At 73.8% G+C, this 57,280-nt stretch carries 46 protein-coding genes (1 of these 46 cut by a window edge); 27 read left to right on the top strand and 19 right to left on the bottom strand.

The window, feature by feature from the left end:
• Both ACIRBX_RS33430 and ACIRBX_RS33425 read right to left on the bottom strand, forming a co-directional pair.
• Positions 1-1,385 carry the 5' portion of a sensor histidine kinase gene (locus ACIRBX_RS33430; RefSeq protein ID WP_402303027.1) on the bottom strand. The gene continues 265 nt to the left of window position 1, outside the view, so only the first 1,385 of its 1,650 coding nucleotides appear in the window; the start codon lies at positions 1,383-1,385; its stop codon lies beyond the left edge, outside the window.
• Between the two features lie 47 nt (positions 1,386-1,432).
• Entirely contained in the window at positions 1,433-2,491 is a 1,059-nt protein-coding gene (locus ACIRBX_RS33425; protein ID WP_402303024.1) for an SDR family oxidoreductase, read from the bottom strand.
• 136 nt (positions 2,492-2,627) lie between these two features.
• On the opposite strand from ACIRBX_RS33425, the gene ACIRBX_RS33420 reads away from it, so the two are divergent.
• Positions 2,628-3,539, top strand: coding sequence for a LysR family transcriptional regulator (locus ACIRBX_RS33420; protein WP_402303022.1), 912 nt, complete (start codon positions 2,628-2,630; stop codon positions 3,537-3,539).
• A gap of 208 nt (positions 3,540-3,747) precedes the next feature.
• A complete protein-coding gene (locus ACIRBX_RS33415) occupies positions 3,748-4,947 on the top strand; it encodes a hypothetical protein (protein WP_402303020.1) in 1,200 nt (399 codons plus the stop codon).
• 10 nt (positions 4,948-4,957) lie between these two features.
• Here the strand turns inward: ACIRBX_RS33415 and ACIRBX_RS33410 are convergent, their stop codons facing one another.
• From ACIRBX_RS33410 to ACIRBX_RS33395, 4 genes are all read right to left on the bottom strand, one after another.
• Positions 4,958-5,800 carry a hypothetical protein gene (locus ACIRBX_RS33410; RefSeq protein WP_402303017.1) on the bottom strand — a complete coding sequence of 281 codons (843 nt, stop codon included), beginning with the start codon at positions 5,798-5,800 and terminating at the stop codon, positions 4,958-4,960.
• Positions 5,797-6,321, bottom strand: a complete 525-nt coding sequence (locus ACIRBX_RS33405) for a SigE family RNA polymerase sigma factor (protein WP_402303015.1) — start codon at positions 6,319-6,321, stop codon at positions 5,797-5,799. The genes ACIRBX_RS33410 and ACIRBX_RS33405 overlap by 4 nt, the downstream gene beginning before the upstream one ends.
• 245 nt (positions 6,322-6,566) lie before the next feature.
• The gene (locus tag ACIRBX_RS33400) at positions 6,567-7,121 is read right to left on the bottom strand and encodes a GPR1/FUN34/YaaH family transporter (protein WP_402303013.1); all 555 of its coding nucleotides are present in this window, start codon (positions 7,119-7,121) and stop codon (positions 6,567-6,569) included.
• 343 nt (positions 7,122-7,464) lie between these two features.
• Positions 7,465-10,044: a SpoIIE family protein phosphatase gene (locus tag ACIRBX_RS33395; RefSeq protein WP_402303011.1), complete on the bottom strand. Its 2,580-nt coding sequence runs from the start codon at positions 10,042-10,044 to the stop codon at positions 7,465-7,467.
• Between the two features lie 502 nt (positions 10,045-10,546).
• On the opposite strand from ACIRBX_RS33395, the gene ACIRBX_RS33390 reads away from it, so the two are divergent.
• From ACIRBX_RS33390 to ACIRBX_RS33355, 8 genes are all read left to right on the top strand, one after another.
• On the top strand, positions 10,547-15,049 hold the full coding sequence (locus ACIRBX_RS33390) for a HAMP domain-containing protein (protein ID WP_402303043.1): 4,503 nt from the start codon (positions 10,547-10,549) through the stop codon (positions 15,047-15,049).
• A 259-nt stretch (positions 15,050-15,308) separates the two neighbouring features.
• Positions 15,309-15,932, top strand: a complete 624-nt coding sequence (locus ACIRBX_RS33385; protein ID WP_402303041.1) for a two-component system response regulator — start codon at positions 15,309-15,311, stop codon at positions 15,930-15,932.
• A 226-nt stretch (positions 15,933-16,158) separates the two neighbouring features.
• Positions 16,159-18,843 (top strand): DNA translocase FtsK, encoded by a 2,685-nt coding sequence (locus ACIRBX_RS33380; protein ID WP_402303009.1) that lies wholly within the window; start codon positions 16,159-16,161, stop codon positions 18,841-18,843.
• A 193-nt stretch (positions 18,844-19,036) separates the two neighbouring features.
• Positions 19,037-19,906: a helix-turn-helix domain-containing protein gene (locus ACIRBX_RS33375; RefSeq protein WP_402303008.1), complete on the top strand. Its 870-nt coding sequence runs from the start codon at positions 19,037-19,039 to the stop codon at positions 19,904-19,906.
• Positions 19,907-19,979: 73 nt separating this feature from the next.
• Positions 19,980-21,428, top strand: a complete 1,449-nt coding sequence (gene rimO, locus ACIRBX_RS33370; protein ID WP_402303007.1) for a 30S ribosomal protein S12 methylthiotransferase RimO — start codon at positions 19,980-19,982, stop codon at positions 21,426-21,428.
• Positions 21,425-22,039, top strand: coding sequence for a CDP-diacylglycerol--glycerol-3-phosphate 3-phosphatidyltransferase (gene pgsA, locus ACIRBX_RS33365; RefSeq protein WP_402303005.1), 615 nt, complete (start codon positions 21,425-21,427; stop codon positions 22,037-22,039). Before rimO ends, pgsA begins: the two co-directional genes overlap by 4 nt.
• The gene (locus ACIRBX_RS33360; protein WP_402303002.1) at positions 22,036-22,512 is read left to right on the top strand and encodes a CinA family protein; all 477 of its coding nucleotides are present in this window, start codon (positions 22,036-22,038) and stop codon (positions 22,510-22,512) included. Before pgsA ends, ACIRBX_RS33360 begins: the two co-directional genes overlap by 4 nt.
• Before the next feature lie 238 nt (positions 22,513-22,750).
• Positions 22,751-23,122 (top strand): helix-turn-helix domain-containing protein, encoded by a 372-nt coding sequence (locus ACIRBX_RS33355; protein ID WP_345288800.1) that lies wholly within the window; start codon positions 22,751-22,753, stop codon positions 23,120-23,122.
• Between the two features lie 317 nt (positions 23,123-23,439).
• Here the strand turns inward: ACIRBX_RS33355 and ACIRBX_RS33350 are convergent, their stop codons facing one another.
• Together ACIRBX_RS33350 and ACIRBX_RS33345 are read right to left on the bottom strand one after the other, a co-directional pair.
• Positions 23,440-28,071: an ATP-dependent helicase gene (locus tag ACIRBX_RS33350; RefSeq protein WP_402302999.1), complete on the bottom strand. Its 4,632-nt coding sequence runs from the start codon at positions 28,069-28,071 to the stop codon at positions 23,440-23,442.
• A 32-nt stretch (positions 28,072-28,103) separates the two neighbouring features.
• Positions 28,104-28,325, bottom strand: a complete 222-nt coding sequence (locus tag ACIRBX_RS33345; protein ID WP_402302997.1) for a hypothetical protein — start codon at positions 28,323-28,325, stop codon at positions 28,104-28,106.
• 211 nt (positions 28,326-28,536) lie between these two features.
• Here ACIRBX_RS33345 and ACIRBX_RS33340 point away from each other — a divergent pair, with 211 nt between their 5' ends.
• The 3 genes from ACIRBX_RS33340 (at position 28,537) to ACIRBX_RS33330 (ending at position 31,690) form a co-directional block, all read left to right on the top strand.
• A complete protein-coding gene (locus tag ACIRBX_RS33340) occupies positions 28,537-30,072 on the top strand; it encodes a S8 family serine peptidase (protein WP_402302995.1) in 1,536 nt (511 codons plus the stop codon).
• 79 nt (positions 30,073-30,151) lie between these two features.
• Complete coding sequence (locus ACIRBX_RS33335) at positions 30,152-30,346, top strand: DUF3046 domain-containing protein (protein WP_402302993.1); 195 nt, start codon at positions 30,152-30,154, stop codon at positions 30,344-30,346.
• Between the two features lie 168 nt (positions 30,347-30,514).
• Positions 30,515-31,690 carry an AI-2E family transporter gene (locus tag ACIRBX_RS33330; protein ID WP_402302991.1) on the top strand — a complete coding sequence of 392 codons (1,176 nt, stop codon included), beginning with the start codon at positions 30,515-30,517 and terminating at the stop codon, positions 31,688-31,690.
• A 55-nt stretch (positions 31,691-31,745) separates the two neighbouring features.
• Here ACIRBX_RS33330 and ACIRBX_RS33325 read toward each other — a convergent pair whose 3' ends face one another.
• On the bottom strand, positions 31,746-32,432 hold the full coding sequence (locus tag ACIRBX_RS33325) for an HNH endonuclease family protein (protein WP_402302988.1): 687 nt from the start codon (positions 32,430-32,432) through the stop codon (positions 31,746-31,748).
• A gap of 214 nt (positions 32,433-32,646) precedes the next feature.
• Here ACIRBX_RS33325 and recA point away from each other — a divergent pair, with 214 nt between their 5' ends.
• Together recA and ACIRBX_RS33315 are read left to right on the top strand one after the other, a co-directional pair.
• A complete protein-coding gene (gene recA, locus ACIRBX_RS33320) occupies positions 32,647-33,753 on the top strand; it encodes a recombinase RecA (protein WP_402302987.1) in 1,107 nt (368 codons plus the stop codon).
• Between the two features lie 7 nt (positions 33,754-33,760).
• A complete protein-coding gene (locus tag ACIRBX_RS33315; protein WP_402302985.1) occupies positions 33,761-34,528 on the top strand; it encodes a regulatory protein RecX in 768 nt (255 codons plus the stop codon).
• Positions 34,529-34,912: 384 nt separating this feature from the next.
• Here the strand turns inward: ACIRBX_RS33315 and ACIRBX_RS33310 are convergent, their stop codons facing one another.
• The gene (locus ACIRBX_RS33310) at positions 34,913-36,163 is read right to left on the bottom strand and encodes a DUF6357 family protein (protein WP_402302984.1); all 1,251 of its coding nucleotides are present in this window, start codon (positions 36,161-36,163) and stop codon (positions 34,913-34,915) included.
• Between the two features lie 164 nt (positions 36,164-36,327).
• On the opposite strand from ACIRBX_RS33310, the gene ACIRBX_RS33305 reads away from it, so the two are divergent.
• The 3 genes from ACIRBX_RS33305 (at position 36,328) to rny (ending at position 38,879) form a co-directional block, all read left to right on the top strand.
• The gene (locus ACIRBX_RS33305; RefSeq protein ID WP_402302982.1) at positions 36,328-36,768 is read left to right on the top strand and encodes a hypothetical protein; all 441 of its coding nucleotides are present in this window, start codon (positions 36,328-36,330) and stop codon (positions 36,766-36,768) included.
• Positions 36,769-37,012: 244 nt separating this feature from the next.
• On the top strand, positions 37,013-37,408 hold the full coding sequence (locus tag ACIRBX_RS33300; RefSeq protein ID WP_402302979.1) for a hypothetical protein: 396 nt from the start codon (positions 37,013-37,015) through the stop codon (positions 37,406-37,408).
• 142 nt (positions 37,409-37,550) lie between these two features.
• Entirely contained in the window at positions 37,551-38,879 is a 1,329-nt protein-coding gene (gene rny / locus ACIRBX_RS33295) for a ribonuclease Y (protein ID WP_402302976.1), read from the top strand.
• Between the two features lie 513 nt (positions 38,880-39,392).
• Here the strand turns inward: rny and ACIRBX_RS33290 are convergent.
• Entirely contained in the window at positions 39,393-40,058 is a 666-nt protein-coding gene (locus ACIRBX_RS33290; RefSeq protein ID WP_402302974.1) for a response regulator, read from the bottom strand.
• Positions 40,055-41,275, bottom strand: a complete 1,221-nt coding sequence (locus tag ACIRBX_RS33285) for a sensor histidine kinase (RefSeq protein WP_402302973.1) — start codon at positions 41,273-41,275, stop codon at positions 40,055-40,057. Before ACIRBX_RS33285 ends, ACIRBX_RS33290 begins: the two co-directional genes overlap by 4 nt.
• 133 nt (positions 41,276-41,408) lie before the next feature.
• Between ACIRBX_RS33285 and ACIRBX_RS33280 the strand changes: the two genes are divergently transcribed.
• A complete protein-coding gene (locus ACIRBX_RS33280; protein ID WP_402302971.1) occupies positions 41,409-42,383 on the top strand; it encodes an ABC transporter ATP-binding protein in 975 nt (324 codons plus the stop codon).
• Positions 42,380-43,216: an ABC transporter permease gene (locus ACIRBX_RS33275; RefSeq protein WP_402302968.1), complete on the top strand. Its 837-nt coding sequence runs from the start codon at positions 42,380-42,382 to the stop codon at positions 43,214-43,216. Before ACIRBX_RS33280 ends, ACIRBX_RS33275 begins: the two co-directional genes overlap by 4 nt.
• Before the next feature lie 20 nt (positions 43,217-43,236).
• Here the strand turns inward: ACIRBX_RS33275 and ACIRBX_RS33270 are convergent, their stop codons facing one another.
• The 5 genes from ACIRBX_RS33270 to ACIRBX_RS33250 form a co-directional block, all read right to left on the bottom strand.
• Positions 43,237-44,916 carry an FAD-dependent monooxygenase gene (locus ACIRBX_RS33270; protein ID WP_402302966.1) on the bottom strand — a complete coding sequence of 560 codons (1,680 nt, stop codon included), beginning with the start codon at positions 44,914-44,916 and terminating at the stop codon, positions 43,237-43,239.
• A 113-nt stretch (positions 44,917-45,029) separates the two neighbouring features.
• A complete protein-coding gene (locus ACIRBX_RS33265) occupies positions 45,030-45,863 on the bottom strand; it encodes an amino acid ABC transporter permease (RefSeq protein WP_402302964.1) in 834 nt (277 codons plus the stop codon).
• On the bottom strand, positions 45,860-46,510 hold the full coding sequence (locus ACIRBX_RS33260; protein ID WP_402302962.1) for an amino acid ABC transporter permease: 651 nt from the start codon (positions 46,508-46,510) through the stop codon (positions 45,860-45,862). Before ACIRBX_RS33260 ends, ACIRBX_RS33265 begins: the two co-directional genes overlap by 4 nt.
• A gap of 31 nt (positions 46,511-46,541) precedes the next feature.
• Positions 46,542-47,432: a glutamate ABC transporter substrate-binding protein gene (locus tag ACIRBX_RS33255; RefSeq protein ID WP_402302961.1), complete on the bottom strand. Its 891-nt coding sequence runs from the start codon at positions 47,430-47,432 to the stop codon at positions 46,542-46,544.
• A gap of 91 nt (positions 47,433-47,523) precedes the next feature.
• Positions 47,524-48,291 (bottom strand): amino acid ABC transporter ATP-binding protein, encoded by a 768-nt coding sequence (locus tag ACIRBX_RS33250; protein WP_402302959.1) that lies wholly within the window; start codon positions 48,289-48,291, stop codon positions 47,524-47,526.
• Between the two features lie 336 nt (positions 48,292-48,627).
• Between ACIRBX_RS33250 and ACIRBX_RS33245 the strand changes: the two genes are divergently transcribed.
• Positions 48,628-49,413, top strand: coding sequence for a response regulator transcription factor (locus ACIRBX_RS33245; protein WP_402302958.1), 786 nt, complete (start codon positions 48,628-48,630; stop codon positions 49,411-49,413).
• Positions 49,414-49,419: 6 nt separating this feature from the next.
• Positions 49,420-50,847, top strand: a complete 1,428-nt coding sequence (locus tag ACIRBX_RS33240; protein WP_402302956.1) for a sensor histidine kinase — start codon at positions 49,420-49,422, stop codon at positions 50,845-50,847.
• 21 nt (positions 50,848-50,868) lie between these two features.
• Here the strand turns inward: ACIRBX_RS33240 and ACIRBX_RS33235 are convergent, their stop codons facing one another.
• The gene (locus ACIRBX_RS33235; RefSeq protein ID WP_402302953.1) at positions 50,869-51,879 is read right to left on the bottom strand and encodes a TAXI family TRAP transporter solute-binding subunit; all 1,011 of its coding nucleotides are present in this window, start codon (positions 51,877-51,879) and stop codon (positions 50,869-50,871) included.
• A gap of 79 nt (positions 51,880-51,958) precedes the next feature.
• Here ACIRBX_RS33235 and miaB point away from each other — a divergent pair, with 79 nt between their 5' ends.
• Both miaB and ACIRBX_RS33225 read left to right on the top strand, forming a co-directional pair.
• Positions 51,959-53,458, top strand: a complete 1,500-nt coding sequence (gene miaB, locus ACIRBX_RS33230) for a tRNA (N6-isopentenyl adenosine(37)-C2)-methylthiotransferase MiaB (protein ID WP_402302947.1) — start codon at positions 51,959-51,961, stop codon at positions 53,456-53,458.
• Positions 53,459-53,524: 66 nt separating this feature from the next.
• Positions 53,525-54,217: a class III extradiol dioxygenase subunit B-like domain-containing protein gene (locus ACIRBX_RS33225; protein ID WP_402302944.1), complete on the top strand. Its 693-nt coding sequence runs from the start codon at positions 53,525-53,527 to the stop codon at positions 54,215-54,217.
• 7 nt (positions 54,218-54,224) lie between these two features.
• Here the strand turns inward: ACIRBX_RS33225 and ACIRBX_RS33220 are convergent, their stop codons facing one another.
• On the bottom strand, positions 54,225-54,461 hold the full coding sequence (locus tag ACIRBX_RS33220) for an antitoxin (protein ID WP_402302942.1): 237 nt from the start codon (positions 54,459-54,461) through the stop codon (positions 54,225-54,227).
• A 128-nt stretch (positions 54,462-54,589) separates the two neighbouring features.
• Here ACIRBX_RS33220 and miaA point away from each other — a divergent pair, with 128 nt between their 5' ends.
• The 3 genes from miaA to dapF all read left to right on the top strand — a co-directional run bounded on the left by miaA (position 54,590) and on the right by dapF (position 57,141).
• Positions 54,590-55,531, top strand: coding sequence for a tRNA (adenosine(37)-N6)-dimethylallyltransferase MiaA (gene miaA, locus ACIRBX_RS33215; protein WP_402302939.1), 942 nt, complete (start codon positions 54,590-54,592; stop codon positions 55,529-55,531).
• A 227-nt stretch (positions 55,532-55,758) separates the two neighbouring features.
• Positions 55,759-56,229, top strand: a complete 471-nt coding sequence (locus ACIRBX_RS33210) for a hypothetical protein (RefSeq protein ID WP_402302937.1) — start codon at positions 55,759-55,761, stop codon at positions 56,227-56,229.
• A 27-nt stretch (positions 56,230-56,256) separates the two neighbouring features.
• Positions 56,257-57,141, top strand: coding sequence for a diaminopimelate epimerase (dapF, locus tag ACIRBX_RS33205; protein WP_402302934.1), 885 nt, complete (start codon positions 56,257-56,259; stop codon positions 57,139-57,141).
• Positions 57,142-57,280: the final 139 nt, after the last annotated feature.

Here is a 57,280-nt window from a genome sequence, read left to right as displayed (position 1 = left end):
CGGGTCTGCTGCACCAGGCCGAGGCCGAGCAGCAGGATGACGCCGAGACCGGCCAGGCCCAGGGCGGCGGAGACGGCACTGGCCAGTTGGCGGCGGAGCCGGGCGGCCGGGCCGCCGGCCAGCACCGGGAGGATGCCGGTGCCCGGGGCGCTCTCCGGGCGGTCGGTCCGGCGGCCGTTGGCGGGCGGTTCGGTGGGGAGGACGGCGCGGACCTCGAAGCCGTCCGGGACCGGGCCGACGGTGAGGCGGCCGTCGAGCACGGCGACCCGCTCGCGCAGCCCGTCGAGGCCGCGGCCACTGCCGAGGCCGGTGGTGACGGTGGGCGGCACGGGCGGGCGGCCGTTGTGCACCACCACTTCGACACTGCCGGGGAGCTGTTCGACTGTCACCTCGACGGCGGAGCCGAGGGCGTAGCGGTGGATGTTGGTGAGGGATTCCCGGACCACCCGGTTCACGGCCCGCCGGACCTGGGGACGGATCTCGGTGAGGTCCTCGCCCTCCCAGTGGAAGGCCACCGCCACGCCGGCCGCCCGGGACTCCTCGACCAGGGCCAGGATGTCGGCCCGGGTGCCGGTGGCGTCGGTGAGCGCGTCGGTGCCGGTGTCGCGGCCGACCGGGCCGAGCACGCCGAGCACCTGGCGCAGCTCGTCCATCGCGTCCCGGCTGGCCCGGCGGAGCTGCTCGGCCTCGTCGCGCAGCTCGGGTGCCTGTCGGTCGAGGGCCAGCTCCAGGCCGCCCGCGTGCAGTGAGATCAGGCTGAGCCGGTGGCCGACCAGGTCGTGCATCTCGGCGGCGATCCGGGAGCGTTCGTGCAGCCGGGACTCGTTCTCGGCGGAGCGCTTGGCCCGTTCGGCGGCGGCGGTGCGCTCGCGCAGCGCGCCGACCAGCTGGTCCTGCTGGCCGGCGGCGGTGCCGACCAGGCCGGGGATCAGCACGGCGACCACGGCCAGCACGCCGCCCTGGGCGATGGCGTACTGCCACCGGCCGCCCTGCCAGTAGTCGAGGCGGACCTCGCTGGTCAGCAGGGGGAGCAGGGCGGCGGCGACCAGCAGCAGATCGCGCCGCAGGGCGCGGGCGGAGCGCCGGGAGGTGGTGTAGGCGACGATCGCGGTGAGCATCGCGGCGCTCGGCAGGATGCCGACCAGCGCGGCCAGGCCGAGCAGTGCGGCGTCCGGGTGGCGGTGCCGGGCCAGTGAGAGCAGCAGGGCGAGGGCGCCGAGGGCGACCAGGGTGCTGCGGGCGAAGAGCCCGCTGAGGCCGACGCTGTGCAGGGCGGCGAAGGTGACCAGCAGGACGCAGCCGCCCACCACGGCCTCCACCAGCCACCGGCCGGGCGGTCGGTCGGCGTCCGGTCGGTCGGCGGGGAGCAGCGGTACGAAGCGCATCTCCCGATTGTGCCCGGAGCGGAATGCCGTGCTCTGGAACGCGACGGCTACGGGATCACGCGGCGGCGACGGAAGTCCTCGAAGATCTCCAGGAACATCGCCTCGGTGTCCACGTACTCGTGGAAGCCGAACCGGCGGGCCTTGGAGCCGTCGGCGAACATGTCGTAGTCCCAGGAGAGGACGAAGTCGCCGAAGGCCCAGGACGAGACCTCGTCGTAGGAGTGGGCCAGCCCGTACTTCTCCACCATCGCCTGCCAGACCGGCTCCTTGTCGGCCATCACCTCGGCCAGTGGGAGCGGGACGCCCGGGGCGGTCTCCAGCTCGAAGTACCGGGCGATGGCCGGCCACAGGCCGCTCCAGCGGAACAGGTCGCCGTTGTTGATGTTGAACGCCTGGTTGGCGCAGCGCTGTTCGGTGGCGGCCCAGACGGTGGCCCTGGCGAGCAGGCCGGCGTCGGTCACTTCGAGCAGGGCGTCGTAGGCCCCGGGCTTGCCGGGGAAGCGGAGCGGGAGGCCGAGCTCCTTGGAGATGGCCGCGTAGACGGCGATCACCATGGCGAGGTTCATCGGGTTCCCGAGGGCGAAGCCGGTGACCACCGAGGGGCGGATCGCGGTCCAGGTCCACGGCTGCCCGGCTTGGCGGCTCTCCAGCAGGGTCTGCTGGGAGTGCATGAACTCGGGCGGCATGAAGGAGGGATCGCTCTCCTTGGCGGGGGTGCGGAACGGGCCGAGGTGGGCGCCGTAGACCTTGTACCCCTGCATCAGGCTGACGTGCCGCAGGCCGGTGGCGGCGGGCAGGACGGCGTCCAGGACGTTGGTGAGCATGGTCAGGTTCGGTGCGACCAGCCCGGCCCAGGTCGGGCGGTCCTGGTAGGCGGCGTAGAAGACGTGGGTGACCTCGTGCAGGCCGCCGAGCTTCTCCTTGCTGTCGACGGCGTCCAGCAGGTCCGCGCTGACGTACCGGAGGCGGTCGGCGGGCTCGCCGCCCCGGCGGGAGACGCCGATGACGTCCCAGTCGCCGAGGGCGAGCAGGTGCTCGGTGAGGTTGCGGCCGATCACGCCGTTGGCGCCGACGACGAGGGCGGTCTTGCGGTCGGTGCTGGTCATGACGGGCCTCCTGGCGGGCGGTGCGGTGCGGTGCAGTGCTGGTGGGTGGGTGCGGCGGTGGGTACGGATCGATCATCGACCGGGAGGGCGGCATGAGTCCAAGACCGGGTTCTTCTCCCTGACATAAGCTCAGCTCATGCTGACGCTGAGGCAGTTGGAGTACCTGGTCACCATCGTCGAGCAGGGGTCGTTCACCCGGGCCGCCGAGCTGCTGCACGTCAGCCAGCCCGCGCTGTCGCACCAGGTCCGGGTAATGGAGGGGCTGCTCGGCGGCCCGCTGCTGGAGCGGCTGCCCCGGCAGGTGCGGGCCACCCCGATGGGGCGGGCGGTGCTGCCGCACGCCCGGGCCGCGCTGGCCGAGGCCGGGCGGGCGGTGGCGGCGGGGCGGGACTGCGCGCGGGCCGGTGCGGGGGAGGTGGAGCTGGCCACGCTCTACGGGTACAGCCTGGGGTTGCTGCCCGCGGTGCTGCGGGTGTGGCACCGGGAGCGGCCCGGTGCGACGGTGCGGCTGCGGGAATACCGGCACGCGGAGGAGTTGGCGGAGGCGGTCGCCGGGGGCGTCGCGGACCTGGCGCTCGGGCCCCAGCCGCAGGGGTGGGCGGGGCCGCTCTGGGAGCTCGGCGAGGAGGAGTTCCTGCTGGTGCTGCCGGCTGACGATCCGTCGGAGGTGGCGGCGGGCGGTGAGCTGGAACTGCGCTCGCTGGCCGGCCGGAGCTGGGTGCACTACGCGGCCGGGAACGGGCTCGCCGACCTGCTGGACCAGGTCTGCGGGGCGGCCGGCTTCCGCCCGGTGGCGGCGGTCCGCACCGAGCAGACGGCGGCCGGCCCGCTGCTGGCCTCGGCCGGCCTCGGGCCGACCCTGGCCGCCGCCCACGCCCTGCCGCCGGGCCTGCCCGGACGGCTGCACCGTCCGCTGCCGCCGGTCCGGCGGCAGCTCGCGGTGTACGCCCGGAACGAGCCCGATCCGTTGACGGCGGAGCTGGTGGCGACGGTGCGGCGGGAGGCTGTGCTGCTGCCCGAGCACGTCCGGGAGCGGCTGACGGGCTGACGGGCTGTCGGTGGTGGTGGCGGGGAGCCCGGGCCGGGCGCCGGCAGGTCGGTCCGCTCGGCACGGGCGGGCGAGGGCCGGGGACGGAGCACCGCTTGTTACGCATTCGGCGGGCCGGACCAAGTAATGGATGTCAACTGATCGGTGGACCCGGGCAGTGGTTCGCCCGCCGGAGGATGGGAGGGAGGAGCGATGGACGGAGGACGGCATGAGCGGCGGCGGCGGTGGCCGGGCGTGGTGGGCAGGGCTGGGGCTGGCGGCGGTGGTGCTGGCGGGCTGCGGGTCGGCGGCACCGTCGGGGCCGGTGCGGTCCGGTTCGGCCGCTTCGACGGGGGTGCCCTCGGCCGGAGCACCGTCGAGCGGAGCACCGTCGAGCGGGGTGCCTTCGCCGGGGGCGCCTTCGAGTCCGACGCCGTCCGGGTCGGTGGCCGGTACCCGGGAGACCTTGCTGGTGGCCGACTTCGGGGGAGACACCGTGACCTTCGTGGACCCGACGGCCGGAGCGGTCGGCTCCGCGCGGGTCGGGACGGCGCCCTGGGGTGTGGCGCTCGGGCCGGACGGGCGGGCCTGGGTGGCGGCGGCCGAGGGGGTGGCCGTGGTGGACACCGCCGCCCGGCGGGTGACGGGCACGGTGCCGTACCGGACGGCGAGCGGGCCGGTGACCACCGGGGAGTACCGGGGCGGGGGGATGGGCATCGCCGTCTCGCCGGACGGGCGGCGGGTCTACGTGGGGGTCAACGTGCCGGGGAAGTCAGGGGTGTTGGAGGTGATCGACACGGCGACGCAGCAGGTGACCGGCGTGGTGCCGGTCGGTCGGCGGCCGTTCGACGTGCTGGTGGCTCGGGACGGGCACGAGGTGTACGCCGTCGGGCACGACTCCTTCGACGTCACGGCGGTGGCCGCCGACACCCTCAGCCCCCGCCGGATGGAGGTCGCGCCCTACGGTACCGAGGGCGGGCTCGGCTCCTGGCTGAAGCCGCACTACGCCGAAGTCGGCGGCGACGGACGGCTGTTGCTGCCCTTCGAGGGGGAGCGGCTGGCAGTGCTCGATCCCGCCGACGGTGGGGTGACGGTCCGTCCGATGACGGCCGACACCCACCAGCACGGCACCGCCCTGGCCCCGGACGGCACCCTGCTGGTGGTCGGCACCGGCCCGATCGACGGCAGCGATCACGGCCCCTCGCTCACCGTCCGTGCTCCGGACGGCACCGAGCGGGTGATCCCGCTCGACGGGCCGCACGAGGAGGTCGCCGTCTCCCGGGACGGCCGCACCGCGTACGTGACCGGCGGCTTCTCCCGGCCGGGCGGCTGGGACGGGATCACGGTGGTGGACCTGGCGAGTGGCCAGGCGCGGCGGGTGGCGGCCGGGAAGCTGCCGCTGGGGGTGGTGGTGCTGCCGGCTCGCTGACGACCCGCCACTACTCGAAGCCGAGGCGCTGGTTGTCCGTGCCGTAGACGCTGTACGACCTTGCGAGCTGGTCGGTGACGGCCAGGGCGAACCACCGGACCCGAGGGTCCCCGAGGGAGTACAAGGTCGGCTCGACGGTGCTCCCGTCCGGGCCGCGCACCACCACCCGGGTCGCGTCCGCAGCCACGGCGGCGAACCGGACCCACGGTGGGGCCCCGTCCGCCGGATCGGCCCTCAGCGGGAGGACATCGCCGATCAGGCCACCCTCCGGCGGGGTCCGGGTGAGCGTCACCCGGTCGGGCGGGAGCTCCCAGGTGAAGTCCTTCGGCATCCGCTCGCCGTTCAGGGTCAGGTGGAAGTTGACCCACAGCGAGTCGGCGAGGTGCTCGTCGGGGCCGGTCGGCATGGTACTGCTGTGGGTGGCGAGCTCCTCGACCCGCATCAACTCGGCCCGTTCCGCGGCCCGTTCACGCCCGGCGGCCGGCCACAGGGTGGCCCACGCCTCCCAGTGGCCGGCCGCGACGTCGCCCTCGGCGAGCTTGGTGTGCACCGGGAGAAGCGAGGCCGTCGGTCCGTCGGCGGGCGAGGCCGGTGCGCCCCGGCGGAAGCCGTCCGGTGCGGCGAGCGTCCCGCCGCCCGCCACGAGTACGACGGCCGCCACCACCCCGGCGATCACGGCCCGGCGGCGCAGCCTGCGGCGCCGGCCGCCGCTGAGCACGGCGGCGACGGGGGCCGGGCCGAGCGGGGCGCTCTCGGCCACGGCGGCGAGGAGGGCGGTGAGGTCGGCGGGAGCTGTGGGAGGGTCGGCGGGGCCGGTGCCGAGCCGGGCGGGCGGGTCGTTCCGGGGGGTCACTTGCCGCCTCCGACGGTGGTGGTGAGGTCGAGCAGCACCGAGCTGGCGCGCAGTCTGGCGATGCCCTTGGCGGTCTGGCTCTTCACGGTGCCGACGGAGCAGCCCATGGCCTCGGCGGTCCGGGTCTCACTGAGGTCCTCCCAGTAGCGCAGCACCACGGCCTGGCGCTGGCGCGGTGGCAGGGTGGCCAGGGCCGCCAACAAGGCGGCCCGCTCGTCGAGTCGGCCGTAGTGGTCGGGGCCGGCGCTCTCCGGGACGGCGGTCACCAGGTGTTCGCGGGGACGGCGGCGGAAGCGCCGGGCATGCTCGTTCAGCAGGATCCGGCGGACGTAGGCATGCCGGTCGTCCGCGCTGCGGACCCGGCCCCAGGCGACGTAGGCCCGTTCCAGGGTGGACTGGGCCAGGTCCTCGGCGGCGTGCGTCTCCCCGGCGAGCAGGAAGGCGGTCCGGGTCAGCCGGGACCAGCTGGCGGTGATGAACGCCTGGAACTCGGTGTCGCGTTGGGCTCGCTGATCTGCCATGAACACCTCCTCCCCTCCTAGATCCCGGAGAGGTCCCGGACCGTTGCCCGCCGGGCGCAGGAGATTTCACCGGGTCGCCGGGCGGGCGGGACGACGGAGCCCGGCAGAACGGAGCCCGGCCGGAACGGAGCCGGGCAGAACGGAGCCGGGCCACCCCGTGGTGGGGTGGCCCGGCTTCGATGGGGGGATCGGGTCCGTCGGGTGGTGGGGCACCCGGCGGACCCGGAACTACCCAGTGGGGTGGGTCACTTGGTGGGGAGCAGGGCCCGGCCCCAGCCGCCCTCGGCCAGCGAGGCGGTGGCGGAGTACCAGGCCGCCAGGCCGGCCACGGCGGCCAACCAGGCACCGGCCTTGCCCAGGCTGCCGGTGCTGGTCAGCACGCCCAGCGCGCTGAGCACCAGCGAGACGAAGAACAGGCCCCAGACGAGCCGGCCGAGCAGGCCCGATCCCCAGGCGGCCAGCGCCAGGCTGAGCACGAGCAGGGCCCAGAGCAGCAGGAACAGACCGGTGGCGTTCTTGCTCGCGCCGCCGCCTGCTGACCAGACGGCCCAGAAGGCGCCGAGGGCGGTGAAGGCGGTGCCGGTGAAGCCGTCACCGCTGCGCAGCTGCCAGAGGCCGGCCACGAACAGGGTCAGGCCGCCGACCAGGTGGGCCAGTCCGGCCGCGTCCTTGACGCCGGCGCCGGAGAGGATGCCGGTGCCGAGCAGCCCGTAGGCGAGGAGGGTCAGGCCGAGAGCCAGGTAGCCGAGGTTACCGGCGTCGGCGGTGCGGATGTTCGCCCCGGAGGCTTCGTTGCTCACCGGAGGCTCCTTTCACTCATGGTGTGCCGCATCAGGGCGGCTGGGAGCGTGTGCGTGGAGTGGGTGCGCGTGCCGGGGCCGGGGGCGCACGGGACGGAGCTGTCCCACGGTGCGGGCGGCGGCGGCGAAATGATGAACCGGCAGGTCGGAGCTGCCGGCGAGTCCCCTACCGGGGTCTTCCCCGGTGAGATCTGTGTACCCACCCGGTTGTGGCTTGTACCCTTGTGAATCCCACAATTTGTCGGGTCGTCAGATGTCGGGCGGCGACGCTTGACCGCTTGCGGTCCGGGAACGACCGGTTCGGCGACCGACGCCGGTCGAGCCCCGGCCCGGCCGGGCCGGGTCAGCCCGCGCGCTGCTCCGGCACCCGCAGGGTGAGGATGGCCATGTCGTCCGAGGGCGGCTCGGGGGCGAAGCGCTCCACCGCCCGCTGCACCCGGGCGGCCACCGCGCCGGCGGTCAGGCCGGTGCAGCCGGTGAGGACGGCGGCGAGGCCGTCGTCGCCCAGCATCCGGTGGCCCTCCCGGCGTTCGGTCACCCCGTCGGTGACGCAGAGCAGCACCTCGCCGGGCTCCAGCACCACCTGCTCGGCGGTCAGCTCCAGGTCCTCCAGTACCCCGAGCAGCGGCTGCGGGGTGGCGGCGGGGCTCACCCGGCCGTCGGTGTGCAGCCGCAGCGGCAGCGGGTGTCCGGCGCAGACCAACGACAGCTCGGTACAGCCGTCCTGGCGCGGGGTCAGCTCGCCGTAGAGCAGGGTGAGGAAGCGCGAGCGGCTGCCCTCGTCGAGGATCGCGCCGTTCAGCCGGGAGAGCAGCTGCGGGCCGTCCAGGCCCTCCCGGGCCAGCAGCCGCAGGGCGTGCCGGGCCAGGCCGGTGACGGCCGCCGCCTCGGGGCCGGTGCCGCAGACGTCGCCGATCGCGAAGCCGTAGGTGCCCTCGCGGATCGGGAAGATGTCGTAGAAGTCGCCGCCGACCTCGTTCCCCTCCCCGGCGGCCTGGTAGAAGACCTCGACCTCCAGGCCCGGGATCACGGGCAACTCCGGCGGCAGCAGGGCGCGTTGGAACGCCTGGCTGGTGGCGGTGCGCTCGGAGTAGAGCCGGGAGTTGTCCAGGGCCAGGGCGGCCCGCCGGGACAGGTCCTCGGCCAGCTCCAGCATCTCCTGGCGGAACCGCTGGCCGGTGGAGACGCCGAGCACCAGCAGGCCGATCACCCGGTTGCGGGCCACCAGCGGGAGCACCACGGTCTCGCCGAGCAGCCCGGCCAGCTCCGGACTGTCCGTCAGCCCGGCCTGCCGGGCGGTCTCGGCGGGGGCGGCCCAGAAGGTCACCCCGGCGTCCCGGGCGGCGTCCGGCGCCGGGGTCTTGTCGAGCAGGTCGCGCAGCCGGTCGATCAGGTCCTCGTCCTGGTGCAGCACGAAGGCCAGCTCGGCCCCGCTGTCGGCGCTGGTGTAGACGGCGCACCAGGAGGCCAGTGTGGGCACCGCCATCTGGGCCATCAGGGCCAGGGTCTGGCCGAGTTCGAGCGTCCCGGCGAGCAGGTCGGAGGCCTCCACCAGGAAGGAGAGCGAGCCCCGGCGCAGCCGCTCCAGCTCGGTCAGCCGGGCGCTCTCCAGGGCCAGCGCGACCCGGTCGGCGGCGAACTGCAGCCGCAGCGCGTCCTCGTTGTCGTACCGGCCGGCTCCGGTGGCGGCCACGCCGAGCGAGCCGGTCAGCCGGCCGTCCACCTTGAGCGGCACGGTGATCAGCGAGCGCAGGTCCGAACCGGCCAGCAGCGGAACGACGTTGGGCCGGAGGGCGAGGTCCTCGTGCACGGCGGGCAGCCGGGCCGAGTCGTAGCGGCCGGCCCCGGACTCCACCGGGATCGGGGCGTGCCGGCGCAGGCCGCCGGGCAGACCGGTGGCGGCCCGCAGCTCGAACTCGGTCTCGTCGTCCGTGGTCAGCAGCAGGTAGGCGGCGTCCGCGTCCAGCAGGTCCCGGGCCCGTTCGACGATCCGCTGGAGCAGCCCGCCCAGGTCGTCCGGGCCGAGGTGGCCCACCAGCAGGTCGATCGGCTCCACCCCGGCGGGCGCGTCCACGGCGGTGGCGGGGGAGCGCAGCACGGCCCGGTCGTCGTCGCGGACCAGCAGGCAGAGCGTGGACGGTTCGCCGTGGGTGTCCCGGATCCGTACCTGGACGGCGTACAGCTCGACGCCCTCGCCGCCGGCACCCGTCCCGCCGCCGCCGCCGACGACGGCCGCGCCGTCCGTCCGCAGCGCGAAGCCGCCCTCCCAGCGGGCCAGCCGGAGCGTCTCGGCCAGGCCGGGCCCGGACGGGGGCCAGTCGAGCAGCCCGGCCCAGTCGGTGCCGAGCAGCTGCTCGGCGGGCCGGCGCAGCAGCACCTCGGCGTCGGGGTTGCAGGAGCGGACGGTGCCGCGCTCGTCGATCTGCACCACACCGACCAGCACCGGGCCGTCGTGGTCGGGCAGTTCGCCGCCGGGCAGGCTGGGCAGCGCGTACCGGGTGCCGGTGTGGTGCTCGGGCAGGGCCAGCCGGAACCAGACGGTCTTGCGTCCGGCCGAGTACTCGACGCCCCAGCAGTTGGAGATGGCGGAGCACATCAGCAGGCCCCGGCCGCCCTCGCCGTCCAGGTCGCCGAACTGGTCGGCGCCGGGCGCGGGGACGTTGGCGAAGGAGGGCAGGCCGCGTTCCGGATGACGGTCCGTCACCTCGATCCGGACGGTCTCCTGCTCGCGCAGCACGGCCACCTCGGCGGAGGTGCCGGCGTGCACCACCGCGTTGGTGACGAGTTCGGAGACCAGCACCACGGCGTCGTCCACCACCTCCGGCAGTCCCCAGCCGAGCAGGGCGTCCCGGACGAAACCGCGTGCGGCACCGGCCGACCGGCCCTCCGGCTCGAAGGTGGCGGCTGCGCGCGCGGTGACCACGTGCCACGTCTCCCATCAGCTCCGACTGCCCGGGCCGTCCCCGTCTTCGGACGGAGCCGGGGCCGGTGCAGCGTCCCACCCTACTTACCGGTGGGCCGTGTGTGGGGCGCGGGCGCGGAAAGAAGCACCTGAGGGTGATTTCGGCGCCCGGTTTGCACCACCTCGGTGCAGAGCCTGTGCAAGGGGACGGACACTCGACGGCGGTGCTGCCAGACTGGGGGGTCCGCAGCACCCGCCGGTCAGGTTACGGTCGAGGTGCGCCGGCGTCCGCCCCGAGTGCGGCGGGCCGGTGGCCGCCCCGGCGGGGGACGGCGCGGAGACGGTCACGATGCGGGAGGACCTCGACGTGAGTTCGGCCACCAAGGACGTACCCGGCACCACCCCGGCCGCCGGCCGCAGCGGTGGCCGTCCGGCATCCCGCCCTGCCCCGGGCCGTCGCCCGAACCACAACCGGGGGGCCGAGCCGGCCGACCTGCGCAAGCTGCTGGCCGCCCTCACCGCGATGCGCGACGGCAACTTCCGCCGCCGCCTCACCGTGCCGGGCGACGGCCCGCTGGCCGAGATCGCCGCCGTCTTCAACGAGGTGGCCGAGCGGAACCAGCACCTGACCGGCGAGCTGGCCCGGGTCCGCCGGGCGGTGGGCCGGGAGGGCCGGCTCTCCGAGCGGCTGGAGAGCGGGGTCGGCGAGGGCGCCTGGATGGCGGCGGTCGACAACTGCAACGCGCTGATCGACGACCTGGCCCGCCCGATGGCCGAGGTCGGCCGGGTGCTCACCTCGATCTCCGAGGGCGATCTGGACCAGCGGATGGAGCTGCGCTCGATCCACACCAACGGGGCCAGCCACCCGCTGCGCGGCGAGTTCCTCAAGGTCGGCCGGACGGTGAACGGGCTGGTCGACCAGCTCGGCGAGTTCACCGCCGAGGTGACCAGGGTCGCGGTCGAGGTCGGTACCGAGGGCAAGCTCGGCGGCCAGGCCAGGGTCCGTGGCATGTCCGGGAGTTGGAAGGACCTGGCGGACTCGGTCAACACCATGGCCGGCCGGCTGACCGCCCAGGTCCGCAACATCGCCGAGGTGACCACCGCGGTCGCCAAGGGCGACCTCTCGCACAAGGTCACGGTGGACGTGGCCGGCGAGATGCTGGAGCTGAAGAACACCGTGAACACCATGGTGGACCAGCTCAACTCGTTCGCCGCCCAGGTCACCCGGGTGGCCCGGGACGTGGGCACCGAGGGGCGGCTCGGCGGCCAGGCCCAGGTGCCCGGGGTGGCCGGCGTCTGGCGCGACCTCACCGACTCGGTGAACTTCATGGCGAACAACCTGACCGACCAGGTCCGCAACATCGCCGAGGTGACCACCGCCGTCGCCAAGGGCGACCTGTCCCGCAAGATCGAGGTCGACGCCCGGGGCGAGATCCTCGAACTCAAGAACACCATCAACACGATGGTCGACCAGCTCTCCGGCTTCGCCGAGCAGGTGACCAGGGTGGCCCGCGCGGTGGGCACCGAGGGCATCCTCGGCGGTCAGGCCCAGGTGCCCGGCGTGGCCGGGGTCTGGAAGGACCTGACCGAGAACGTCAACTCGATGGCCAACAACCTGACCTCCCAGGTGCGGAACATCGCCCAGGTGACCACGGCCGTCGCCAAGGGCGACCTCTCGCAGAAGATCCAGGTGGACGCGCGCGGCGAGATCCTGGAGCTGAAGAACACCATCAACACGATGGTCGACCAGCTCGGCGCCTTCGCCGACGAGGTCACCCGGGTCGCCCGGGACGTGGGCACCGAGGGCATCCTCGGCGGCCAGGCCAGCGTGCCGGGGGTCTCCGGCACCTGGAAGGACCTCACCAACAGCGTCAACCTGATGGCCAACAACCTGACCAGCCAGGTCCGCAACATCGCCGAGGTGACCACGGCGGTGGCGCGCGGCGACGTCTCCAAGAAGATCACCGTCGACGCCCGTGGCGAGATCCGCGAGCTGGTGCTCACCGTCAACACCATGGTCGACCAGCTGTCCGCCTTCGCGGACGAGGTGACCCGGGTGGCCCGCGAGGTCGGCACCGAGGGCATCCTGGGCGGCCAGGCCCGGGTCTCCGGCGTCTCCGGCATCTGGCGGGACCTGACCGACAACGTGAACTTCATGGCCTCGAACCTGACCTCGCAGGTGCGCAACATCGCCGAGGTCGCCACCGCGGTGGCCCGGGGTGACCTCTCCAAGAAGATCACCATCGAGGCGCAGGGCGAGGTGGCGGCACTGGCCGGCACCCTGAACACCATGGTCGACCAGCTCTCGGCCTTCGCCGTCGAGGTGACCCGGGTCGCCCGCGAGGTCGGCACCGACGGCATCCTGGGCGGCCAGGCCGGCGTGCCCGGCGTCGCCGGGATCTGGAAGGACCTGACCGACAACGTCAACCTGATGGCCAACAACCTGACCGGCCAGGTCCGCAACATCGCGCTGGTCATCACCGCCACCGCGCGCGGTGACCTCTCGCAGAAGATCGACGTGGACGCCCGGGGCGAGATCCTGGAGCTCAAGACCAGCATCAACACCATGGTCGACCAGCTCTCCGGCTTCGCCGACGAGGTCACCCGGGTGGCCCGCGAGGTGGGCACCGACGGCCGCCTCGGCGGCCAGGCCCGGGTGCCCGGGGTGGACGGCACCTGGCAGGACCTGACCGAGTCGGTGAACGAACTCGCCAACAACCTGACCCGGCAGGTGCGCGCCATCGCCCAGGTCGCCACCGCGGTGACCCGGGGCGACCTGAGCCTGCGGATCGACGTGGACGCCTCCGGTGAGCTCGACGAGCTCAAGGACAACATCAACCAGATGATCGGCAACCTGCGCGAGACCACCCGGACCAACCAGGAGCAGGACTGGCTGAAGACCAACCTGGCCCGGATCTCCGGTCTGCTCCAGGGCCGCCGCGACCTCGAAGCCGTCGCCTCGCTCATCATGACCGAGCTGACGATGACCGTCTCGGCCCAGCACGGTGCCTTCTTCCTGGCCCAACCGGCTGGGCGCAACGCCGAGTTGATCGCCGAGGACGACGACGAGAACGACACCGTGCTACGGCTGATCGGCTCCTACGGCTACCAGCGCCGCTCGATGCCGACCACCTTCCGCCCGGGCGAGGGCCTGATCGGCCAGGCCGCCGTGGAGAAGCGCTCGATCATCCTCAAGGAGACCCCGCCCGGCTACCTGAAGATCGCCTCCGGCCTGGGCGAGGCCAGCCCGGCCCACGTGGTGGTGCTGCCGGTGATGTTCGAGGGCCGGCTGCTCGGCGTGATCGAGCTGGCCACCTTCTCCTCCTTCACCACGGTGGCGCTCGACTTCCTGGAGCAGATCGCCGATCTGATCGGGGTGACCGTCAACACCATCAGCGTCAACACCAAGACCGAGGGCCTGCTGCTGGAGTCCCAGCGCCTGACCGCCGAACTCTCCATGCGATCGGCCGAGTTGGAGGCCCGCCAGGAGGAGCTGGAGCGCACCAACGAGGAGCTCCAGGAGAAGGCCGAGCAGCTCGCCCAGCAGAACCGCGACATCGAGATCAAGAACAGCGAGATCGAGGAGGCCCGGCAGATCCTGGAGGAGCGCGCCGAGCAGCTCGCGCTGGCCTCGCGCTACAAGAGCGAGTTCCTCGCCAACATGTCGCACGAGCTGCGCACCCCGCTCAACTCGCTGCTGATCCTGGCCAAGCTGCTCTCCGACAACAACGAGGGCAACCTCTCGCCCAAGCAGGTCGAGTTCGCCGAGACCATCCACGGGGCCGGCTCCGACCTGCTCCAGCTGATCAACGACATCCTCGACCTCTCCAAGGTCGAGGCCGGCAAGATGGACGTCCGGCCGGCCCGGATCGCCTTGGTCCAGCTGGTCGACTACGTGGAGGCCGCGTTCCGTCCGCTCACCCTGGACAAGAACCTGGACTTCGCGGTGGTGGTCTCGCCCGACCTCCCGGTCACCCTGCACACCGACGAGCAGCGCCTCCAGCAGGTGCTGCGCAACCTGCTCTCCAACGCGGTCAAGTTCACCGACAGCGGCGCCGTCGAGCTGCGCATCCGCAAGGCCGACGAGCGCGACGTGCCGCAGCACGTCCGCGAGCAGCTGCTGGAGAACGGCGTGATCGGCGACCCGGACGAGCCGCTGATCGCCTTCTCGGTCTCCGACACCGGCATCGGCATCCCGCGCAACAAGCTCCGGGAGATCTTCGAGGCCTTCAAGCAGGCCGACGGCGGCACCAGCCGCAAGTACGGCGGCACCGGCCTCGGACTCTCCATCAGCCGCGAGATCGCCCGGCTGCTCGGCGGCGAGATCCACGCCGAGAGCGAGCTCGGCACCGGCTCCACCTTCACCCTCTACCTGCCGCTGCGCAGCGAGGCGCTCGAACTCCCCGGCCAGGAGCGGCCCGCGCTCCCCGGCCCGATCCGCGCCACCATCGCCGTCACCCCGGTCGGCACCCCCGTCCCGGTCCACGAGAACCCGGCCGAGCACTGGGCGCAGGAGGTCCGCGAGCTGGCCGAGGTGCGCCGCCGGGGCGCCGCCGAACGCCGCCGGGCGGCGGCCGAGGACGTCCCGACGGTCCGTCAGGAGCCGGTCGTGCCGGTGCCCGCGCAGTTCGAGGGGCGGTTCGCCGGCGAGCAGGTGCTGATCGTCGACGACGACATCCGCAACGTCTTCGCGCTCACCAGCGTGCTGGAGCAGTACGGCCTCACCGTGCTCTACGCGGAGAACGGCCGGGAGGGCATCGAGGTGCTGGAGCAGCACGAGGACGTGGCCCTGGTGCTGATGGACATCATGATGCCGGAGATGGACGGCTACGCGACCACCGAGGCGATCCGCCGGATGCCGCAGTTCGCCGGGCTGCCGATCATCGCGCTGACCGCCAAGGCGATGAAGGGCGACAAGGAGAAGAGCCTCGCGGCCGGGGCCACCGACCACGTCACCAAGCCGGTGGAGACCGACCACCTGTTGGCGGTGATGCGCCACTGGCTCCCTTCCGCCACGGGCAGGTAACCGCCGGGGGCGCGCTCTCCCACCGCACTGGCGGGTCCGGCCGGGAACGGGGTAAGGTCGCCCATCGTTGCGAACAGTGACCGAACGGTGACGTGGTGCTCGGGTCCCGGCCTGCGCCGTTGTGGGATTCGGCACTGCCACGGTGCCGGATCGCCCGGAGCGGCCTGGCGGGCGAGGGGGTGCGGCTAGCATGACCGGTGCGGTGTTGGGCGTCACCAAGGCGCCCGCGATCGGCAGGCAACCGGCAGGAGGGCGGGTCGTGGTGCAGAAGGCGAAGATCCTCCTGGTCGACGACCGGCCGGAGAACCTGCTGGCGCTGGAGGCGATCCTCTCCGCGCTGGACCAGACGCTGGTGCGCGCCGCGTCCGGTGAGGAGGCGCTCAAGGCGCTGCTCACCGATGACTTCGCGGTGATCCTGCTGGACGTCCAGATGCCCGGCATGGACGGCTTCGAGACCGCCTCGCACATCAAGCGGCGGGAGCGGACCAGGGACATCCCGATCATCTTCCTGACCGCGATCAACCACGGGCCGCACCACACCTTCCGGGGGTACGCGGCCGGGGCGGTGGACTACATCTCCAAGCCCTTCGACCCGTGGGTGCTGCGGGCGAAGGTCTCGGTCTTCGTCGACCTGTACGTGAAGAACTGCCAGCTCAAGGAGCAGGCGGCCCTGCTGCGCCTCCAGGTCGAGCAGGGCGAGGCCACCGTGCTCGGCGAGCTCTCCGCCCGGCTGGCCGCCGTCGAGGAGCAGGCCGAGGCGCTCGGCAAGCAGCTCGGCGACTCCGCCGACACCACGGCCGCCGCCACCGCCGCCCACCTGGAGCGCAAGCTGGCCGGCCTCCGCAAGGCCCTCGACGCGCTGAAGCCGGGCGCGAACCAGTAGGAGGAGCGGGCGCGGGGAGCGGCAGCGCCTGCGCCCGGCTGACGGTGGTTCAGGTGCGTTCGCCGGCCCCCGGCCCGCGCCGTACCCCGCGCCCCCGGCCCGACCGCCTCCGCCCTCCGCGCCCCGGTGGATCGCCTGCATCCGTTCCGCAGACCGTTTCTGACGGCGCGACACGGCGAGTCGAGCACGTGTCCGGTGCCCCCGTGCGCCGGTAGGCTGCTGTCCCATGGCCACACGTACGCCCGGCGCGGCAGCGCGCAACCCGAAGCCCGGGCCGGCCAAGAAGGCCCCGGCGAAGAAGGCCGCGTCCCCCGCGAGCAGGTCGGCCGTGACCAAGCCTCCGGCGAAGAAGGCGACGGCGGCCAAGCGCGCGCCCGCCAAGAAGGCGGCTGCAAGCCGCCCTGCGCCCCCGCAGGCCCCCGCACGCCGCCCGATACTCTTCCGCGCCGTCCGCGCCGTCTGGCTGGGCCTCGCGCACGCCGTGGGCGCCGCCTTCCGGGGGTTCGGAGACGGCGCGAAGAACCTCGACCCGGCGCACCGCAAGGACGGGGTGGCGCTGCTGCTGCTCGCCCTCGCGCTGGTGACCGCCGCCGGGACGTGGTTCAGCCCGCAGGGGTGGCTCGGCGAGCCGACCACGGCCGTGGTCTCCGGGCTGTTCGGCCGGCTCGACGTCCTGGTGCCGTTCCTGCTGCTGGCGGTCTCGGTCCGGCTGATGCGCAAGCCGGGCGCACCGGAGGCCAACGGCCGGGTCGCGGTCGGGCTGAGCGCCCTCGCGCTCGGCGTGCTCGGGCTGGTGCACATCGGCTGCGGGGCGCCCGCGATGGGCAGCGGGGCGTCCCGGATCAGGACGGCCGGCGGCATCCTCGGCTGGGCCTCCTCGACGCCGCTGATGACCGCGGCCGGGCCGATGCTGGCGGTGCCGCTGCTGCTCCTGCTGAGCTTCTTCGGCCTGCTGGTGGTGACCGCGACGCCGGTCAACCGGATCCCCGAGCGGCTGCGCCTGCTCGGCGAGAAGCTCGGCGTGGTCGAGCCCGCCGAGCTGCCGGAGGACGAGCACGGCGACCCGCTCGACCGCGAGTACTCCACCGCCCCGCCCGAGGACGCCGACCCGGACGCGATGCCGTTCACAGTGGAGGACGCCGAGGACGGGGCGGGCGGCCGCCGGCGGCGCCGGCGCAGGCGGGCGGACCAGCCGGAGCAGGACGACCATGGCACCGCCGGGGACCCGTTCCAGACCAGGGACATCGCGGCCGGGGTGGCCGCCGACCTGGACGGTGCGCTCACCTACGGCGTGCCCGCCTCGCCCGCCGTGGCCAGCATGCTGCACCAGGTCAAGGACCACACCGCCCCGCCCGAGGAGCCCGCGGTCCCCGCCGCCCGCGCCTCGGACGCGCCTGACGGCCACTCACCCGCCCCGGCCCGGATGGAGCAGCTCCAGCTCGCCGGCGGCGCCGGCTACGCGCTGCCCTCGCTGGACCTGCTGGAGCGCGGCGGCCCGGCCAAGGCCCGCAGCGCGCTCAACGACGAGGTGGTGGCCCAGCTCAGCGGCGTGTTCTCGGAGTTCAAGGTGGACGCCCGGGTGACCGGCTTCACCCGGGGCCCGACGGTCACCCGCTACGAGGTGGAGCTCGGCCCGGCGGTCAAGGTCGAGCGGATCACCGCGCTGGCGAAGAACATCGCCTACGCGGTGGCCACCCCGGACGTGCGGATCATCTCGCCGATCCCCGGCAAGTCGGCGGTCGGCGTGGAGATCCCCAACCGGGACCGGGAGATGGTCACCCTCGGGGACCTGCTGCGCTCGCGCACCGCCACCGACGACCCGCACCCGCTGGTGGTCGGCATGGGCAAGGACGTCGAGGGCCACACCGTCACCGCCAACCTGGCCAAGATGCCGCACGTGCTGGTGGCCGGCGCCACCGGCGCGGGCAAGTCCTCCTGCATCAACTGCCTGATCACCTCGGTGCTGGTCCGCTCCACTCCGGACGAGGTGCGGATGGTGCTGGTCGACCCCAAGCGGGTCGAACTGACCGCCTACGAGGGCATCCCGCACCTGATCACCCCGATCATCACCAACCCGAAGAAGGCGGCCGAGGCGCTCCAGTGGGTCGTGCGCGAGATGGACATGCGCTACGACGACCTGGCCGCGTTCGGCTACCGGCACGTGGACGACTTCAACGCGGCGGTCCGCAGCGGGGCGCTCAAGCCGCCGCTGGGCAGCGAGCGGGAGTTGACGCCCTATCCGTACCTGCTGGTGATCGTGGACGAGCTGGCCGACCTGATGATGGTCGCCCCGCGCGACGTCGAGGACTCGGTGGTCCGGATCACCCAGCTGGCCCGGGCGGCCGGCATCCACCTGGTGCTGGCCACCCAGCGCCCCTCGGTGGACGTGGTGACCGGTCTGATCAAGGCCAACGTGCCGTCCCGGCTGGCCTTCGCCACCTCGGCGATGGCCGACTCCCGGGTCATCCTGGACCAGCCGGGCGCGGAGAAGCTGATCGGCAAGGGCGACGCGCTGTTCCTGCCGATGGGCGCCTCCAAGCCGGTCCGGATGCAGGGCGCCTTCGTCACCGAGGCGGAGATCGCCAAGGTGGTGCAGCACTGCAAGGACCAGCTGACGGCCCGTTACCGCGAGGACGTGGTGGTCGGCGGCGGCCCGAAGAAGGAGATCGACGAGGAGATCGGCGACGACCTGGACCTGCTGATCCAGGCGGCCGAGCTGGTGGTCTCCACCCAGTTCGGCTCCACCTCGATGCTCCAGCGCAAGCTGCGGGTCGGCTTCGCCAAGGCCGGCCGGCTGATGGACCTGATGGAGTCCCGGGGCATCGTCGGCCCGAGCGAGGGCTCCAAGGCCCGGGACGTGCTGATCAAGCCGGACGAGCTGGACGCGGTGCTCATCACCCTGAAGGGCTGATCCCGTGGAGGTGCGGGCACCGCATCCTCACCCGATCGGAGGAGGGGAACCGTCCGCCGTCCGGGTACGTCCCACCGTGCAGCCGTCGGAGCTGGGCTGACCCGTCGTCAGCCCGGCGCCCGTGCGGCGCACGTTCGGGCCCACTCCGCTTGAGAAAGCCTCGGGGCCCGCCCCTAGACTGTTCTCTCAGCAGGTGGCCAACGCTCGAAAGGCGCGCTCAGTGACCATCGGCAAGTCCTCGCACAGGTCCTCCGACCCCTCAGCCGTGCCGGAGCCCGCCGTGCCCGCCGCCCCCGAGGTGGCGATCGGCCGGGTGCTCTCGGACGCCCGCCGGCAGGCCGGGCTGACGGTCGACCAGGTCAGCGCCGACACCCGGGTCCGGGTGCCGATCCTGCACGCCATCGAGGACGAGGACTTCTCCCGCTGCGGCGGCGACGTCTACGCCCGGGGGCACATCCGGGCGATCGCCAAGGCGGTCGGGGTGGACGGCGACGCCCTGGTGGCCGCGTACGACGCCTCGCACGGCGGTGCCCCCGCCGCCCGGCGCCCGGTGCCGCTGCCGGACGCCGGTCCGATCAGGATGGCCGACCACCGGCGGCCGAACTGGACCGTCCCGATGGTGGCCGCGATCTTCGTGGTGGTCGGCCTGATCGGCTTCAACCTGTTCTCCGGCGACCGCACCCCGACGGTGGTCGGCGAGGCCAGCGCCCCGCTCTCGGCCACCGCCCCGCCGTCGCCGAGCGCCTCGGTGCAGCCCCCGGCCCCGGCCCCCAGCGTGGCGGCGATCGCCGCCGCCCCGGCCGACAAGGTGACCGTGAAGCTGGTCGCCGAATCCGGCACCAGCTGGGTCTCGGCGCTGGACGGCAAGGGCAAGTCGCTGTTCCAGAACAACCTGGAGCAGGGCGGCGACCAGACCTTCACCGACCCCAAGCAGATCAAGCTGGTGATCGGCAACGCGGGCGCCGTGCACCTGTACGTCAACGGCAAGGACCTCGGTCCGGCCGGTGCGGACGGCCAGGTCAAGCACCTGACCTACACCCCGGGAGACCCGCAGGCCGGGTGAACCGGAGGGCGGCTTCGTAACGCGCGGCCTCCGGGGCGAACGGCACCGGGGGACGCGCGTTAACCTTGCTCCTATGCCTGAACGCCGTACTGTCGCCCTTGTCACGCTCGGATGCGCCCGCAACGAGGTGGACTCCGAGGAACTCGCCGGGCGACTGGAGGCCGACGGCTGGCAGTTGGTCGACGACGCCGCCGACGCCGATGTCGCCGTGGTCAACACCTGTGGCTTCGTGGAGGCCGCCAAGAAGGACTCCGTCGACGCCCTGCTGGAGGCCAACGACCTCAAGGGTCACGGCCGGACCCAGGCCGTGGTCGCGGTCGGCTGCATGGCCGAGCGCTACGGCAAGGAGCTGGCCGAGGCCCTCCCCGAGGCCGACGGCGTGCTCGGCTTCGACGACTACACCGACATCTCCGGCCGCCTGCAGACCATCCTGGCCGGCGGCCACGTGGAGGCGCACACCCCGCGCGACCGCCGCAAGCTGCTCCCGCTCACCCCGGTCGAGCGCCAGGCCGCCGCCGCCGAGGTGGCGCTGCCCGGCCACGGCAGCCCCGAGGACCTGCCCGAGGGCGTGGCGCCCGCCTCCGGCCCGCGCACCCTGCGCAAGCGGCTGGACTCCAACCCGGTCGCCTCGGTGAAGCTGGCCTCCGGCTGCGACCGGCGCTGCTCGTTCTGCGCCATCCCGGCCTTCCGCGGCTCCTTCATTTCCCGCCGCCCCTCGGACGTGCTGAACGAGGCGGTCTGGCTGGCCGGCCAGGGCGTCACCGAGGCGGTCCTGGTCAGCGAGAACAACACCTCCTACGGCAAGGACCTCGGCGACATCCGCCTACTGGAGACCCTGCTCAGCGAGATCGCGGCCGTCGAGGGCCTGCGCCGGGTCCGGGTCTCCTACCTGCAGCCCGCCGAGATGCGCCCCGGCCTGATCGACGTGATGACCTCCACCCCGGGCGTGGTGCCGTACTTCGACCTGTCCTTCCAGCACTCCGCCCCGGCCGTGCTGCGGAAGATGCGCCGCTTCGGGAACACCGAGCAGTTCCTCCAGCTGCTCTCCACCATCCGCTCCAAGGCCCCGGAGGCCGGCGCCCGGTCCAACTTCATCGTCGGCTTCCCCGGCGAGACCGAGGAGGACTTCGCCGAGCTGGAGCGCTTCGTCACCGAGGCCGGCCTGGACGCGATCGGCGTCTTCGGCTACTCGGACGAGGACGGCACCGAGGCGGCCTCCTTCGACGGCAAGCTGCCCGAGGACCTGGTCGCCGAGCGGGTGGCCCGGCTCACCAAGCTGGCCGAGGAGATGACCGCCCAGCGGGCCGAGCAGCGGATCGGCACCGAGGTCGAGGTGCTGGTCGAGTCGGTCGAGGACGGCGTGGTCGAGGGCCGCGCGGCCCACCAGGCGCCGGAGACGGACGGCCTGACCACCCTGCTCGGCGCCGAGGACGCGAAGGTGGGCGAGTACCACCGCGCCACCGTGGTCGGCACCGAGGGCGTGGACCTGGTCGCCGAGGTGCTCGCCGGAGCCGGCGCATGAGCAGAGGGGCGGGCGCCGCCCCGGCCAAGCCGGCCGGCACCGCCCCGCCCGTGCCCTCGCTGTGGAACATCGCCAACGTGCTGACCATGCTCCGGCTGGCGATCGTCCCGGTCTTCGTGCTGCTGCTGTTCGCCGACGGCGGCCACGACCCGAAGTGGCGCGCGGTGGCCTGGGCGGCCTTCGCGGTCGCGATGATCACCGACGTGTTCGACGGCGAGCTGGCCCGCCGCAAGGGCCTGGTCACCGACTTCGGCAAGATCGCCGACCCGATCGCCGACAAGGCCATCATGGGCTCCGCCCTGATCGGCCTCTCGGTCCTCGGCGACCTGCCCTGGTGGGTCACCGGCCTGATCCTGGCCCGCGAGCTCGGCATCACCCTGATGCGCTTCTGGGTGATCCGCTACGGCGTCATCCCGGCCAGCCGGGGCGGCAAGCTGAAGACCCTGACCCAGGGCATCGCGGTCGGCATGTACGTCCTGGAGCTGACCGGCTGGCTGGCCACCGGCCGGGCCGTGCTGATGACCCTCGCGGTGCTGCTCACCCTCGGCACCGGCCTCGACTACGTCCGGCAGGCCGTCGTGCTGCGCCGGCGGGGGAGCGCGACGTCATGACGGACCGCCGGCCGGCCGCCGAACTGCACCGGGCCCTGCGCGAGCGGGGTGCCACCCTGGCGGTGGCCGAGTCGCTGACCGGCGGCCTGCTGTCGGCCGCCCTGGTGGACGTGCCCGGGGCCTCGGCCACCTTCCGCGGCGGGGTCACCGCGTACGCGACCGAGCTGAAGGCCTCGGTGCTCGGCGTGGACGAGGGGCTGCTCGCGGTGCACGGCCCGGTCCACCCGGTGGTGGCCCGTCAGATGGCCGACGGGGTGCGGCGGCTGCTCGGGGCGACGTACGGACTGGCCACCACGGGGGTGGCCGGTCCCCAGGAGCAGGACGGCAAGCCGGTCGGAACGGTGCACATCGGGCTTTCCGGACCCGACGGAGCACGTACGGTTTCGCTGGAGTTGTCAGGAGCACGTGAAACTATTCGACGGGACACCGTCGCCGCCGCCCTCGACCTCCTGCTGACCCGCCTAGCGGGTTGAGCGCTCCGCGGGACCAGCTTCCGGGAAAAGCACCTGAACAGGCTCCGTTGACAGCAGGATCGTGTTACATCAGATACCCCGGGTGGGCAGTAATCAGGTAGTCGGGCGGGGAACAACAGGGGAGGGGGCAGCCTTGCAGCCCAGAGTGAACACGACCACGGTCCCCGCACGCGATGCGGACGAGGCGGTACGGTGGGGTCGTGACATCTCGATCCGCAGTCCGAGGAGGGAGGCACCGATGATCCTGCTCCGTCGCCTACTGGGCGATGTACTGCGTCGGCAGCGCCAGCGCCAGGGCCGCACACTCCGCGAGGTGTCGGCAGCCGCCAGGGTTTCGCTCGGTTACCTCTCCGAGGTCGAGCGGGGACAGAAGGAGGCCTCCTCCGAGCTGCTCTCCGCCATCTGCGACGCACTCGACGTCCGGATGTCCGAGGTGATGCGGGAGGTCAGCGACGAGCTGTCGCTCGCCGAACTTGCGGCCATGGCCACCCTCTCCGAGGGTGAACTGCTGAGGCCGGTGCTCGAACCCGTGTCGCTGCCGTCACCCGGCGTCGACCGGATGAGCTCCATCTCGCCGAAGGCCGCCGCCGTGGACGTGGTGGCCGCCTGACACCGGCCTCCGACCGAGGAGGCCAGTGATGCGAAGCGTACGGTCCCTGCGGGCCACCGCCCTGAGGTGGTGGCCCGCGGTGCTGCTCGGAGCCGCCGCCGTCGGCGGCGGAGTGCTGCACGCCGGTTCAGGGGCACTCGCCGTGCTGGCGGGCGGCTGGGGGCTGGCCCTGATACCCGTGCACACCGACCGGTGGCTGCCCCGTCCGGTGCCCCGGACGGGTGAACCCGGGGTACCGGACGGCCCGGGACCTGACGGAGTGCCGCCCGATCCGCCGGTCCGGGCCGACACCGTCGACTCGGCCTGCGGTCCGACCGTCAACTCCGCAGCCGGTACCCCCGGGGAGCCGGGTGGAAGCCCGCCTCCTCCAGCAGGCGCCCCAGCGGGGCGCTGAGCGCCGGGGCGCCGTTGATCCGCTCCACCGTGGCGCTGCTGCCCAGCGCGCCGCCCTTCACCGCCTCGGCCAGTGCCGCGAAGGCGGCCGGCTGCTCGCCCCAGGCCAGCAGTGACTTGCCGCCGCGCTCCACGTACAGCGCGGGCTCGCCGTCCACCAGCACCACCAGCGCACCCGCCTTCCGGCCCGGCCGGTGCGCCTTCTCGCCCTCGCCGGCCGGGGGCTCCGGCCAGGGGAGCGCGGCCCCGAAGGCGTTCGCCGGATCGGCCGAGGCCAGCACCAGCACCTGCGGGGCCGCGGCCGCGGGCGCGGCCGTCCACTCGCCGCCGGCCGGCCGCTCCAGCCGGGAGCTGACCGAGCGCAGCCGGTCGGCCGCCCCGTCCATGGCGAACTGGGCGCCGCCCAGGCCCTCCACGAAGTAGCCCCGGCGGGCCCGGCCGCGCTCCTCGAAGGCGGCCAGCACCCGGTAGACCCCGGCGAAGCCGCCCGGCACCCGCTCGGCCGCCACCGCGCCCCGGGTGAGCACCCCGTGCCGGTCCAGCAGGGCCTGCGCCTGGGCGGTGGCCCGGACGGTCGGCTCGGTGGCCGGCTCCGGCAGCAGCGACCAGCGTCCGGCCGCGGTCGGCGGGCCCGAGCGGGCCCCCGGCCGGGCCAGGCCCCGGGAGCCGCCGCCGTAGCGACCGCGCGGGGTGGCCCGGGGCGCCCGGTGCGCGGTCGCCCCGGCGGTGCGGCCGGAGCCGAGCAGGGCCCGGAGCGGGGCCAGGGTGTCGTTGGTGACGTAGCCGGCCCAGGTGAGGTCCCAGAGCGCGGACAGCAGCTCGCCCTCGGTCGGCTCCTGGTCCGTCAGCTCCCGGGCCCGCTCGGTCAGCTGACGGAAGAACAGGCCGTAGCCGCCGGCCAGCGCCGCCAGCAGGGCCGAGTGCGCGGGCGTGAGGGCGGGCGGCACCGGATCGGGGCGGAGCAGGTCGGCGGCCTCCGGCAGGTGCAGCGAGATCCAGCCGTCCTGGCCCGGCAGCGCCCCGGCGCCGGACCAGCCGACCTCGCCGGCCGCCATCAGCTCGTCCAGCATCCCGGGGGAGTAGTCCAGCAGCCGGGCCGGCAGCACCAGCTTCTCCAGCGCCGAGGCGGGCAGCGCGGTCCCCTGGAGCTGCTCCACCACCCGGAGCAGGCCGTCCGGGCCGCGCAGCCGGTGGCCGGCCAGGTGCTGCCACTGAGGCAGGAAGGCGGCCAGCGCGCGCGGCGGGACGGCCTCCACCTCCTGGCGCAGCGCGGCCAGCGAGCGGCGGCGCAGCCGGCGCAGCACCTCGGCGTCGCACCACTCGACCGTGCCGGTGTGGCCCTCGCCGGGCCGGAACTCGCCCTGCACCAGGCGCCCGGCGGCGGTCAGCCGTTGGAGCGTGCCGGAGACCACCGCGGTGCCCAGGCCGAAGCGGGCGCCCGCCTCGGCGGCGGTGAACGGGCCGTGGGTGCGGGCGTACCGGGCCAGCAGATCGCCCAGCGGGTCCTTCACCGGCTCGGTGAACGCCTCGGGGACGCCGACCGGCAGCGGGGTTCCCAGGGCGTCCCGCAGCCGCCCGGCGTCCTCGATCGCGGCCCAGCGCCGCTCGCCGCCGATCCGGACCTCGATGGCCCGCCGGGCGCCCTGGAGCTCCGACGCCCAGCCCTCGGCGGCCCCACGGGCCGTCAGCTCGGCCTCGGAGAGCGGCCCGAGCAGGCGGAGCGCGTCGGCCACCCCCTCGGCGTCCTTGATCCGCCGCTCCGGGGTGAGCCGCTGGAGCTCGGCCTCCAGCTCGGCCAGCACCTGCGGGTCCAGCAGCTCGCGCAGCTCGGCCTGGCCGAGCAGCTCGGAGAGCAGCCGGGAGTCCAGGGCGAGGGCGGCGGCCCGGCGCTCGGCCAGCGGCGAGTCGCCCTCGTAGAGGTACTGGGCGACGTAGCCGAAGAGCAGCGAGCGGGCGAACGGGGACGGCTCCGGGGTGGTGACCTCCACCAGCCGGACGGCGCGCGACTCCAGATCACCCATCAGCTCGACCAGGCCCGGCACGTCGAAGACGTCCTGCAGGCACTCCCGGACGGCCTCCAGCACGATCGGGAAGGAGCCGTACTCGGCGGCCACCTCCAGCAGCTGGGAGGCGCGCTGGCGCTGCTGCCAGAGCGGGGTGCGTCGGCCCGGATTGCGCCGGGGCAGCAGGAGCGCCCGCCCGGCGCACTCGCGGAAGCGGGCGGCGAACAGCGCGGAGCCGCCGACCTGGTCGGTGACCAGCTGCTCGATCTCGCCCTTGTCGAACAGCGCGGCGTCCGCCCCGACCGGGGCGTCGTCGGTGACGGGCTTGTCGGAGGGGAAGTCCAGCAGGTCCGCGTCCGGCAGGCGGAGCACGATGCCGTCGTCGGCGTGCATCACCTGCGGGTCCAGGCCGTGCTTCTCGCGCAACCGGGCGCCGATGGCCAGCGCCCACGGGGCGTGCACCTGGGCGCCGAAGGGGGAGTGGATGACGATCCGCCAGTCGCCCAGCTCGTCCCGGAAGCGCTCGACCACGATGGTGCGGTCGTCGGGGAGGTGGCCGGTGGCGGTGCGCTGCTCGGCCAGGTAGCCGAGCACGTTCTGCCCGGCCCAGTCGTCCAGGCCGGCCGCCCGGAGGCGCTCGGTGGCCTGATCGGGCGTCAGGGCGCCCAGCTCGCGGACGAAGGCGCCGAGCGCCCGGCCGAGCTCCAGCGGGCGGCCCAGGCTGTCGCCCTTCCAGAACGGCAGCCGGCCGGGCACCCCGGGCGCGGGGGTGACCAGCACCCGGTCGTGGGTGATCTCCTGGATCCGCCAGGAGGTGGTGCCCAGGGTGAAGACGTCGCCCACCCGGGACTCGTAGACCATCTCCTCGTCCAGCTCGCCGACCCGGCCGCCGCCCTTCTTCGGGTCCGTGCCCGCGATGAAGACGCCGAACAGGCCCCGGTCCGGGATGGTGCCGCCCGAGGTGACGGCCAGCCGCTGGGCGCCGGGGCGGCCGGTGACGGTGCCGGCCACCCGGTCCCAGACCAGACGGGGCCTCAGCTCGGCGAAGGCGTCCGAGGGGTAACGGCCCGCCAGCATGTCCAGCACCCCGTCGAAGGCGGACTGCGGGAGGGTGGCGAACGGTGCGGCCCGGCGGACCAGGGCGAGCAGCTCGTCCACGTCCCAGGTGTCCAGGGCGGTGATCGCCACCAGCTGCTGGGCCAGCACGTCCAGCGGATTGCGCGGCACCCGGAGGGACTCGATGCCGCCGGAGCGCATCCGCTCGGTGACCACCGCCGACTGCACCAGATCGCCCCGGTACTTCGGGAAGACCACACCGGTGGAGACCGCCCCGACCTGGTGCCCGGCCCGGCCGACCCGCTGGAGGCCGGAGGCCACCGAGGGCGGCGACTCCACCTGGATCACCAGGTCCACCGCCCCCATGTCGATGCCCAGCTCCAGGCTGGAGGTGGCCACCACGGCGGGCAGCCGGCCGGCCTTCAACTCCTCCTCCACCAGGGCGCGCTGCTCCTTGGAGACCGAGCCGTGGTGCGCCCGCGCGATCACAGCCGGGGCGCCCGCCGCCGCCCCTGAGCCGCCCATCAGGGCGGCCGGGGCGTGCGTCTCGGGCAGCGGCTCGCCGGTGGCGCGCTCGTGGGCGATCTCGTTCAGCCGGTTGCACAGGCGCTCGGCGAGGCGGCGAGAGTTGGCGAACACGATGGTGGAGCGGTGGGCCTGGACCAGGTCGACGATCCGCTCCTCGACGTGCGGCCAGACCGAGGCCGCCCGGGCCGGGTCGTCGGGCCCGCCGCCGCCGGGCAGCTCGTCCAGATCGGCCACCGGCACCACCACGGAGAGGTCGAACTCCTTGGCGGTGGGCGGCTGGACCACCTGCGCCCCGCGCTGCGGCGACAGGTAGCGGGCCACCTCGTCCACCGGGCGGACGGTGGCCGACAGGCCGATCCGGCGGGCCGGCCGGTCCAGCAGCTCGTCCAGGCGCTCCAGGCTCAGTGCCAGGTGGGCGCCGCGCTTCGTCCCGGCCACCGCGTGCACCTCGTCCAGGATCACCGTGTCGACGCCGCGCAGCGCCTCCCGGGAGGCCGAGGTGAGCAGCAGGAAGAGCGACTCGGGGGTGGTGATCAGGATGTCCGGCGGGTGGGTGGCGATCCTCCGCCGCTCGGCCGCCGGGGTGTCCCCCGAGCGGATGCCGACCTGCACCTCGGGCTCGGGGAGGCCGAGCCGGACGGCCGCCTGGCGCAGCCCGGCCAGCGGCGAGCGGAGGTTCCGCTCGACGTCCACCGCGAGGGCCTTGATCGGCGAGATGTAGAGCACCCGGCAGCGGCGCTTCGGATCGGCCGGCGGCGGGGTGTGGCTGAGCCGGTCCAGCGCGGACAGGAAGGCGGCCAGCGTCTTCCCCGACCCGGTCGGTGCCACCACCAGCACGTCCGACCCGCTGCCGATCGCCGCCCACGCCTGGGCCTGCGCGGGCGTGGGGGCGCTGAACGCCCCGGAGAACCACGCCCTGGTCGCCGGGGCGAACCCCTCCAACGGATCGCTCAGCTCAGTCCGCGCCATGCCCCCATGGTGCACGGCCCCGCTGACAAGGGTCAGGACCCGGTGGTGTCCAGGGTGAGGCCGAACGGGGCCGGAAGGCGGACCGGGGTGCCGAACGGGTGCGGGCCGTCCACCTTCTCGTGGTCCCACATCGGTGACACCAGGACGATCCGCCCCTCGATGACCTGGGCCCACCGGTGGTCGATGAGCTGCACGGCGTACTTCAGCGCGGCCTCGTGGTCCACGTCCCCGTAGGCGATGGGCTGTGCGCTCACGTGCTGACCGCCCTCCGTCCGGGCCGAGCCTGCGGCTGCAGGGCGACGGCCGCCGGTGGCTCACCACGGTACCGGCCGTCGGCCCGGTGCAGGCGGGCGTCACCCGAACGGGGCTGCGGGCCCTTGCCACCCGGGTGCCCCGCGCGACCGGGCGTGATCTGAAATGCGGTCATATCGTGATGAACCGGACCCGACGAGCGGAGGTCGTGCGATGGAACGGCTGGGTCTCGCCGTACGGAAGCGGAAGGTGCGGGTCCGGGTGCTGCTGGCGGCGCTGGTGGTGGCGCTGCTGATCGGCGGGGCGGTGCCGTTCGTGGCCGGGCCGGGGCGGTCGTACCTGAGCTACCTGGTGCTGGCGGAGCGTCAGGACGCGGCGGGCGCACGGGGGGCGGCCGACCGGGCGCGGGAGGCGGGCGGGCGGGTGGTGCAGGAGTACCCGCAGATCGGGGTGGTGCTGGCGTACGCCACCGGCGGGTTCGCGCAGCGGCTGCGCGGGGCACCGGGCATAGCCGCGGTGGGGGCGACCAGGACGACGCCGGTGCCCGGGCCGCCCGGGGCGCTGGACGGGGAGGGCGGCTTCGGCCCGGCGGTGCGCGGCGACGCGGTGCGGGCGGCGGACGCGACGGACGGGGGGGAGTCGGCGGACTCGGACGAGGCGCTCACCCCGGACCCGGGCGAGTCGGTGGACTGGAACCTGGCGATGATCGGTGCGGCCGGCCGCACCGCCGGGGCCGGCACCCGGCCGGCGGCGCTGGTCCGCACCCCGGGCGCGGCGAAGCCGAACGGCGAGGAGCTGCGCCGGGTGCTGGTCGCGGTGCTGGACTCCGGGGTGGACGACACCCATCCGGACCTGCGCTTGGCGGTGGACCCGGCGGCCTCGGCCTCCTGCGCGGACGGCCGCCCGGACGCCCGGTACGGGGCGTGGCGGCCGGACCGGGGGGTGGGGGAGAGCGGGCACGGCACCCATGTGGCCGGCATCGTCGGGGCGGCCCGGGACGGCCGGGGGGTGACCGGGGTGGCGCCGGGGGTGCGGATCGCCGCCGTTCGGCTGCTCGGCCCGCTCGGGCAGTACTACGCGGAGAACATCGTCTGCGGGATGCTCTGGTCGGCCGACCACGGCGCGCGGGCGGTCAACGACAGCTACTTCGCCGACCCGTGGAAGTACAACTGCCCGCAGGACCCGGACCAGGCCGCGCTGATCCTGGCGGTCGGCCGGGCGGTGGCCTACGCGCAGCGGCAGGGTGCGGTGGTGGTGGCCTCGGCGGGCAACGACGGGCTGGACCTGGGAGCCGTCAGGCACGACCGGCGCAGCCCGAACGACCGGCTCTCCGGACCCGGGCAGGACCGGTACCTGGGCCCGGACTGCGTCCGCCTCCCCGGTGAGCTGCCGGGCGTGCTCACCGTCGCCGCCGTCGACCGCAACGGACTGCCGTCCGGCTACAGCAACTACGGCCGGGGCCGGATCTCGATCGCCGCCCCCGGCGGGGAGCCGGACGGCGGAGCCGAGGGCGCGATCGTCTCGGCCTGGCCCGGCGGCCGGTACGCGGCACTGGCCGGCACCTCGATGGCGGCGGCCCATGTCAGCGGTGCGGTCGCGGTCGCGGCGGCGGCCCACCCGGACTGGCGGCCGGAGCGGCTGGCGGCGCTGCTGGCCGACTCGGCGGCCGGGAACTGCCCGTACGCCCCGGGCGCGTGCGCGGAGCGGCAGTTCTTCGGTGCGGGCGTGCTGGCCCTGCCGGCCGGCTGACATGGGCGCACCTCGCCGTACCCGCCGCGCAGTGCTCACCGCCCGGTCGGCGCCGCCGCCGGTCCGGGATACTGGGGCCATGAGGCTGACCGAGTTCTGGCGACGGATGTACGAGCACTTCGGCGAGGCGTACGCGGAGTCCTTCGCCTCGGACCACCTGATGAGCGAGCTCGGCGGCCGGACGGTCCGTCAGGCGCTGGAGGCGGGCTGGGAGGCCAAGGAGGTCTGGCGGGTGGTGTGCGAGACCCAGGGGGTGTCGGCGTTGCTCCGCTGAGTCTTGGGGAAGACTGGGCGGGTGGCTGACAATCAGGAAAACCAACACCCACCCCGGGAGACGCTGACCGAAGCACCGGCCCCCGCCGCCGGTGAGGCGCCCCCGCCCGGAGCCGACGGGGGCGCCTCGCCGGCGGCCCCCGCCGACGGCGGTGGCGGAGCGCGGAGCGTGGCGAGCAGCATCTGGGGGCAGGGGATGCCCCGCTGGCTGCCCCGGGCGATGGTGATGGCGCTGGTGCTGGTGGGGGTGTTCCAGCTCGCCGACTGGGCGTTCCGCCAGCTCATCGACCTGTTGGTGATGCTGCTGGTGGCCTTCTTCCTGTCGCTGGCGATCGAGCCTGCGGTGGACCGGATGGCCGCCCGGGGGGTGCGCCGGGGACTGGGCACCTTCCTGGTCTTCATCGGCCTGGCGGTCGCCATCGCGGGCTTCCTGACCGCGCTCGGCACCCTGCTGGTGGACCAGGTGGCCAAGATCGCCGGGGACCTCCCGCACCTGGTGCAGAACCTGATCGACTGGGTGAACCGCACCTTCAACCAGAACCTCTCGCTGGACCAGCTCCAGGAGAAGTTGCTGAAGGACTCCGGGAACATCGAGAAGTACGCCCAACAGGCGGCGGACAACGTCTGGGGCGTCTCCAGCACGCTGATCGGCGGGCTGTTCCAGATGTTCACCGTCGGCCTGTTCACCTTCTACTTCACCGCCGACGGCCCCCGGGTGCGCCGCACGGTCTGCTCGCTGCTGCCGCCGGCCAAGCAGGCCGAGGTGCTCCGGGCCTGGGAGATCGCGCTGGCCAAGACCGGCGGGTACCTCTACTCCCGGGCGCTGCTGGCGGTCGCCTCGACCGTCGCGCACTGGATCATGTTCTCGATCCTGGGCCTGCCGTACGCGGCGGCGCTGGCGGTCTGGGTCGGCGTCATGTCGCAGTTCGTGCCGACCATCGGCACCTACCTGGCGGGCGCGCTGCCGGTGCTGGTCGCGCTCACCGTGGACCCGATGGACGCACTCTGGGTGCTGGTCTTCGTGATCGTCTACCAGCAGATCGAGAACTACCTGCTGCACCCGAGGATCACCGCCAGGACGGTGGACGTGCACCCGGCGGTGGCCTTCGGCTCGGTGATCGCGGGTGCCGCGCTGCTCGGCGCGGTCGGCGCGCTGATCGCCATCCCGGTGGCGGCCACCCTGCAGGGCTTCGTCGGCACCTACGTGCGGCGCTACGAGGTGCAGACCGACCCCCGGATCGACCGGGGCGCGGACCGCAAGGGCCGCCGGGCCCGGCGGCGGGAGGCGGCGCGGCGGCTGCACCGGATGGTGCGCGGGGAGCGGCAGGACCACCCGGACGAGTGAGCCGGGAGCGGGAGTTGACGGGCGGTCACCTGACGGGTGGCCGCCCGTCGGCGTCTCAGGCGCAGGTGTCGAGCATCTCGGTGAGCCTGGCCGCCTCGGGCCCGGTGACGTTGAGGCGGTAGAGGTGCTTCACGTCGATCCAGGCCCGGGAGTAGGTGCACCAGTAGGTCCGGTCCGGCGGGGACCACTGGTCGGGGGACTTGTCGGCCTTGGAGCGGTTGGCGGCGGCCGAGACCGCGATCAGCTGGGAGTGCTCCAGGTCGTTGGCGAAGGCCCGGCGGGCGGCGGTGGTCCACTCGTCGGCGCCGGAGCGCCAGGCGTTGGCCAGTGGCACCACGTGGTCGATGTCCACCTGGGCGGCGGTGGTCAGCACCTTGCCGTCGTACGGGCTGAGCCAGACGCCGGTGCCCGCCCGGCAGAGCTCGTCCCGGGTCACCCCCTCACCGTCCCGGGCCAGCACCACCTCGCGGGTGTCGCACTCGCCGTCCTGCCGCACCCAGTGCGGGAACTTGGCCCGGGTGTAGCCGGTCATCGCGTGCGGCTCGGCGACGGTGAGCCCGGCGAGCTCGGCGCGGGCCTGGTCGGCGGGAGAGGGCTCGGGCAGCGCCCGGACGGTGGCGGCGGTGGGTGGGGTGGCGGCGGGTGGGGTGGCGGCGCCGGCCGGGGCGGCCGAGGGGGCCAGGAAGGCGGCCAGGGCGAGGAGGACGGCGGCGGTGCGGCGCCGTCCGACGGTGGTGATCATGCGTCCACAGGTAGCGGCCGGGGCGGCTGACCAGGTGGTTCCACCCGGTCGAGGGCGTGGCGGCGGGGCGGTTGACTTGATTCGAACAGATGTTCCCTATACTGGGTCGCGGCGAGTTTTCCACAGGCCGAGCCCGTTTGGGGCGGATTGTCGGTGGGACGCGCTAGCGTCGAGGACGATGAAGCGCACAGGACAGAACCCGAGGGTGGAAGCCATGGCAGGTACGGACCGCGAGAAGGCCCTTGAGACCGCACTCGCCCAGATCGAGCGGCAGTTCGGCAAGGGCTCGGTGATGCGGCTCGGCGAGCGGGCGAACGAGCCGATCGACGTGATCCCGACCGGCTCCACGGCGCTGGACGTGGCCCTCGGCGTCGGCGGCATCCCGCGCGGCCGGGTGGTCGAGATCTACGGCCCGGAGTCCTCCGGCAAGACCACCCTCACCCTGCACCTGGCGGCGAACTGCCAGCGTCAGGGCGGCACGGTGGCCTTCGTGGACGCCGAGCACGCGCTCGACCCGGAGTACGCCAAGAAGCTCGGTGTCGACACCGACGCGCTGCTGATCAGCCAGCCCGACACGGGTGAGCAGGCGCTGGAGATCACCGACATGCTGATCCGCTCCGGCGCGATCGACCTGGTGATCATCGACTCGGTGGCCGCCCTGGTGCCGCGCGCCGAGATCGAGGGCGAGATGGGCGACTCGCACGTCGGCCTCCAGGCCCGTCTGATGAGCCAGGCCCTGCGCAAGATCGCCGGTGCGCTGAACCAGTCGAACACCACCGCGATCTTCATCAACCAGCTGCGCGAGAAGATCGGCGTGATGTTCGGCTCGCCCGAGACCACCACCGGTGGCCGCGCGCTGAAGTTCTACGCCTCCGTGCGCCTCGACATCCGCCGGATCGAGACGCTCAAGGACGGCACCGAGGCGGTCGGCAACCGCACCCGCGTCAAGGTGGTGAAGAACAAGGTCGCCGCCCCGTTCAAGCAGGCCGAGTTCGACATCCTCTACGGCATCGGCATCAGCCGCGAGGGCGGCCTGATCGACATGGGCGTGGAGCACGGCTTCATCCGTAAGTCCGGCGCCTGGTACACCTACGAGGGCGACCAGCTCGGCCAGGGCAAGGAGAACGCCCGCAACTTCCTGCGCGACAACCCGCAGCTGGCCGACGAGATCGAGGCCAAGATCAAGGGCAAGCTCGGCATCGGCCCGAAGGTCGAGACCCCCGAGGGCGAGGCCGCCCCGGCCGCCGTCGGCGCCGAGGACGAGACCGGCCCGGCCGCCAAGAAGACGGCGGCCAAGAAGACGGCGGCGGCGAAGAGCTGAGCCTGCGTTGAGGCACGACAGCGGTACCGGGATGCCGGGCTCGGAGGACGAGCCCGGCATCCCGGCGTTCGACGGGATGATCCGGGCCTCGGAGCTGACGGGGGGTCGGCGGCGTCGGCGCTCGGCGCTGGCGGCCGAGGCGGCGGAAGCAGCGGGGGCGTCCGGGCCGGAGCAGGCTCGGGCCGGCGGCGGGCCGGACTGGATGGCCCCGCCGACGGCCGACGAGCCTTCCGGCGAGCCGGAGTTGACCAAGGAGGAGCGGAAGGCCGCCCGGAAGGCCCGCAAGGAGCAGCGCGCCGCCGAGGAGGCCGATCCGGCCGAGCGGGCCCGGGCGATCTGCCTGCGGCTGCTGACCGGTGCGGCCAAGACCCGCAAGCAGCTGGCCGAGGCGCTGGCCAAGCGGGAGATCCCCGCCGAGGTGGCCGAGCAGGTGCTGGACCGGCTGGAGGAGGTCGGGCTGATCGACGACGGAGCCTTCGCCGAGGCCTGGGTCGAGTCCCGGCACCACGCCCGGGGGCTCGGGCGCCGGGTGCTGGCCCAGGAGCTGCGGCAGCGAGGAGTGGCCCCGGAGCTGGCCGAGCGGGCCCTCGCCCAGGTGGACGAGGACGACGAGCAGGCCGCCGCCCGGGAGTTCGTCGAGCGGCGGCTGCGCACCATGCGGGGCCTGGACGACCAGGCGAAGCTTCGCCGCCTGGTCGGTGCGCTGGCCCGCCGGGGCTATCCGGAGGGCTTGGCCTTCCGGATCGTCAAGGACGCACTGGAGGCCGAGCGCTGACCGGCCCCGGCCGGTCGGTCGGCTCCGCAGGGCGAAGGCCGCAGCCGCCGTCGGGCTCGGGCTCGGCCCCGGCTCGGCTCCGGGCTCTGGCTCTGGGCTCGAATCCGGGCTCGGCGAATCGGCCCGTGCCACGAGGTCGTCGAGACCGGCCGGGGGCGTGGCCGGGAGGTCGAGCGCCGGTACACCCGCGGTGCGTGTTCCAGGAAGGTGGCCGACCGGAGCTCCAGGTCCCCGGCGAGCTCGGATTCGGCCACCAGGTGGGCGAGCCGGCGGTCCGTCAGCCGGAGGCGGCTCCGGCGCAGTGAGGTGCTCCGCCCGCCCCTGATGTCGAAGGCGCTGTCCGCGCCGCCCGCCGCCCGCCGCCCGCCGCCCGGCGGCGGGGGGCTACCGGGCGGCGTCGCGGTGCCGACGTGCGCGCTCCAAGGCGGCGGCGTCCGGCAGCCAGGGGCCGTGTGCGTCGAGGGCGGCGCAGCCGCCCCGGACGAAGGCGCTCACCACGGCACGGTACCCGCCCATCCCGTCGACCAGGGCGTACTCGACCCGGTACTCCGGCTCCGAGCCGTCCGTGCCCGCGCGCAGGGTGGTGATCCGGGCGACCGAGTCGGCGTAGAAGTGGAGCTGGATGCCCTCGCCCGCCCCCTCGTCCTCGATGGTGAAGACCTCGTTGTCCGCAGCGGAGCGGTCGGCGACGAACTCCCAGAACTCGGCGGTCGCCGTGCGCGGGCCGCCCCGCTGCCACGTCCGCTCGGCACCCTTGTCGTCGGTGAACGACAGGGCGGTCTTCCCCTCGCCGGCGTCGGGGCCGCCCGCCTCGTCCTCGTCCACGGGTGCGTTCCTGGCGCGGTTCGCCGCCTCCGAGCACACCAGGAAGGTCACGGTGCGCACCGCGTCGTCGACGAGCTCCGGGTGTACCCGGCGCACGGCCGCCTCGACGGCCGCCTCCTTCCGGGCCCAGTCGTCCCGGTCGGTGGCGCGCTTCCCGCGTCGCGGATCGCGGCCGATCCGCATCCCGGTGCCGGCCCGCTCCGCCGTGCCGACCACCCGGAGGACCTCGGGCAGCAGCGACGGGTCGACGGCCCCGGGCGTCCGCCTCGGGACGGTCGAGCCGTGCAGGTACTGCCCCGTGTACCGCAGCAGTGCGGCGTCGAGCGGGCCGAGCACCACGCCGCGCTCGGCCCGGCGGCGGTCCGCGTGGTACTCCTGGGCGCGCCTCGCGTCGGCGGTCTCGGTCGCCGCGCTCAGCGCCGCACACACCCGGCCGCGTTCGAGCAGGTCGGGGTCGGCCCCGTGGGCGATCAACTGCCCGCCGTCCCACCGGATCCGTCGGAAGAGCGCGTCGACCTCCTCGGGCGGGGCGAGCAGCACTGGGTCCAGCAGCGCGACGGCGGCATCCTCGTCCAACGGGCCCCGGGTGCCGGCGGCGTCGCAGAGCGGAAGGAGCGCGGTCCAGAGCAGCAGGTGCCTGGCCAGGTCGGACCGGATCACCGTGAGGTGGGCCTCGCCGATCGGGAACGTGAAGGTGCGGGGCTCGTGGTTGGCGTCGGCACCGGCGGCGAGCATCAGCCTCAGCTCGCCGTCCTGGCGGACCACGCTCGGGATCCAGCCGCTCCGGCGGGTGAAGACGGTCTCTCTCATGCCCCCAGTCTTGCCGACGGCACCGACGGCACCGGAAGGGCTTGGCGGCCGGGACGGAGTGACGGTTGACCGCAGCTCAGGTCGGTGGCCGTGCCGTACGCAGCCGACCTGACCGTGTTCGAAATCGGTTGCCGGTGACCTGCGGCAGGCGGTGATACTCCTGCATGAGCAGGATTGCGCAGGTCATCGTGTTCGCAACCTATGCGGACGAGGTCATGGAGCCGCTCTGCCGGTTCGACGATTCACGGAGCTGGAAGGGCAAGTTCGAACCACTGGGCTTGTTCGTCGGGGGGTGGGTCATCGAGTTCCACAGGCAGGGGACACGCTCGGGTCTGCTGAAGCACTTGGAATCGCTCGCATGGCCGTGCCCCGAGCAGGTGCAGGTGCTGATCCACGACGAGGAGGACGACTGCTTCGGCCTGTGGATGATGTACGACGGCGCGCTCGTCGAGGTGCAGATGCCACATGTCCAGCGGTTCCACGCCCCGGCGCCCTTGACGGACGAGTTCTCGCCCAGCCCGGGGTACCTGTGGCGGACGGACGGGCGGGCCGAGGTACCCGCAGACTTCTCGACCGAACGTCAAGATCCGAGGCCGGCCTGGTAGCGGGGCGGAGGGAGCCGGTCGAAGTCGGGTGGGATCGGCCGAGGACCGGTGAGACGGGGCACCCGTGGCCCGTCTCACCGGAGTTCGGTCGACGCGAGGCTGTCTCAGCGGAGTCCGGCCGCAGGCCGGCCCGCGTGGTGAAGAACGGGTCAGGTGCCCGACCCCGCTGCCGTTGTTCGGCCTTCGGGTGGGTGGCTATCGTGTCGTGATGGTGGCGAGTGGGACGGGCCGACGGTGGGCGGTCGTGCTGTGGGGGGTGCTGGCGGCGTTGTGCTTGGGCGCGGCTGCTGTCGCGCTCGTGCTCGGGCTGTCCCTGGTCGCGCCGAGCGGACCAGTGGAACAGGTGACGGTGTCGGCCTGTGAGACCAGGCACGCCGGTCGCAACGGCTACGTCCAGTGCGACGGCCTGCTCGCCGACGGCACCCGTGTCTCGCTGCGCCATGACGGCCACCCCGGCGAGCACGTCGCCGCGGCGAAGACGCCGTGGGGCTCCTACACGGTCCCCATGAGGGGCTTCATGGCCTGGACCACTGCGCTGGCGGCTCCGGCAGCGCTGCTCCTGGTGGCGGTCGCGTGCACGGGTGCGCTGCGACGAGCGGTCCGTCGAACGCGGGACCGAGCAGCGGTCAACCTTCGGTGAGACGCCTCGAACTTCGATGAGACTGGGTAGTGACAGAGTGTCAGCTTCCGGTCCTGACGGTTCGGAAGCGTATCTTGACCGTTTCGTGACCCCCGCTTAGCCTCACAGCAATGCGTGGTTGAGCGGGACGGGAGCGGGCCCTATGTGGATCGTGACGGGGTGCCTCGGCGTTCTGCTGTTGGCGCTGCTGCTGCTGGCGTTCCGGTGGATGCGCGGCACCGAGCGGCGGGCGGTGGGCGCGGTCGGGCTGGTCGAGGCCGAACTGGGCAGCCGCCGGGCCGAGTTGGCCGCCCGGGAGGCGGCGGTGGCCGAGCGTGAGGGCGAGCAGCGGCGGGAGCTGGAGCGGCTGGCCGGGCTGACCACCGAGGAGGCCCGGACCGAAGTGCTGCGGGCCGCCGAGGCGGCTGCCCGGCGGGAGGCGGCCGTGACCGTCCGGGAGATCGAGCGGAACGCCCGGCGGGACGGCGAGGAGCTCGCCCGGGACATCGTCGCGGGAGCGGTCCAGCGGGTGGCCGCCGAGCAGACGGCGGAGACGGTGCTCTCGGTCTTCCGGCTCCCCGCCGAGGAGTTGAAGGGCCGGATCATCGGCAAGGAAGGGCGCAACATCCGCGCCTTCGAGGCCGTCACCGGGGTCAACCTGCTGGTGGACGAGACCCCGGGCGTGGTCCAGCTCTCCAGCTTCGACCCGATCCGGCGGGAGGCCGCCCGGCTCACCCTGGAGACCCTGGTGGCGGACGGCCGGATCCAGCCCACCCGGATCGAGGCGGTGCACGCCCGCAGCCTGCGCGAGGTGGAGCGGCTCTGTGTCCGGGCCGGTGAGGACGCCCTGCTGGCGACCCAGGTCGGCGAGATGGAGCCGGAGTTGGTCCGCACCCTGGGCCAGCTGCGCTACCGCACCTCGTACGGGCAGAACGTGCTGGCCCACCTGGTGGAGTCGGCCCGGGTGGGCGCGGTGCTGGCGGCCGAGGTCGGGGCGGACGCCGCGCTGGTGCGGCGGGCCGCGCTGCTGCACGACATCGGCAAGGCCCTCTCCTCGGAGGCGGTCGGCAGCCACGCGCTGGCCGGGGCCGACTACGCGCGCCGCTGGGGCGAGCAGCCCGAGGTGGTGCACGCGATCGCCGCGCACCACGGCGAGGTCGACCCGCAGACGGTCGAGGCGGTGCTGGTCCAGGCCGCCGACGCCTGCTCCGGCGGCCGGCCGGGTGCCCGCAAGGAGTCGGCCGAGAACTACGTCCGCCGGCTGGCCCGGCTGGAGGAGATCGCGGTCGGACAGCCCGGGGTCACCAAGGCGTACGCGATGCAGGCGGGCCGGGAGGTCCGGGTGCTGGTCCAGCCGGATCAGGTGGACGACATCGCGGCCCAGGTGCTGGCCCGGGAGATCGCCAAGCGGATCACCGAGGAGGTCAGCCTCCCCGGCCAGGTCCGGGTCACGGTGATCCGCGAGACCCGGGCCGTCGAGGTGGCGCGCTAGCCGCTGCCGCGCGGGCGCCGCTAGGCGGGCTGGTGAGGGCCCGTCAGGTGGTGGTACCGGTGCGCTGCGCAGCCGGCGGTGCGAGGTGCTTCACGGGGTGGAGTGCCGTGGTGGCCACGGTTGCCAGGGCGGTGGCGGGAGGCCTGGAGGGGCTGCTGCCCGTCGGGCGGGTGCGCGGGGCGGCTCCGTACCGGGTGTCCGCACCGGCCCGGCCACGGCTGTACGGAGGGGCCGGGCGGCGGGTGGGTGAGGGCCCGTCAGGTGCCGGGAGGGTGCGGGTGTGCGTGCTGCGCGGCCGCCTGTCGAGGTGTTCCACCGGGGCCGGGGCCGGGGCCGGGGCCGAAGCCGGGGCAGCGCGTTGGCCATCGCCGCTCGGTGCTGCCGGGCAGCGGGCAGCGGGCAGCGGACGGCGGGCGACCGAGGGCCGATCGGCCGGAGGCGCAGCAGCTCGGTGCCGGGCGGGGCGGGCAGCCCACCGGACCGGGCCGTGGCCGCCCGGCCGGTGGCGGGATGTCAGGCGCCGACCAGGCCCGCCTCGTAGGCCAGGATCACCAGCCGGACCCGGTCGCGGGCGTCCAGCTTGGCCAGCAGCCGGCTGAGGTAGGTCTTGGTGGTGGCCGGGCTGATCACCAGCTGCTCGGAGATCTCCGCGTTGGACAGGCCCCGGCCGACCAGGGTGAGCACCTCCCGCTCGCGCTCGGTGATGCCGGTCAGCTCCCGCCGGGGCGGGCCGCCGGGACCGCCGGGACCACCCGGGCGCGCGGCGAACTCGGTGATCAGCCGGCGGGTGACGCTCGGGGCGAGCAGCGCCTCGCCGCCCGCGACCACCCGGATCGCGGCCAGGATCTCGTCCAGGGCCATGTCCTTGACCAGGAAGCCGGAGGCACCGGCCCGCAGGGCGCCGTGCACGTTCTCGTCCTCGTCGAAGGTGGTCAGCACGATCACCTGCGGGCCGTCCGGGCCGGCGGTGATCCGCCGGGTGGCCTCGATGCCGTCCAGCACCGGCATCCGCAGGTCCATCACCACCACGTCGGGGCGCAGCTCCTCGACCAGCGCGACGGCCTCGGCGCCGTTGCCGGCCTCTCCCGCCACCTCCAGGTCGGGGGAGTCGGTGAGCACCATCCGCAGTGCGGTGCGGATCAGCGGTTGGTCATCGGCGAGCAGGACGCGGACGGTCATCGGGCTCGGGCTCCTGTCGGGGTGGTGCCGGCGGGCGGTGCGGGGTCCAGCGGGGAGGCGGAGAGCGGCAGCCGGGCGGTGACCCGCCAGCCGCCGCCGGGCAGCGGGCCCGCGTGCAGCTCGCCGTGCAGCAGGGCGACCCGCTCGCGCATGCCGGCCAGCCCGAAGCCCGGCGGGCCGCTGCCGCGCCCCGGCCCGGTGCCGTGGTCGGTGACCTCCAGTACCAGCGCGTCCGGCAGTTGACCGACCGTCACCAGGCAGTGGTCGGTGCGGGCGTGCTTGAGGACGTTGGTCAGCGACTCCTGGACGATCCGGTACGCCGAGACGTCCACCTCCGGCGGGAGCGGACCGGAGCCGCCGGTGTGCCGCAGCTCCACCCGGAGGCCGGCGGCGGTGGTGGACTCGGCCAGCGCGGGCAGGTCGGCCACCCCCAGGTCCGGGGTGAGCGGGTCGTCGGTGCGCAGGGCGACCAGCATCCGGCGCAGCCCGGCCAGGGTCTCCCGGCCGGTGGTCTCGATGCTGGCCAGGGCCTCCCGGGCGGCCTCCGGCTGACGGTCGATCACCCGCTTGGCGGCGCCCGCCTGGAGGGCGATCACGCCCATGCTGTGGGCCACCATGTCGTGCAGCTCGCGGGCGATCCGGAGTCGTTCGTCGGTGACGGCCTGCTCGGTGGCCCGTGCCCTGGTCTCCTCGTGGTGCTCCCGGGCCTGCCGGGTGGAGGAGCCGAGCAGCCAGGAGATCACGGCGAGCAGCGCCACGGTGAGCTCGACCGAGACCCCGGCCGGCCAGCCCTGGAGCATCCGGAAGGCGAGGTACCCGGCGAGCAGTCCGAGCGCCGCGCCCAGCATCCGCAGTGACCGGCGCCGGGGCAGCGTCACGGCGAGGAGGTACACCGCGACGTCCACCGCCAGGTACTGCTGGAGCGGGATCTCGCCCACGCTGAGCGGCAGGGTGCCGAGCACCGCTCCGGCCAGCACCCAGGCCAGGCCGGACGCCGGACGCACCATCAGTCTCCGGGCGCCCCACAGGGTGCAGAGGCCGGCCAGGGCGAGCATGACGAGGCCGTCCCACCGGAGGTAGACCACTCCGGGCAGCACGGCCGCGTAGTACTCGCCCGGCAGTCGCATCCGGAAGAGCCCGGTGAGCACGGTGCCCGCGCACCAGGCGAGCACCGTCCAGGTGGCCGGGCTGAACCGCCCGAGCAGGGGTATCCGCATGGCACCGATGCTAGTGATCATGGACGGCCGCGTCATCGGCCCGTGGTCGTACACCCGGGGAGGACACCGCCGCCCGGAGGTGACACCGCCGGGCCGACGCCCGGCCCCGGCCCGGCCCGGCAGGCTCGGATCCATGATCGAGGTCAACGAACTGACGAAGCGTTACGGCTCGACCACCGCCGTCCACCGGCTCTCCTTCACCGTCCGGCCCGGCCGGGTGACGGGCTTCCTCGGGCCGAACGGCTCGGGCAAGAGCACCACCCTGCGGATGGTGCTCGGCCTGCACACCCCGACCGCCGGATCGGTGCTGATCGACGGACGGCCGTTCCGGGACCGGTCGCGCGGCCTGCGGCAGGTCGGCGCGCTGCTGGACGCGAGCGAGGTGCACGGTGGCCGCAGCGGCCGGGCCCACCTGACGGCACTGGCCCGGAGCAACCGGATCCCGCGCTCCCGGGTGGCCGAGGTGCTGGCCGAGGTCGGCCTCACCGAGGCGGCCGGGCGCCGGATCGGCGGCTACTCGCTGGGCATGCGCCAGCGGCTCGGCATCGCCGGGGCGCTGCTGGGCGATCCGCCGGTGCTGCTCTTCGACGAGCCGCTGAACGGACTGGACCCGGAGGGCGTGCGCTGGGTGCGCGGGCTGTTCCGCCGGCTTGCCGCCGAGGGCCGGACGGTGTTCGTCTCCAGCCACCTGATGACGGAGATGGAGCACACCGCCGACGACCTGGTGGTGATCGGCCGGGGCGAGCTGATCGCGGCCGAGAGCCTGGCCGACTTCGCCGCCCGGGGCGGCAGCACCGTGACCGTCCGGACCCCGGGCCACGTCGAGCTGGCCGCGCTGCTGGCCGAGCGCGGGGCCCGGGTGCGGACCGACGGCGAGGTGCTCACCGTCGGCGGCCTGGCCGCCGCCGAGATCGGTGACCTGGCGCTCCGTCACCGCCTGCCGCTGCACGAGCTCAGCCCCCGGACGGCCTCCCTGGAGCAGGCCTTCATGGAGCTCACCGCCGCCCACGCCACCCACCGCACCGCTGCCGACCGCACCACCGACCGCACCGCCACCGACCGCACCACCACCGACCGCACCGCCGACCTCGCCGGGAGCCCCCGATGACCACCGCGACCCTGCTCGCCGCCGAGCCGCGTGCCCGCCTGACCGACCTGCTCGCCGCTGAGTGGATCAAGCTCTGGTCACTGCGCTCCACCGCCGGCGCCCTGCTACTGACCGCGCTCGCCGTGCTCGGGCTGAACGTGGGGACCGCCTGGGACCAGGTCCGCTACTGGGACCAGATGGATCCGGCCGCCCAGGCCGAGTTCGCCGCCGAGGGCCACGCCCTGATGACCGCCTTCACCTCCAACGGGGCCTCGGTGCTGCTGCTGGCGCTGGGTGCCTGGGGCGCGGTCACCGTCACCGGTGAGTACGGCAGCGGTCTGATCCGCACCACCTTCGTCGCGGTGCCGGCCCGTGGCGCGGTGATGCTGGCCAAGTCCCTGGTGGTGGGTGCGGTGGCCACGGTGTTCGGCGCCCTGCTGGCGGCGGCCTCGTTCTGGCTGACCCAGGCCCAGTACGCCACCCAGCAGGCCGGGGTGACGATCGGTCACCCCGGTGCGCTGCGGCTGGTGCTGGCCTCGGCGCTGCTCGCCCCGGTCGCCGCGCTGACCGGCGCGGCCGTCGGCGCGCTGCTGCGGCACGGTGCCTTCTCGGTGGTCGGTGCCACCGTGCTGCTGGTGATCGTGCCCGCCTTCCTGAGCCCCCGCCGCCACCTCACCGCCGTGCTCGGCAACGCCACCCCCTTCCGCGCCTGGAGCACGCTGGCCGAGCGCCCGGAGATCGCCGCCCTCCAGCCCTACCCGGCCACCCACGGCGGTGCCTGGCTGGTGCTCGCCTGCTGGGCGGCGGCGGCCGTCCTGGCCACCACCCTGGCGGTGCGCCGCCGCGACCAGTGAGCGGCCCCGGTGCGGAGGCGTCAGGAACCGCCCAGGTCCGGGCTGGTGATCGGGGCCGGGGCCGGGCCGCCCCGGGCGTGCTGGGCGAGGGCGTGCAGGGTGTCCGGTTCGGCGCCGTGGGTGGTGCCGACCACGTGGCCGTCGGGGCGGATCAGCAGGACGGTGTGCGGATCGGCGGCCGGGTACTGGTCGGTGACCAGCACCTCGGCGGGGATCGGCAGCGAGGCGGCCAGTGCGGTGAGGCGGGGCATCAGGCCGGCCGAGAGCCAGTGCCGGGAGGACCAGACGGTGGCGCCGGGGGCGACCAGCAGCAGCAGGAAGCCGGCCCCGAGGCGGGCGTGCAGGTGGTCGGGGGTGCCCTCGGTGGTGATCACCGGGACGTCGGGGGCGAGCACCCCGGGGGCGGTCGGCGGGAGCTGTTCGGTCAGCGCGGTGCCCTTGGGGCCGCGCTGCGGCGGCACCCGGCCGGGGACCCCGGAGGGTGCCTCGGGGTAGGCGGGGGCGCCGCCGAACCGGCCGGTGCCGAGCTGACCGTCCGTCAGCAGCGGGGCGTGCTTGCGGAACGAGCCGGTCAGCAGCGAGCGTCTGGTCTGGGCCCAGCCGCGCAGCGGGCGCAGCAGCGGCATCGACTGGTCGACCGCCCGCAGCCGGGCGCCGACCGCGCCGCGCCGCTCGCTCTCGTAGCCGTCCAGCAGCTGGGAGCCGGAGCCGGGGTCGGTGGGCAGGTGCCAGGCCAGCGCGAGCCGCCAGGAGAGGTTGTCCACGTCCCGCAGGCCGTCGGCGAGGTTCTGCATGCCGAGCGCGCCGTGCAGGTGGGCGGCGTCGCCGGCCAGGAAGCAGCGGCCGATCCGGAAGCGGGCGGCCAGCCGCTGCTGGGCGGTGTGGTCGGCGGCGGCCAGCAGCTCGAACTCCGGGAGCTCGCCGCACCAGCCGGTCAGGGTGGACCGGACCCGCGCCAGCAGGGTGTCCCCGGTGACGATGCCGGGCCAGGTGGCGTGCGGGTCGACCGGGGTCTCGGGGGCCGGGCGGCCGGGCGGCAGCCGCCAGTCCAGCCGCCAGAGGCCGTCGGGGAGCGGGCGGGCGGAGGCCTCGCGGTCGCCGCGCCACGGGGGCTCGCGGTGCAGTCGGGCCTCGCCGGGGAAGGGCAGGTCGACCCGGAGGGTGGCCACTGCGTGCCGGTCCACCGCCGGGCGGCCGGGGAAGCGGATCCTCAGCAGCTTGCGGACCGCCGAGCGGGCCCCGTCGCAGCCCACCAGGTGGCTGCCGCGCCACCAGGTGGAGCTGCCGTTCTGGGTGTGCTGGGTGCGGACGGAGACCCCGTCGCCGTCCTGCTCCAGCTCGACCAGCCGGGTGTGCGGGGTGAGCTGGATCAGCGGGGTGGCGGTGGCCGCGTCCCGCAGGCCGCGGTGCAGGCGGTGCTGGGGCAGGTGGCTGATCCCGCTGAGCGGGAGCCGGAGCACCTCGGAGCGCCGCCGGAAGACGGTGAAGGCGTCCCAGTGGGCGGCGTCGGAGCCGGCCCGCTGGTAGCCGAGCCGGGTCAGGAAGCCGGTGGTCTGCTCGGTGAGCACCACGCTGCGCGGGCCCTCGGAGCAGACCCCGGCACCCTCGTCGAGCACCACGGTCGGCACCTCGTGCCGGGCCAGGGCGAGCGCCAGGGCCAGGCCGACCGGCCCGGCCCCGACGATGATCACCGGATCCACGACGGGACCTCCCCGGCCCGCTCGGTCCGAGCTGGGCTGGCGGCGGCCGACGGAGCGTCAGGAGTCCCGGGTGGTGTCACGAAGAGCAATGCAACAGATCACCTGCGTGTCCGTCAAGCAGCGGCCGTTGTGCGCCGGTTCGCGCCGCGACGGCTCCGGCCCTCCAGCCACTTGGCGAGCGCGGTCAGCAGCAGGCAGCAGCCGATGTAGATCGCGCCGATCACGATGGTGACCGGGATGTAGGGGTAGCCGTCCGGAGTGGCCCAGCTGGCGGCGATCTGCTTGCCGACGTGGAGCAGCTCCGGGTAGGTGATCACGTAGCCGAGCGAGGTGTCCTTGAGGGTGACCACCAGCTGGCCGATGATCGCGGGCAGCATGGCCCGGACCGCCTGCGGGGTGAGGATCAGCGTCATCACCTGGGTCTTGCGCAGGCCGATCGCGTAGCCCGCCTCGCTCTGGCCGCGCGGCACCGCGTTGATGCCGGAGCGGATGATCTCGGCCTGGACGGCGCCGTTGTACAGCGTCAGGCCGATCACCAGGGCCCAGAACGGGGCGGAGGTGAGGACCGCCACGTACAGGCCGAAGATCATGACCAGCAGCGGCATGGCCCGGAAGAACTGGACCACGGCGGTGCAGACGGCGCGCACCGGCCTGTGGTCGGAGAGTCGGCCGATCGCCAGCAGGGCGCCGAGCACCAGCGAGAGCACCGCGGCCGTGCCGAAGGCCAGCAGGGTGTCCAGCAGCGCGGTGAGGATGGTCTCCTGGGTGTTCTTGTACGCGAACACGTCCCACATCGCGGCCGAGAACTGCCCGGCGTCGTTCAGCTTGGTGAACGCGTACCAGAGGCCGGCCAGCAGGGCGAGGCCGGAGACCACCCCGAGGACGTTGTTGCGCAGCCGGGCCCGGGGCCCGGGGACGTCGTAGAGGACGCTGCTGTTGCCGCTCAACGGGCCACCGCCAGACGGGTTTCCAGGAACTTGAAGAACAGGGCGACGCAGGCGCTGATCAGCAGGTAGGCGAGCGCGACCCAGAAGAAGATGGCCAGGATCGAGTAGCCCTTGTCGGTCAGCGTGGCCTGGAAGTTGAAGAGCTCCGGGACGCTGAACGCACCGGCCACCGCCGAGTTGCGGGGGAGTGCGATGAAGACGCTGCTGAGCGGGGCCAGCACGGTGCGGCCGGCCTGCGGCAGCACGATCTGGGTCAGGGTCTGACCGAAGGTCATGCCCAGGCTGCGGGCCGCCTCGGCCTGGCCGACCGGCACGGTGTTGATGCCGGACCGGATCACCTCGCAGACGAACGACGCGGTGTAGGCGGAGAGCGCGATCACCGCGAAGGTGAAGTGCTCGAAGTGCACGTCCAGCCGCGGGAGTCCGAAGACCACCGCGAAGAACAGCACGGTCAGCGGGGTGTTCCGGAAGGTGTTCACCCAGACGGTGCCGAAGACTCGCAGCACCGGGACGGGGGAGACCCGGAAGGCCGCCAGCAGGACACCCAGCAGCAGGGCGAACAGCGCGCTCAGCGCGCTCAGTTCGACCGTGTGCAGGAACCCGTTACGGAACAGCTCGAAGTTGCCGTCCTCGAAGAGCATGCCCATGCCGGCGACCCTCCTTTCGTTGCTGGACGGGTCAGTTGGTGAGCGCCGGGATCTCCGGGGCCGGGGAGCCCGAGAGGCCGAGGGTGGCGTCGTACGCCTTCTTCCAGTCGCCGTTGTCCTCGTGCGCCTTCAGCGCGGCGATGACGGCCTGCTGGAACGCCGGGTCCTCCTTCTGGACGCCGATGCCGTACGGCTCCTTGGTGAACGGCTTGCCGACCACCCGGAGCTTGCCGGCGTTCTTGGCGCCGAAGCCCTTGAGGATCGCGTCGTCGGTGGTGACCGCGTCGACCTCGTCGGTGAGGAGCTTGTCCACGCACTGGGCGTAGGTCTCGTACTCGACGACGGTGCCGGGGTTGTAGGTCTTGATCTGCTTCACCGAGGTGGAGCCGGTGACCGAGCAGACCTTCTTGCCCGCGACGCTCTCCGGGCCGGTGATCTCCTTGTTGGTGGCCTTCACCAGCAGGTCCTGGCCGGCCACGTAGTACGGACCGGCGAACGACACGCTCTGCTTGCGGGTGTCGTTGATGGTGTAGGTGCCGACGTAGAGGTCGATCTGCGCGTTCTTGAGGGCGGTCTCGCGGTTGGCCGAGACGATGGTCTTCCACTCGATCTTGTCCGGGCCGAAGCCCAGGTCGGCGGCGATCATCTTGGCGATCTCGATGTCGAAGCCGTCACGGGTCTTGGTGGTGACGTTCTCGAAGCCGAGGAAGGGCTGGTCGGACTTGGCGCCGATGACCAGCTTGCCGCGCTTCTTGGCCTCCTCGAAGACCTTCGAGCCCGAGACGGCGGCGTCGGTCTTCACCGTGTAGGTGGGCAGCTTGGCGCTGGAGTCGTCCGACTTGGGGGCTTCCTTGCCGCAGGCGGCGACGGCGGTCAGCGCGAGCACGGACAGGGCGGCGGCGATGGTGCGACGGTTGCGCATGAAGGAGCTGTCTCCTCGATCGTGGGCACGGTGGAGCCGGGCCGGGGGAGTTCTGGGCATGACAGGGACTGACGCTAGGTCAGTCGGGGCGTCAGTGGTGCAGGATCTTCGAAAGGAAGTCCTTGGCCCGGTCGCTGCGCGGCGCGGTGAAGAACGCCTCGGGGGTGTTCTCCTCGACGAGACGGCCGTCGGCCATGAACAGCACGCGGTTGGCGGCGGAGCGGGCGAAGCCCATCTCGTGGGTGACCACGACCATGGTCATGCCCTCGGCCGCGAGGTCGCGCATGACCTCCAGCACCTCGTTGACCATCTCCGGGTCGAGCGCCGAGGTGGGCTCGTCGAAGAGCATCACCTTGGGCTTCATGGCCAGCGCGCGGGCGATCGCCACACGCTGCTGCTGGCCGCCGGAGAGCTGCGCGGGGAACTTGTCCGCGTGCGCGGCCAGGCCGACCCGGTCCAGCAGTTCGCGGGCGGTCCGCTCGGCGTCCGGGCGGGCGACCTTGCGCACCTTCACCTGGCCGAGCACCACGTTCTCCAGCACGGTCTTGTGCGCGAAGAGGTTGAAGGACTGGAACACCATGCCCACCTCGGCGCGGAGCCTCGCCAGCTCGCGGCCCTCGGCCGGCAGCGGCCGGCCGTCGATGGTGATGGTGCCGGCGTCGATGGTCTCCAGCCGGTTGATGGTCCGGCAGAGCGTGGACTTGCCGGAGCCGGACGGGCCGATCAGCACGACCACCTCGCCCTGCTTGATCTCCAGGTCGATGTCCTGGAGCACGTGCAGGGCGCCGAAGTGCTTGTTCACACCGCTCAGCACCACCAGGGGAGCGGGCGCGGTGTCACTCACGGCGTTCTCGGTCATCGAGCCTGGCTCCCTCGTGGACAGTCCCACCGGAAGGCTCCCCGGGGGTCGTGCGTCGGTGCTTCGGTGCGTTGCGCTGGTGCCGGGGGCTGATCGCCGGCGGAGCTCTCAGCCCCCGGTCCGGCTGACCCTAGGGCGGCTGACATTGTCACGTCAGCGGATCTGAGCGGAACTTGAGCATCACGATCCGGCCACGCCCGGTCACCCGCCGCAGTGGCGGACGGCCGCGCGCCGGGCGGGCCGTGACAGAACGGGCGGTCTGGACGATACTCCGCAGGTACCGCACGCAGAAGAGGCGTGACCCCCGCGAGACCCGGACCGGAAGGAGGACCCACGGTGCGACTCCTGCTCGTCGAGGACGACGACCGGGTGGCCGCGGCCCTGGTCGCGGTGCTCGGCCGACACGGCTTCCAGGTCCGGCACGCCCGCAGCGGCCACGAGGCACTGGACGCCCTGGTGCCGGACGGCAACGACCCCTACCGGGTGGTCCTGCTCGACCTCGGCCTGCCCGACCGGGACGGCTTCGAGGTGTGCAGCCGGATCCGCGCGCACAGCTCGGTCCCGGTGATCATGGTGACCGCGCGGGCCGACATCCGGTCCCGCATCCACGGCCTCAACCTCGGCGCCGACGACTACGTCACCAAGCCCTACGACATGGGCGAACTGCTGGCCCGGATCCACGCGGTGGCCCGTCGCGGCCAGGCCGCCGAACCCACCGAACCGGTCGCCCAGGGCGGCCCGTTGGAGGCCCGCGGCGTGCTGATCGACCGCGAGCGCCGCCGGGTCAGCGTGCACGGCCGCGACGTGCCGCTCACCCGCAAGGAGTTCGACCTGCTGGCGCTGCTCGCCCAGAGCCCCGGCGTGGTCTACCGGCGGGAGCAGATCTTCAGTGAGGTCTGGCGCTCCGGCTGGGAGGGCAACGGGCGCACGCTGGAGGTGCACATCGGCTCGCTGCGCACCAAGTTGGCGCTGCCCGGCCTGGTCGAGGCGGTGCGCGGGGTCGGCTACCGGCTGATGCCGGAGCAGCCCGCGGCCGACGGTCCGTCAACTCCCGTGGCTCCGGCCGAAGCCGACCCGTCCGCCACCGATCCCGCTGCGACCGACCCCTCCCGGGAGAGCTGAACTCCCGTGCGCACCCGCCTGCTCGGCATCCTGCTCGCCCTGATGGTCGCCGTCCTGGCCGCCCTCGGGCTGCCGCTGGCCGCCGCCGAGGCCGCCGCCGAGCAGAGCGCGGTGGTGGTCGACCGGATGGACGACGCGGCCCGCTTCGCCCAGCAGCTCCCCACCCAGGGACTGCCGCCGGCCGGCACCGCCGTCAAGGGCTCGGCCGTCCCGGAGGACGGCGACGGCGGCCGGCTGCGCTCGCTCGCCCTGGAGGTCGAGCGCTACCACCAGCTCTACGGCATCCGGGTCGGCGTCTTCCACCGGGACGGCAGCGCCGTCGCAGTCGCCCCCGAGGGCTGGCAGGTCCCCGAGGAGGGCCCCGGCGCCCGGGCGTTCCAGGACGCGGTGGACGGCCGCCGCAGCAAGAACCCGCCGCAGGTCTGGCCCTGGACCCCGGACCGCACCCTCACGGTGGCCACCCCGGTGGTCCGGGACGGCGACGTGATCGCGCTGGTGATCACCGAGTCGCCGACCGGCGAGCTGCGCTCCCGGGTGCTGGACCGCTGGCTCTGGCTCGGCGCCGGCGAGGCGCTCGCCATGGTCGCCGCCGTCCTGCTCGCCGTCCGGCTCACCGGCTGGGTGCTGCGCCCCGTCCGCACCCTGGACCGGGCCACCCACGACATCGCCACCGGCCGGATGAACGCCCGGGTCGCCCCCAGCTCCGGACCGCCCGAACTCCGGCGCCTGGCACGCTCGTTCAACCACATGGCGGACCACGTGCTGCTCGCCCTGGACCAGCAGCGGGCGTTCGTCGCGGACGCCTCCCACCAGCTGCGCAATCCGCTCGCCGCCCTGCTGCTGCGGGTCGAGCTGCTCGGCATGGAGCTGCCCGAGGGCCACGAGGAGGAGCTCGGCGGGGTCCGCGAGGAGGGTGCCCGGCTGGCCCGGGTGCTCGACGACCTGCTCGGCCTCGCCGCCGCCGAGCACGCCCGCCCGGAACCCGAACGGGTCGACCTCACCGCCCTCGCGCTGGCCCGGATCGACGCCTGGCGGCCGGTCGCCGAGCAGCGCGGCATCCGGCTCAGCTGGGAGGGCCCGGCATCGGCGGTCGGCCTGGCCGACCCGATCGGCCTCGGCAGCGCACTCGACGCCGTCCTCGACAACGCGCTCAAGTTCACCCCCGGCGGCGAGACCGTCCGGCTCGGCCTGGAGCAGGAGAAGCGCGAGCTGACCCTCACCGTCTCCGACGCCGGCCCCGGCCTCACCGAGGACGAGCTGGCCCGGATCGGCGACCGCTTCTGGCGCAGCCCCCGCCACCAGAACGTGGACGGTTCCGGCCTCGGCCTCTCGATCGCCCGCACCCTGCTGCTGGCCGGCGGCGGCTCGCTCGGCTTCGCCTCCGTCGAGCCCACCGGCCTGACCGTCCGCCTCACCGTCCAGCGAGCGCGCTGACCGTCCGGCGGGTCGGTACGGCTACGGCTTGACGGAGCGGTAGTAGGCGCTGGCCCCGTCGTGCAGCGGGAGCGGGTCGGTGTAGACGGCCGTGCGGAGGTCCACCACCTGGGCGGCGTGCACCTCGGAGCCGATCCGGTCGCGGCTGTCGATGACGGCCTTGGTCATCCGCTGGACCAGGGAGCGGTCGACGTCGTCCCGGGTGATCAGCAGGTTGGGCACGGCCAGGGTGGCGACGGCGGTGTCCTTGGGGTGGGCCTTGGGGTAGGCGTCCGCCGGGATGGTGGCGGCGCGGTAGGCGTCGGCGCCGCCGCCCTCGACGTGGTGGACGGCCTCGGCCAGGTCGCCGAGCGGGACGATCCGGATCGGGAAGTGCTCGGAGAGGTCGGTGAGCGCGGTGGTCGGCAGCCCGCCGGACCAGAAGAAGGCGTCCAGCTGACCCTTGCTCAACTGGTCGGCGGCGGCGGTGATGCCGAGCATCGAGGCCTGCACGTCGCGCTCCGCGTCCAGGCCGGCCGAGGCCAGCAGACGCCTGGTCACCAGCTGCACGCCGGACCGGGCCTGGCCGATCCCGACCCGCTTGCCCTTGAGGTCGGCGGTCCGCTGCACGGGGGAGTCGGCCGGCACCACCAGCTGGAGGTAGTCGTCGTAGAGCCGGGCTATCGCGCGGATCCGCTCCCTCCCCTCCTTCTGGTAGCTCGCCACCGCGTCGGCGGTGGCGATCGCGAAGGAGTCCCGCCCGTCGGCCACCCGGTCCAGGTTCTCGACCGAGCCCTCGGAGTTGTCGAGCCGCAGCTGCACGCCGGGGAGGGTGTCCTGGAGGTAGGTCTTCAGCAGGATCCCGTACCGGTCGTAGACGCCCTTGGACACCCCGGTGGCGAACCCGGTCTCGCCGCGCGGCAGCTCGTCCCGGCTCCCGCTCGCCGCCCACCAGCCCCCGGCCGCGCCCACGACCAGCAGGAACACGGCGGCCAGCCGGCCGAGCCGGCTGCGGGCCGCCGTGCGCAGTGCGGCGCCGGGTCTCCAGGTCATGGGGTTGGATACTGCCAGGCCGGGCGCCGGATGGGGAGAGGGGCGGGGAGCCCGATCCGCTTCCACGTACCCTAGGTCCGTGGGTACGAGCCAGGATTCCAAGAGCTACAAGGTCGTCACGTACGGCTGCCAGATGAACGTGCACGACTCCGAGCGCCTCTCCGGGCTGCTGGAGGACGCCGGGTACGTGAAGGCCGACCAGGACGGCGACCATCCCGACCTGGTGGTGTTCAACACCTGCGCGGTGCGCGAGAACGCCGACAACAAGCTGTACGGCAACCTCGGCCGGCTCGCCGCCGACAAGCAGCAGCACAAGGCGATGCAGATCGCGGTCGGCGGCTGCCTGGCGCAGAAGGACCGCGACACCATCGTCAAGAAGGCCCCCTGGGTCGACGTGGTGTTCGGCACCCACAACATCGGGCACCTGCCCGCGCTGCTGGAGCGGGCCCGGATCGAGCAGCAGGCCCAGGTGGAGATCCTGGAGTCGCTGGAGACCTTCCCGTCCACCCTGCCGACCCGGCGCGAGTCGGCGTACGCGGCCTGGGTGGCCATCTCGGTCGGCTGCAACAACACCTGCACCTTCTGCATCGTGCCCGCGCTGCGCGGCAAGGAGGAGGACCGCCGCCCCGGCGACGTGCTCTCCGAGATCGAGGCGCTGGTCGGCGAGGGCGTCATCGAGGTCACCCTGCTCGGCCAGAACGTCAACGCCTACGGCTCCGACCTGGGGGACCGCGAGGCGTTCTCCAAGCTGCTCCGGGCGGCCGGTCAGGTCGAGGGCCTGGAGCGGATCCGCTTCACCTCGCCGCACCCGCGCGACTTCACCGACGACGTGATCGCCGCGATGGCCGAGACGCCGAACGTGATGCACCAGCTGCACATGCCGCTGCAGTCCGGTTCGGACACGGTGCTCAAGGCGATGCGCCGCTCGTACCGGCAGGACCGCTTCCTCGGGATCATCCGCAAGGTGCGCGAGGCGATGCCGGACGCGGCGATCTCCACCGACATCATCGTCGGCTTCCCGGGCGAGACCGAGGAGGACTTCGAGCAGACCATGCACGTGGTCCGCGAGGCCCGCTTCACCAACGCCTTCACCTTCCAGTACTCCAAGCGCCCGGGGACCCCGGCCGCCGAGATGGACGGGCAGATCCCCAAGGCCGTGGTGCAGGCGCGCTACGAGCGACTGGTCGCCCTCCAGGAGGAGATCTCCTGGGAGGAGAACAAGAAGCAGGTCGGCCGGGTGCTCGAGATCCTGGTCGCCGAGGGCGAGGGCAAGAAGGACGACCGGACCGACCGGCTCTCCGGCCGCGCCCCCGACAACCGCCTGGTGCACTTCACCCGCCCCGCCGAGCCGGTCCGCCCGGGCGACATGGTGACCGTCGAGATCACCTACGCCGCCCCGCACCACCTGCTCGCCGAGGGCCCGACGCTGGCGGTCCGCCGCACCCGGGCGGGCGACGCCTGGGAGAAGCGCCAGGGCACCCCGCCCGCCAAGCCGGCCGGTGTGCTGCTCGGTCTGCCGAAGATCGGCGCTCCGGCCCCGCTGCCGCTCGCCCCGGTCGGCGGCTGCTGCGACGCCTGATCACTGACGCGCCCTCAGGCCCCGGGAGCCCCGTGCTCCCGGGGCCTTGGCCGTAGAGTGATCGTCATGCTTGTCGCCGCCGCAGTCTGCCCCTGCCCGCCGCTGCTCGTGCCCGAGGTGGCCGCCGGCGCCGCCGCCGAACTCGACGCCCTGCGCGCGGCCTGCCTGGAGGCGGTCCGCGAGCTCGGCGAGGTCGAGCTGGTCGTGGTGGTCGGCGCCGGGCCGGAGGCCGGGGTGTGGACCGAGGGCGGGATCGGCTCGTTCCACCGCTACGGGGTGCCCCGGGTGGTGCGGCTGCCCGGCCCGGTGGCCGAGGGCCCGGAGCTGGCGCCCTCGCTGACCGTCGGGGCCTGGCTGCTGGAGCAGGCCGGGATCACCGTGCCCACCCACGCCTGCGCCGTCCCGGCCGACGCCCCGGTGGAGCGGCTGGCCGGCCTCGGCGAGGGGCTGGCCGAGCTGGCCGACCGGGTCGGGCTGCTGGTGCTCGGCGGCGGCAGCGCCTGCCGCACCGTCAAGGCCCCCGGCTACCTGGACGAGCGGGCCGAGCCCTACGACGCGCACGCCGCCAAGCTGCTGGCCGAGGCCGACACCGAGGCGCTCCGGGCGCTGGACCCGGTGCTCTCGGCTGAGCTCCAGGCGGACGGCCGGGCGCCCTGGCAGGTCCTCGCGGGAGCTGCGCAGGGCGCCGGGCTGAGCGGGCGGCTCCGGTACGACGAGGCCCCCTACGGGGTCGGCTACTTCGTCGCCTCCTGGAGCTGACGGAGCATCAGGGCTGGCCCTGGCCCTCGTCCTTGGGCTTGGTGGCCATCTTGTCGACCGCGTCCTTGGCCTTGCCGGTGCCGGCCTCGATCTTGTCGGTGTACTTGTGCTTGGTGGCCTTGTCGGCCGCCGCCCCGGCCTTCTCCACCACCTGGTCGATCTTGTCGCCGTGCTTGCCCGCGAGCTCGCCGGCCTTCTCCTTGAGCTCCCCGGCCTTGCCCTTGAGGTTGTCCAACAGGCCCATGGTCAGTCGCTCTCCTTCGCCGGCCCCGCCTTCGGCCGGCGGGGCAAATCGGTCATTCCATCCTCATACTTCCCCAGGGTGACAGCCGGGCACACGGCGCCACTCCCGATCTTTGCGAGACTTGGCCCGTGAGCTCCTCCTCCCCCACCTCCCAGCCCCGCGTCGTCTCGGTGGTCGGCGCCACCGCGGCCGGCAAGTCCGACCTGGCCGTGGCGATCGCCCGCACCCTCGGCGGCGAGGTGATCAACACCGACTCGATGCAGCTCTACCGGGGCATGGACATCGGCACCGCCAAGCTCACCGAGCAGGAGCGCGGCGGCGTCCCGCACCACCTGCTGGACGTCTGGGAGGTCACCGAGACCGCCAGCGTGGCCGAGTACCAGCGGCTGGCCCGGGCCGAGATGGACCGGCTGCTGGCCGAGGGCCGCACCCCCGTACTGGTCGGCGGCTCCGGCCTGTACGTCCGGGCGGCCATCGACGAGATGGACTTCCCCGGCACCGACCCGGCCGTCCGGGCCCGGCTGGAGGCCGAGCTGGCCGAGGCCGGGCCGTACGCGCTGCACCAGCGGCTGGCCGCGCTCGACCCGGCCGCCGCCGAGGCCGTGCTGACCAGCAACGGCCGCCGGATCGTCCGGGCACTGGAGGTCATCGAGATCACCGGCCGCCCGTTCACCGCCAGCCTGCCGACCAACACCGCCGTCTACGAGACGGTGCAGATCGGCGTCCAGGTGCCCCGGCCCGAGCTGGACGCGCGGATCGAGCTGCGGGTCGACCGGATGTGGGAGGCCGGGCTGCTGGACGAGGTCCGGGCCCTGGAGGCGCTCGGCCTGCGGGACGGGCTCACCGCCCCCCGGGCGCTGGGCTACCAGCAGGTGCTGTCCTTCTTCTCCGGCGAGTGCACCGAGGCCGAGGCGATGGCCGAGACGGTACGGGCCACCCGCCGTTTCGCCCGCCGTCAAGAGTCCTGGTTCCGCCGGGACGACCGGATCCACTGGCTCTCCCGCCCGGCCGGAGCCGATCCGGTGGAGCTGTTGGAACGCTCGCTCGAACTGATCGGCCGTCAGGTCTGACCAGGCCGGGGCGGTTTCCGGCCATGCTGCCGGTGCAGCTGCGGGTGCACGACGAACTGAGGGTTACGGGCACATCACGTCCTGGCCACGGATCACCCGGGGGCCCGTCGAACCGGCTGTCGGCCGGACCGGGCATGCCATCATCGAGAGCATCCGGAGGCAGGTCGTTCGATCTGGCTCACCAGCGGCGGGCCACGCGCCCGTGTCGGACCGTCAGGGGAGGCCGCGTGTCCACGGGTACCGGCCGGGAGACGGAAGAGCTGCCGAGCAGCGTGAGCGCCGAACTCGCCCTGCCCGAGACGACCTCCTACGCCGTGGCGCTCCCCGTGCTCGCCGACCTGGCCGCGCCCGGTGTGGTGCACGAGCGGGAGATCCGCCCCCGGCGCCGGCTGCGCTGGTGGCAGACCCTGCCGATCGCGGTCGTCGCCACCTTCGGCTCGATGATGTTCGCCTTCCCGCTGGCCTTCGGCTCCGGTGACCGGGGCGCCGCGATGATCGGCATGCTCGGCATGCTGGTGACCGCCGCCTCGGTGGGCTGGGGCGCGATGGCCGCCCGGATGGCCGGGTACAAGTGGCCCGGCGTGCCGCGCCGGGGCAGCGGGGAGCGGGCCGGCCGGCGCGCCATCCTGACCTACACCCTGATCGCGGTGGTCGCGGTCGCCCTCGCCGTCTGGCGGGTGGTACGGCTCGCCGCCTGAGCCGCGCGGGTCAGTACCATCGGCGCTGTGAGCGCTCCTGTTTCCGCGGCATCCGCATCCGCGTCCCAGACCTTCGGCCTGCCCTTCCTCAAGGGGCACGGCACCCAGAACGACTTCGTGATCATCCCGGACGAGGACGGCAAGCTCGACCTCGGCCCGGCCGAGGTCGCCCTGCTCTGCGACCGCCGGGCCGGCGTCGGCGGGGACGGGCTGCTCCGGGTGGTCCGCTCGGCGGCCGATCCGGCGGCGGCGGGGATGGCGGACCGGGCCGAGTGGTTCATGGACTACCGCAACTCCGACGGTTCGATCGCCGAGATGTGCGGCAACGGGGTGCGGGTCTTCGCCCACTACCTGGTGCAGGCCGGGCTGGCTCCGGTCGGCTCCCTCGCGGTGGCCACCCGGGCCGGGGTCCGGGAGGTGGTCGTCGCCGAGAACGGCGAGGTCACCGTCGACATGGGTCACGCGGTCCTGCCCGGCACCGGGCCGGTCACCGTCACGGTCGGGGACCACTCCTGGCCCGCCCTCAACGTCAACATGGGCAACCCGCACGCGGTCGCCTTCGTCGACGACCTCGCCGACGCGGGCACCCTCTTCACCGCCCCCTCGGTCACCGACGGCGTCTACCCCGAGGGCGTCAACGTCGAGTTCGTGGTCGAGCGCGGCCCCCGCCACGTCGCCATGCGGGTCCACGAGCGCGGCTCCGGCGAGACCCGCTCCTGCGGCACCGGCGCCTGCGCCGTCGCCGTGGCCGCCGCCCGCCGCCACCACCTCACCCCCGCCGCCACCGGCGAGCCCGTCACCTACACGGTCGACCTCCCCGGCGGCACCCTCCGCATCACCGAGCACCCCGACACCCGCATCGAGATGACCGGCCCCGCCGCAATCGTCGCCACCGGCACCCTCGCCATCTGACCCCCGGTCACCCGCTGCGCGGTGCTTCGCTGCGCGGGCGTTCCGCTGCGCGGTGCTTCGCTGCGCGGGCGTTCCGCTGCGCGGTGCTTCGCTGCGCGGGCGTTCCGCTGCGCGGTGCTTCGCTGCGCGGGCGTTCCGC

The organism is Kitasatospora sp. NPDC096147 (genome assembly GCF_044763225.1).
Taxonomy (GTDB): Bacteria; Actinomycetota; Actinomycetes; order Streptomycetales; family Streptomycetaceae; genus Kitasatospora.
The sequence above is the reverse complement of the archived record's forward strand: the minus strand, read 5'-3'. Positions and strand labels throughout refer to the sequence as shown.

Coding starts and splice junctions, on each gene's coding strand:
- ACIRBX_RS33425 (WP_402303024.1), bottom strand. CDS start 2,491: ATGACCAGCACCGACCGCAAGACCGCCCTCGTCGTCGGCGCCAACGGC.
- ACIRBX_RS33420 (WP_402303022.1), top strand. CDS start 2,628: ATGCTGACGCTGAGGCAGTTGGAGTACCTGGTCACCATCGTCGAGCAG.
- ACIRBX_RS33415 (WP_402303020.1), top strand. CDS start 3,748: ATGAGCGGCGGCGGCGGTGGCCGGGCGTGGTGGGCAGGGCTGGGGCTG.
- ACIRBX_RS33405 (WP_402303015.1), bottom strand. CDS start 6,321: ATGGCAGATCAGCGAGCCCAACGCGACACCGAGTTCCAGGCGTTCATC.
- ACIRBX_RS33390 (WP_402303043.1), top strand. CDS start 10,547: ATGCGCGACGGCAACTTCCGCCGCCGCCTCACCGTGCCGGGCGACGGC.
- ACIRBX_RS33380 (WP_402303009.1), top strand. CDS start 16,159: ATGGCCACACGTACGCCCGGCGCGGCAGCGCGCAACCCGAAGCCCGGG.
- rimO (WP_402303007.1), top strand. CDS start 19,980: ATGCCTGAACGCCGTACTGTCGCCCTTGTCACGCTCGGATGCGCCCGC.
- pgsA (WP_402303005.1), top strand. CDS start 21,425: ATGAGCAGAGGGGCGGGCGCCGCCCCGGCCAAGCCGGCCGGCACCGCC.
- ACIRBX_RS33360 (WP_402303002.1), top strand. CDS start 22,036: ATGACGGACCGCCGGCCGGCCGCCGAACTGCACCGGGCCCTGCGCGAG.
- ACIRBX_RS33355 (WP_345288800.1), top strand. CDS start 22,751: ATGATCCTGCTCCGTCGCCTACTGGGCGATGTACTGCGTCGGCAGCGC.
- ACIRBX_RS33350 (WP_402302999.1), bottom strand. CDS start 28,071: ATGGCGCGGACTGAGCTGAGCGATCCGTTGGAGGGGTTCGCCCCGGCG.
- ACIRBX_RS33340 (WP_402302995.1), top strand. CDS start 28,537: ATGGAACGGCTGGGTCTCGCCGTACGGAAGCGGAAGGTGCGGGTCCGG.
- ACIRBX_RS33335 (WP_402302993.1), top strand. CDS start 30,152: ATGAGGCTGACCGAGTTCTGGCGACGGATGTACGAGCACTTCGGCGAG.
- ACIRBX_RS33325 (WP_402302988.1), bottom strand. CDS start 32,432: ATGATCACCACCGTCGGACGGCGCCGCACCGCCGCCGTCCTCCTCGCC.
- recA (WP_402302987.1), top strand. CDS start 32,647: ATGGCAGGTACGGACCGCGAGAAGGCCCTTGAGACCGCACTCGCCCAG.
- ACIRBX_RS33310 (WP_402302984.1), bottom strand. CDS start 36,163: ATGAGAGAGACCGTCTTCACCCGCCGGAGCGGCTGGATCCCGAGCGTG.
- ACIRBX_RS33305 (WP_402302982.1), top strand. CDS start 36,328: ATGAGCAGGATTGCGCAGGTCATCGTGTTCGCAACCTATGCGGACGAG.
- rny (WP_402302976.1), top strand. CDS start 37,551: ATGTGGATCGTGACGGGGTGCCTCGGCGTTCTGCTGTTGGCGCTGCTG.
- ACIRBX_RS33290 (WP_402302974.1), bottom strand. CDS start 40,058: ATGACCGTCCGCGTCCTGCTCGCCGATGACCAACCGCTGATCCGCACC.
- ACIRBX_RS33285 (WP_402302973.1), bottom strand. CDS start 41,275: ATGCGGATACCCCTGCTCGGGCGGTTCAGCCCGGCCACCTGGACGGTG.
- ACIRBX_RS33280 (WP_402302971.1), top strand. CDS start 41,409: ATGATCGAGGTCAACGAACTGACGAAGCGTTACGGCTCGACCACCGCC.
- ACIRBX_RS33275 (WP_402302968.1), top strand. CDS start 42,380: ATGACCACCGCGACCCTGCTCGCCGCCGAGCCGCGTGCCCGCCTGACC.
- ACIRBX_RS33260 (WP_402302962.1), bottom strand. CDS start 46,510: ATGGGCATGCTCTTCGAGGACGGCAACTTCGAGCTGTTCCGTAACGGG.
- ACIRBX_RS33255 (WP_402302961.1), bottom strand. CDS start 47,432: ATGCGCAACCGTCGCACCATCGCCGCCGCCCTGTCCGTGCTCGCGCTG.
- ACIRBX_RS33250 (WP_402302959.1), bottom strand. CDS start 48,291: ATGACCGAGAACGCCGTGAGTGACACCGCGCCCGCTCCCCTGGTGGTG.
- ACIRBX_RS33235 (WP_402302953.1), bottom strand. CDS start 51,879: ATGACCTGGAGACCCGGCGCCGCACTGCGCACGGCGGCCCGCAGCCGG.
- ACIRBX_RS33225 (WP_402302944.1), top strand. CDS start 53,525: ATGCTTGTCGCCGCCGCAGTCTGCCCCTGCCCGCCGCTGCTCGTGCCC.
- ACIRBX_RS33220 (WP_402302942.1), bottom strand. CDS start 54,461: ATGGGCCTGTTGGACAACCTCAAGGGCAAGGCCGGGGAGCTCAAGGAG.